This is a genomic window from Streptomyces sp. WAC00040 (genome assembly GCF_056835925.1).
Map to the genome: position 1 here is coordinate 1 of NZ_JAKQZE010000002.1, position 54346 is coordinate 54346.

The window sequence follows — 54346 nt, forward strand, 5'->3', positions numbered from 1 at the left end:
TAAGAGGACGCTAGCTACCGCCCCGGCCCGCGGTTCCCCCTCCCCCAGCGGGGTAACCTCCCCCCCCCCGCCGGGGGTGGTCGGTTCTCCGCACGCCCAGGCCGCGGTCAGAGCGTCTCGCTCAGCGAGTCCGCGAGCCGCCGACGGGCGGTCCGCGTCGCCGGCAGGGAGGCCGCCGCCACCGCCCCGGCCACCGCGCCGGCCACCACGGACACCAGCACCGGCCACGGGGGCAGATGCGCGATCCCCGCCCCCATCCCGCTCGAGCTTCCCTGGGCGTCCACCAGCCACATGCCGAAGAGCGCGCCGAGCGCCGTACCGACCACCGCCGAAGCCAGGGCGGTCAGCCCTGCGGCGGTCACGATGACGGAGCCGATCTGCCGGGGTGTCAGCCCGATCGCCTTCAGTGCGAGCAGGTCCCGGGCACGGTCGCGGACCCCGGTACCGATCAGGGTCAGCAGCTCGGTGAGACCGATCAGGGCCAGCACCGCGATCAGGGCCGCGATCACACCGCGCGCCGGTTCCAGCCGGTCCGCCGGGTTCGGCGTCTCTCGGATCTCCAGCGTGCCGCCCGCCGCCCCGTCGAGCGCGGAGCTCACCGCCCGTGGGTCCGATCCGTCGGTGAGCACCAGCGCGTGGAAGTCCGGCCGCAGTCCCGGGTCGCGTTCCTGGAGGGCGTCGACCGTCGTGGAGATGATCCGTCCGCCCGACTCGGGCTCGATGCTGCGACCCACGATGTGCAGGATCTGCGGCCGGCCCTCGACCGTCATCCGCACCCAGTCGCCGACGCGAACGTCCAGCAGGTCGAGGAGCCCCTGCCCGGCCACCGCCTCGTCCGGTCCGCGGGCCGGACGCCCTTCGGCCACGGCCGACGGATAGGGGTCCTCCGCCGTGCCGAGCCCGCGCAGGGTGATGGTCCCGGTCTGCCCGGGCACGAGGGCCGCCATCTCGGCGCCGGGATGGGCGGCTGCGACCTCCGGGACCCCGGCGAGGATCCGCCGCAGCCCTTCCTCCGACGGCCCGCCGGGTTGCTCCGCCCGTACGGTCAGCGCCGCGGGCAGCCCCATCTGCGCGGGCCGGCCGCGGAACTGGTCGAGCGTCGACCAGGCCACCAGCGCGACGGTGATCAGTACGAGCGGCAGCGCGAGCCGCCCCACGGTGACGGCGGTACGGCCCCGGCGCGGGAAGGCCGAGCGCCAGCCCAGCACCAGGGCCGGCGGCATCCGCAGACCGAGTGCCCTGCGGCCCAGTGCGGTCATCGGCGCCGCGGACGGCTGCGCCGCCCGGGCCACCGGGACCGGCGGCACCCGCCCGGCACGCCAGGCCGCGAGCCCGGTCGCCGCCGCGATCAGCAGGACCGCCCCGCACGGCACACCGATCATGAGCGCCGTGTATCCGGGCAGGTCCTGCCACAGGGCGGCCGCGTCACCGATCCGGCCCGGTATCCGCGCGCCCAGGAACGCGATGGCCGCCGTGCCCAGGGCCACCCCGAGGAGGGCGAACGCCAGATGTTGGACGAGGAAGCCGCGTACGACCTGGCCCGGTGTGAAGCCCACCGCCTTGAGGACGGCGATGTCCCGCAGCTGGCCGCGCACCCGGGCGCCGATCGCCCCGGACGCGGCGAGGGCGGCCGCCAGCAGGGCCCCGAGTCCGAACACGGCGAACAACTGGCCGAGGAGCCGGTCGTCGCCGCCGGCCTCAGCCCTCGCCTGCTGCCACTTGGTGACCTGCGCGACCCGGTCGGCGCCCAGCACGGTCACCGCCCGCTGGACCATGAAGTCCGTGTCGCCGGAATCCGCGAGCCGCAGCCCCACGCTCTGGCCGGTGTCGCCGGGGGCGATCCCGTCGAGGGTCTCCGGGAGGACCCAGCCGATCCCGGGCCCGCCACCCGCCCGGTAGGGCGGTTCCGCGGCCTCGGCGACGCCCGTCACGCGCAGGGTGCGCACGGCCCCGTCCTGCCCGGTGACCCGTACGGTGTCGCCGGGCTCCGCCCACAGCGAGCGGGCGACCGAGCTCTCCAGGACGACCGCCCGGGCCGCTCCGTCGTCCTCCGGTGCGAGCCAGCTGCCCGCGGTGACCAGCGGTCGCCCGATCCCGGGCGGCCGGACGCCGGTCGCCCGCAGCGCGACCGCCGCCCGCGCGCCTCGTGACTCGACGGTGGTGGCGGCGGTCCGGTAGGGGCCCGAGAGAGCTTCGACCCCGTCGAGCCGGGACAGGGCGGCCGGGTCGGCGCCCGGCCGGGTCTGCAGCCAGATGTGGGCGCCCTGGGACTGGTTGAAGATCCGCTGCCAGGGGTTGGCGGCATAGCTGAACAGTGCGCCGGCCAGCAGCAGGGAGGCGATGATCCCGGCGCTGGCGAGGACGACGAAGAGGGCCTCGCCGCGGTGTGCGCGGAAGTCGGCGTGAGCCCAGCGCAGAGTGGCCCGCATGCTCATTCCTTCAGTTCGAGCACGCCGGACACTCCGCCGGCCGGGCCGCGGTGGCCGCCGCCGAGCTGTGCGTCGTCGGCGATCCGTCCGTCGAAGAAGCTGATGACGCGGTCGGCGGCGCTGGCCATCCGGGCGTCGTGGGTGACCATCAGGATCGTCTGTCCCCGCTGATGGAAACGGGACAGCAGCCGCAGCACCTCGCGTGTGCCCTTGCTGTCGAGACTGCCGGCCGGTTCGTCGGCGAGGAGCAGGGCGGGGTGGTTGACCAGGGCCCGGGCCAGCGCGACGCGCTGCTGTTCGCCGCCGGAGAGCTCGCCGGGCATGGACTTCTCCCGGCCTTCGAGGCCGAGCTCGGCGAGCAGTTCGGCCCGGGACTCGCGGGCGGCCCTGGGCGAGGCGCCGGCGAGCAGCGCGGGAAGTTCGACGTTGTCGGCGACGGTCAGGTTGGAGACCAGGTTGAAGAACTGGAAGACGACGCCGATGCTGCGCCGCCGCAGGACCGCCCAGCGGGCCTCGCGGTACTCGTCGACGCGGCGGCCGTCGAGCCAGAGCTTTCCGCTGTCGGGCCGCTGGAGGCCACCGATCAGATGCAGCAGTGTCGACTTACCGGCGCCGGAGGGCCCGGTGACGGCGACGAACTCGCCCGGCCGGACGGTCAGGTCCACACCCCGTACCGCGTGGACCGGCGCTCCTTCGCCGTGGTGCGTCTTGGTCAGGCCCTCGGCACGCACGATCGGCGCGCTGCCGCGCCCGTCGTCCGCCGTCCCGGCGGCCGCCTCGGGTCCGGGTACGGGCGCCGCGCCGTGCCCGCGGCGGTCGCCGGATGCCGCGTCGTGGCTCATTCCAGCTCCTCCTGACAGCGCTCCAGCCAGTCCAGGTCGGCCTGCAGATGCAGCATCGCGCCCTCGATCAGCAGTTGGGAGATCCGGTTGTCCCGGTCCTCGGCGGCGGCCAGCTTCGACAGGTCCCGCATGGTGTTGAGGTACTGCCGCCGCTGCTTGTTGATCAGGGCGACCGGGTCGGCGAGCCCCGACTCGGGCGCCAGGGCGAGCTTCATGAAGAACTCGTCCCGCACGCGCGGCTCGTCGGTGGTCTCCTCGAACCAGGCCTGCACCGCCTCACGCCCGGCGTCGGTCAGCCGGTACGTACGCTTGTTGGGTCGGCCCGACTGCTCGACGTCCTCGCCGTCGATCAGCCCGCTCTTCTCCAGGCGGCCGAGGGTGACGTATATCTGGCCGACGTTCGGCTGAGGGTACGCGGCGCCCAGGAGCTTCTCAAGGTCCTGCTTCAGCTCATAACCATGTGCCGGGCCACGGGTGAGCAGTGCCAGGAGCGGCAGCCGCACGCTCCCCCCTCTCTCCCGCTGACGTAGTTTCCTGTTGGCCGGGCGGCGGGCGTGTGGCCCATGGCACCTGTCCGGTCCGCCTGGACGTCTAGTATCGCCCATGCCTAACGGGTATATATAGGGCCCGATGGTCGGCGACGCAGCCGGATCGTGCACCGGGAGGAACCTATGCGGTGGATGCGTGCCGCGGGTAGAGCTCTCCTGGTCGTGGCGGTGCTGCTGGCGGGGTATGCCGGTTTCGGCGCCCGGGCCGGTGGCGTGGACCCTCAGGGCCGGGGACCGATGACGCTGGCGACGGCGGGCGATCTCACCGACTATCTCTCGCCTCTCCTCGACGACTGGAACCGCGCCCACCCGGACGAGCGGGTCACCCTGGTCGAACTGCCCGACTCGGCGGACGAGACCCGGGCCCAAATGATCAGCGAGTTGCGTTCCGGCAGCGACCGCTTCGACGTACTGAACATCGACGTGGCATGGACCTCCGAGTTCGCGGCGGCGGGGTGGATCTCCCCGCTGGAGCGCGACCGGTTCCCGCTCGACAGTTTCCTGCGGCCGGTCGTCGACACGGCCACGTTCGACGGGCGGCTGTTCGCGGTCCCCTACGTCACCAACGCCGGGCTGCTGTACTACCGCAAGGACATCCTCGAACGGGAGGGTGCCCGGCCCCCGCGCACCTGGGCCGAGCTGGCCCGGCAGGCCCGTACGATCGCGCCGAAGTACGGCCTGGACGGATACGCCGGCCAGTTCCTCCCCTACGAGGGGCTCACCGTCAACGTCGCGGAGGCCGTGCACTCCGCGGGCGGGTCGATCCTGCGGGACGACGGGGAGCGGGTCACCGTGGACTCCGCCGCGGCGAGGGCCGGGCTGACGTTCCTCGCCGACGGGGTGCGTCAAGGGTGGATCCCCCGGGAGGCTCTCGGCTACAAGGAGGAGGAGTCGCGGCAGGCGTTCCAGGACGGCCGGCTGCTCTTCCTGCGGAACTGGCCCTATGTGTACGCGGACGCGGGCGCCGAGGGCTCGAAGGTGGCGGGGAAGTTCGGCGCGGTGCCGCTGCCCGGGCCCGACGGGCCCGGAACCAGTGTGCTGGGCGGCTCCAACCTCGCTGTCAGCGCCCACTCGCGGCACCCGGCGTCGGCCGCGGACCTGATCACCTACCTCACCAGTGAGCGGGTGCAGCGGCAGGTGCTCACCGAGGGCTCGCTGCCGCCGGTGCGCGCCGCGCTGTACGAGGACCCGGAGCTGATCAAGGCCCATCCCTATCTGCCGACGCTGCGCCAGAGCGTGCTGTCGGCGGTGCCGCGCCCCAAGAGTCCGCGCTACGACCAGGTCAGTCTGGCGGTGCAGGCGGTGGCGCAGGACGTCATGGCGTTGCGGCAGACGCCTGCCGAGGCCGTCGCGCGACTCGCGCGCGAGCTGGGGAAGATCTCCCGCAGGGGCTGACCCGCTCACGTTCCACCTCCCGTCGGTACGGAGAGCCTCTACTTACATGTTAGGTAGAGGCTCTCTTTTTGAATACCCGGGCATTGACGTACAAACCACCCCAACTTTAAGTGGTTTTCGGAAGCATCGTTGACACCTTCCAGTCACCGCTACTTAACATGCATGCATAACAGCGCACCCGGTCCGGGGCGCTCTCGCATTCAGCAGAAACAGGTCGACGCGAGATGCTCAGCACGCTTCCGGCCGGCATCGGCCGGCCCTCCCGCCCTGCCTCCACACCTGAACCGTGGTGGCGCGACGCGGTGATCTACCAGGTCTACGTCCGCAGCTTCCTCGACAGCACGGGGGACGGCATCGGCGACCTGGCCGGCGTCCGGGCCGGGCTTCCCTACCTCAGGAAGCTGGGCGTCGACGGCATCTGGCTCAGCCCCTTCTACCCCTCGCCGCAGCACGACCACGGCTACGACGTCGCCGACTACCAGGACGTCGATCCCGTCTACGGCGACCTCGCCGAGTTCGACCGGCTGGTGGCCGACGCCCGCCGCCTCGGACTGAAACTGCTGCTCGACATCGTCCCCAACCACTGCTCCAGCGAGCACCCGTGGTTCCGTGAGGCGCTCGCCGCCGGCCCCGGTGGCGCCGCCCGCTCCCGCTTCCACTTCGCTCCCGGCCGCGGTCCTGACGGGGCAGAGCCGCCCAACAACTGGCGCGCCATGTTCGGCGGCCCCGCCTGGAGCCGCGTCACCGAACCCGACGGCACGCCGGGGGAGTGGTACCTCCACCTCTTCACCCCCGAGCAGCCCGACCTCAACTGGCGCGACCCGGCCGTCGGCGACGACTTCGAACAGGTGCTGCGCTTCTGGCTGGACCGCGGCGTCGACGGCTTCCGCATCGATGTCGCCGCCGGACTGTTCAAGCACCCCGCGCTCCCCGACTCCGACGACCCGTTCGCCGACGAACGCTCCCGCGACTCGGTCAATCCGCTGGCCTGGAACCAGCCGGAGGTCCACGACGTGTGGCGCCGCTGGCGGTCGGTGTGCGAGGAGTACGCCGCCCGTGACGGCCACGACCGACTGCTCGTCGGCGAGGTCTCCGTACCCACCGCCCGGGAACACGCCGAGTACGTCCGCCCCGACGAGCTGCACCAGGCCTTCTTCTTCGACCTGCTCTCCGCCCCCTGGGACGCCGACGCCTTCCGCTCGACGATCGACGAGGCGATACGCGACATCGCCGGCACCGGCTCGACCGTCACCTGGGTCCTCAACAACCACGACCAGGTCCGCACCGTCACCCGCTACGCCGGCGAGCCCGGCGTCGAGGCCAGCGGACTCGGCGCCGCCCGCGCCCGTGCCGCCGCCCTGCTGATGCTCGCGCTGCCAGGCGCCGCCTACGTCTACCAGGGCGAGGAGCTCGGCCTGCCCGAGGTGCTCGATCTGCCCGACGAGGTGCTCACCGACCCGATCTTCCACCGCACCGGCAGCCGCAAGCGCATCCGCGACGGCTGCCGTGTCCCGCTGCCCTGGTCCGGCCATGCTTCCCCGTTCGGCTTCAGCCAGGGCGTGGCCGGGGCCCGGCCGTGGCTCCCGCAGCCCGAGTGGTTCGCGGAACACGCCACCGACCGGGCCCTGGCCGACACCCGCTCCTTCTGGCACCTGTACCGCGACGGCCTGCAACTGCGCCGCAGCCTCCCGCAGCTGGGCGAAGGCACGCTGCGCTGGCTGGACGCGCCCCCGCAGGTCCTCGCCATGGCCCGCGGCGACGGCCTGATCTGCGCGGTCAACTTCGGCACCGAGCCGGTCCCCGCGCCCGTGACCGGAACCCCCCTGCTCTCCAGCGGTCCCTGCCCGGACGGTGTGCTCCCCGGAGCGACCGCCGCCTGGTGGACCGGCGACCACCCCGCTTCCTGATCCCCGTCATCCCTCGGAAGGACTCACCATGCGACGCATCGGCAGCACCACCACCCGGCGCACGACGGCCGCCGCCTCTGCGGTGCTCGGCCTCGCCCTCGGCGCCACCGCCTGCGGCGGCACCACCAAAGCCGCGAGCGGCGGCGAGCTCAGCGGCCAGACCGTCACCGTGGCCGGCGTCTGGACCGGCAGCGAACAGAAGAACTTCAAGAAGGTGCTGGACGCCTTCAGCGAGAAGACCGGAGCCAAGACCGTCTTCGTGCCCTCCGGCGACAACGTCTCAACCTTCGTCGGCAGCAAGATCGAGGGCGGCAACGCACCGGACGTCGTGATGGTGCCGCAGGTCGGCGTCCTTCAGCAGTTCGCGAAGGAGGGCTGGCTCGAGCCGCTTTCCGACAAGACCGCGAAGACGGCCACCGCGGGCCTCGCCCCGGTGTGGAAGAACTACGGCACCGTCGACAAGACGTACTACGGCCTCTACTTCAAGGCCGCCCACAAGTCGACCGTCTGGTACAGCCCCGAGGCGTTCACCCAGGCCGGCGTCAGCGCCCCCAAGACCTACGAGGACCTCCTCAAGACCGGCCGCACACTCGCCGACTCCGGGCGGCCGGCCTTCTCCGTCGCCGGTGAGGACGGCTGGACGCTGACCGACTGGTTCGAGAACATCTACCTCTCCCAGGCCGGACCCGAGAAGTACGACCAGCTCGCGCGCCACGAGCTCAAGTGGACCGACGAGAGCGTCGTGGCGGCACTGACCACGCTCGGTGAACTGTTCAAGGACGACCAGCTCGTCGCGGGCGGCGCGAAGGCGGCGCTGCAGACGGACTTCCCGTCCTCCGTCGAGCAGGTCTTCGGCCCCGAACCCAAGGCGGGCATGGTCTACGAAGGGGACTTCGTCGGCGGCATAGCCAAGGACGAGTTCGGCCGCAAGCTCGGTGAGGACGCCGCCTTCTTCCCGTTCCCCGCCGTCGGCGGGGGCGAGGCCCCGGTCGTCAGCGGCGGCGACGCCGCCGTGGTCCTGAAGGACGGCAAGAACAGCAAGGCCGGCATGAAGCTCCTGGAGTTCCTCGCCACCCCGGAGGCGGCCGAGATCTGGGCCGGTGCCGGTGGATTCCTGTCGCCCAACAAGGACGTCAGTCTCGACGCCTACGGCGACGAGACCACCCGCTCCACCGCCGAATCCCTTGTCGCGGCGGGCGACTCGGTCCGCTTCGACATGTCCGACCAGGCGCCCGCCGCGTTCGGCGGTACGAAGGGCGCCGGCGAGTGGAAGCTCCTCCAGGACTTCCTGCGCGACCCGTCGAACCCGAAGGCCACCGCGGCGAAGCTCGAGGCCGCGGCCGCCAAGGCGTACGGGAACTGAGGCAGCCGCCATGGCCGACACCCTCAAGGAACGGGCCCCCCGGGCCCGCGCTCCCAAGGCCGGCGCCGCGCTCGACGCGCGGCGCCGGGCCCAGCGCAGAAAACGTCGCCTCGCGGTCCTCTTCGTCCTGCCGGCCGTGCTGCTGCTCGGTGCGCTGGTCGTCTACCCCGTCCTCTTCTCCGTCGGACGGAGCCTGTTCGACGCGAGTGGCGAGCAGTTCGTCGGCGCGGCGAACTACACGGAGATCTTCCAGGACCCCGCCACCCTCAAGGCCATCCGCAACAGCACCATCTGGGTCGTGGTGGCGCCGGTCCTGCTGACCGGCCTCGGGCTGATGCTGGCCGTACTCACCGAGAAGGTCCGCTGGGCGACCGCCTTCAAGCTGGTGCTCTTCCTGCCCATGGCCGTCTCGTTCCTCGCCGCGGGCATCATCTTCCGGCTCGCCTACGAGCAGAACCCGGACCGCGGCGTCCTCAACGCGGTGGTCGTCGCCGCCCACGACGCGTTCGAGGACCCGGCCGCCTACCCGACCGCCCGTGTCCGCGAGCAGTCGGGCCTCACCGGAAAGGCGGGCGGCCCGTACAGCACCGCGGACACCGTCCGCCCCGGCAGTCCGGTCAGCCTCGGCTTCGTCGGCGTCGCGCCCGACGCGGTCCCCGCGGACGCCCGGCCCGCCAAGGCCCCGGCCGGCGGGGACGGGATCGGCGGCGTCGCCTACCTCGACTTCGTACCGGGCGGCGGCGGCACCCAGGGCAAGGTCGATCCGGCGGAGAAGGGCCTGCCCGGCATGACCGTCGAAGCCGTCCGCGACGGCAAGGTCGCCGCCACGGCCACCACCACCGCCGACGGATCCTTCCGCTTCGACGGCCTGGCCGACGGCGAGTACACCGTCCGGCTGCCCGCGTCGAACTTCGCCGCGCCCTATCAGGGCGTCAACTGGCTCGGGCCGGCGCTCGTCACACCGGCCATCATCGGCGCCTACCTGTGGGTGTGGACCGGTTTCGCGATGGTGCTCATCGGCGCCGGGCTCGCCGCCATCCCGCGCGACGCGCTGGAGGCGGCCCGGATGGACGGCGCCACCGAAGGCCAGATCTTCCGCAGGATCACCGTGCCGCTGCTGGCGCCGGTGCTCACGGTCGTCTTCGTGACGCTGGTCATCAACGTGATGAAGGTCTTCGACCTCGTCTACATCATCGCGCCCGGACCGGTCCAGGAAGAGGCCAATGTGCTGGCCACCCGGATGTGGCTGGTGTCGTTCGGCGGCGGCAACGACCAGGGGCTCGGCAGTGCCCTGAGCGTCCTGCTGCTCCTGCTGGTCGTACCGGCCATGATCTTCAACGTCCGGCGCTTCAGAAGGAGCCGATCATGAGCGCCCGCACCACCGTCGAGCGCCCGCCCACGGATCGGGCCGCCGCGGCCCGTCCCGTCCGGCCCTCCCCGCCCGGACGCCCCCGCCGCCAAGGCCGGCTCGCGAAATGGCTGGGCAGCGGAGCCGTCCAGGCCGTATTGATCGTCGTCGCACTCATCTGGATCACCCCGCTGGCGGGACTGTTCCTCTCCTCCCTGCGGTCAGAACGCGACAACGCGTCCGACGGCTGGTGGACGGCGCTCACCGACCCCGCGCAGCTCTCCCTCGACAACTACACCGCGCTCTTCGAGGACTCCGGCATCGCCGGCGCCTTCTGGAACACCGTCCTGATCTCGGTCCCCGCCACCCTGCTGGTCGTCGGCATAGCGGCGCTCGCCGGATACGCCTTCGCCTGGCTGGACTTCCCCGGCCGTGACGCGGTCTTCCTCGTGGTCGTCGGCCTGCTGGTCGTGCCGGTGCAGATCGGTCTGCTGCCGGTGGCCAAGCTCTTCGGCGCGGTGGGCCTGTTCGGCACGGTCGCGGGCGTCATCCTCTTCCACGTCGCGTACGGGCTGCCGTTCGCCATCTTCCTGCTGCGCAACTACTTCGCGGAGATCCCGAGGGAGATGCTGGAGGCGGCGCGGATGGACGGCGGCGGGGAGTGGCGGATCTTCTCCCGCCTCGTCCTGCCGCTGGGCCGCCCGGCCCTCGCGAGCCTGGCGATCTTCCAGTTCCTCTGGGTCTGGAACGACATGCTCGTCGCGCTGCTCTTCGCGGACAGCGAGTCGCAGCCGCTGACGGTGGCGCTGCAGTCCCAGATGCGGCAGTTCGGCAGCAACATCGGGGTGCTGGCGCCGGGGGCGTTCCTGTCGCTGGTGGTACCGCTGGTCGTCTTCTTCGCGTTCCAGAGGCACTTCGTGCAGGGGGTGATGGCAGGGTCGGTGAAGTAGGGGGACGCGGGTCGGGCCCGCCGCGCGGGGCGTGTTCCCCACCCGTCCCTTTCCCGGACCCGGGCCGCCGGCCGGGCCGAGGTTGCCCAGCAACTTCGGCCCGGCCGGCGTTCGTGGCCCGGGGACCGGGAGGGAGCCCCCGGTTACGCACCCGCCGCGTCCAGCGTCCGCGTCAGTGCGTCCAGCTCCTCGCGCAGCGCGCGGATCCGTGCCGGCGTCAGTCCCGTCGCCTCCGCGATCCGCCGCGGCATCCCGAGTGCCTTCTCGCGCAGCGCGCGCCCCGCCTCCGTCGGCCGGGCCGTCACCGAGCGTTCGTCCTCGATGCTGCGCCGGCGTTCCACGTAGCCCGACGTTTCGAGGCGTTTCAGCAGGGGGGACAGCGTCCCGGAGTCCAGGCGCAGGTGTTCGCCGATCTCCTTGACGGGCAGTTCGCCGTGTTCCCAGAGGACCAGCATCACCAGGTACTGCGGGTACGTGAGGCCGAGGTCCTTCAGGGCCGTGCGGTACACGCCGTTGAACGCCCGGGACGCGGCGTGCAGCGAGAAGCAGATCTGGTGTTCGAGGCGGAGGAAGTCCTCGTCCGGGACGTCCGCCAGTGTCTTCTTCTCCATGCCCTCACCCTACCAAGCGGCGACCAATTAAGTTGTGCTCAATTTAATTGTGTGCTTTGATTTGGGTCATCGGTTCCCGACCACGACGAAGAGGGATGCACCCCATGGACGCCATCTACACCGCTGTCGCCACCGCCAACGGCCGCGAGGGCCGTGCCGTCAGCTCCGACGGTCAGATCGACCTTCCGCTCGCCTTCCCCGCGGCCCTCGGCGGCAACGGACAGGGCACCAACCCCGAGCAGCTCTTCGCCGCCGGGTACGCCGCCTGCTTCGCCAGCGCCATGGGCGCCATAGGCCGCCAGGAGAAGATCGACGTCAAGGACGCCTCCGTGACCGCCGAGGTCAGCATCGGCAAGGACACCGACGGCGGTTTCGGTCTGTCCGTGATCATGCGTGTCGAGCTTCCCGACCACCTCCAGGGCGAGGCCGGCGAGGAACTGCTGAAGAAGACCCACGCGTACTGCCCCTACTCGAAGGCCACCCGCGGAAACCTGCCGGTCGAGATCGTCGTCGAGTGACACCGTTCGGTCACCACGCGTGATCACCCCTGGTCGGACCCCGCGGTCCCCGCGGCGCCGTGACCGCCCCCTGCGGCCACGGCGCATGCTGGAAAGGGCGGGAAAAGGTGCTCGGCCCCGTGATTGCGCATAGCTTGGCGTGACCGGACCCGCACAGCAGACCGCGCCGTCGTGAGCAGCGTCCGAAGGTGGTGAAACCATGTCGGATGCCGACGCCCCGAACCACGCCGCACCCGCGCAGGACACGCTTGCCGCGGCCCTTCTGGAGGTGCTGCTCGCCAGATCGGCGGGTGCCCTTCATGTGCTCGACGACCAGCTCACCGTGGTCCGGGCCGACGGCCCGGACGCGGCGGGGGACATCGGGGGCGCCTTCCTGGGCCGACCGTTCACGGACGTCTACCGGCTCGACGAACCCCACGCGGCACAGCGCCTGCTCCGGGAAGTACTGATCAGCGGCAGGCCCGCTACGGAACAGGTGTTCCGCGGGCGCCGTGTCGACGACGAGGGCCCCGTGCGCCGCTTCCTCATGCAGGCGTACCGCCTCGAGGACTCCCGCGGCCGTTCACTCGGGCGGGTGCTGGCCTGCATGGCCGATGTAACCCAGCGTGAGAAGGCCGGCAGGCGCAAGGCGGCCCTCGCCGCGGTGCGGGAGGCCGTGGGCCGGACGCTGGACGTGACGGCGACGGCGGAGGCGTTCGCCTCGGCCGTCGTGCCGGCGTACGCCGACATCGCCGTGGTCGACGTGCTGGACGACGTGCTGCGCGGCAGCGTCCCCCTACCCGGGCCGCCGGAACGGGACGTCCCGCTCCGGCGCGCCGCCTTCCGCAGTCGCGACGAGACCGCCGTCCCGGCGCGGCCCGTGGGCGACATACGGGGTCTGTCCGACCTCACTCCGTACGGCAGGGTGCTCGCCGACTTCCAGCCGCGCCTCATCGCCCTCGACCGCGACGCGCCCTGGCTGCGGGCGGACCCCGGCCTGGCCCGGGCGATCCGCGCGTCCGGCGCCCGCTCCATGATCGTGGCGCCGCTGTCGGTGCGCGGCGCCCCGCTCGGGCTGGTCACCCTCTACCGGTGCGAGGACGCCGAGCCCTTCGAGGAGGCGGACCGGACGCTGGTGCTCAGCCTGGCCGCCCACACCGCGCTCAGCATCGACAACGCCCGCAGGTACGAGTACGACCACACCGTCGCCTCCACCGTCCAGCGCCGACTGCTGCCGCCGAAGACCGCCGCGGGACCGGCCGTCGAGACCGCGCACCTGTACCTGTCCGGGCACAAGAGCGGCTGCTGGTTCGACACCATCGGCCTGTCCGGGGCCCGGACGGCGCTGGTCGTGGGCGACGTCAGCGGGGAGGGGATCCAGGCGGCTGCGGCGATGGGCCAGCTGCGTATGGTCATCAACGCGCTGGCCGCGCTGGACCTCGAGCCCGACGAACTGCTGGCCAGGCTCAACGACACCGCCGACCGGCTGGCCCGGGAACGCGCGGCGCTGCCGCCGGGGGACCCGCTGCACCGGCAGCCGTTGACGGCCACCTGCACATACGCCGTGTACGACCCCTTCACCCGCGTCTGCGCAGTCGCCCGCGCCGGACACCCGGCGCCGCTCGTCGTCCGCCCGGACGGCAGCGCGTCGACACCCGACGTGGCCGAGGGGCCGATGCTCGGCTCCTTCGACACCGCGCCGTGCCCGGTCACCACCGTCACCGTCGAAGAGGGCAGCCTGCTCGCCTTCTACACCGGCGGGCTCGATAACGACGGGACCCTCGCGAGGCCCGCCAGGAAGGCGCTCGCCCATCCGGACCACGAACTCGCCGAACTCTGCGACGCCGTCGCCTACACCCTGCCCGCGGACGCGGGCCCCGAAGGGATCGCGCTCCTTCTCGCGCGTACGGGCAGTGTCGTCGCGGACCATGTGGCCGAGTCGGAACTGCCGCACGAGCCGACGGCACCCGCCCTCGCCAGGACCTTCGCCCGAGATCTCCTCGGCGCCTGGGGCGTCGACGACGAGACGGCCTTCGGCACCGAGCTGATCGTCAGCGAACTGGTGACCAACGCCGTGCGCTACGGAACGCCTCCGCTGCGACTGCGGATCATCCGCGGCGACACGCTCACCTGCGAGGTGCACGACGCCAGTTCGGTCTCCCCGCACCTGCGCCACGCGCGCACGGTCGACGAGGGCGGGCGGGGGCTGTTCATCGTCTCGGAACTCGCCGGGAACTGGGGCACCCGCTACGCCGGCGGCGGCAAGGTCCTGTGGACCGAACAGCCCTTGCCGCCACCGGACTGACTTCGGCGGACCTCAGTCCCGCGCGGGCCCCGGGGCCGTGCCGGTCAGGACCACGGTCCGGTGACCGCGAACGTCGTGCCGGGCGTGTAGCAGTTCACGTACATCGTCTCCCCGTCCGGCGAGAACGCGACGCCGGCGAACTCGCCGTACTCGGGCTCCTCGGGTGTACCGATGTTCTGGGCGTTCCTGGCCGCCGGGTAGACCCGGCCGCGCCGGGTGACGCCGTACACATGCTGTTCGCCGCCGCCGTCCTCGCACACCATCAGGCCGCCGCTGGGCGCCAGGCAGATGTTGTCAGGAGACTCGCCGGGCAACTGGATGTCCGTGTCGGGGCCGAAGACGATGACCAGGGTGAGGCGCCGCCGGTGCGGCTCGTACTTCCACACCTGACCGTAGTGGTCGCCGGCGGACCCTTCCGAGCTGCGGGCGTAACTGGACACGAAGTACACCGACTTCCCGCCCCAGTAGCAACCTTCCAGCTTCTGCGCGTGGGTGATGCCCTTCGGCCCGAAGTCCTGGAGCCTGATGGGCGTCTCCTTCGCCTGGCTGTCCGGTACGGGCACCCATTCGACCCCGTCGTACGAGGCGCCGGTCTCCTGGATCCCGGACAGGTCCGGCACGCCGGGCACCCGCATCGCCTCGAGTGCGCCGCCCGCGCGGAACGAACCGGTGCCGCCCAACGGCTTGTTGGGCAGGAAACGGTAGAAGAGGCCGAAGGGGCGCTGGAAGGCGTCCTCCGTCTCGTACACGATGCCGGTCCGCGGGTCGACGGCGATCGCCTCGTGCTGGAAGCGGCCCATCGCGGTGAGCGGCACGGCGCCGGTGCGGTGCGGATCGGCGCCGTCGACCTCGAAGATGAAGCCGTGGTCCTTGGTGTAGCCGTTGGTGCCGGCCCGGTCCTCGTTCTCCTCACAGGTCAGCCAGGTGTTCCAAGGCGTGGGCCCGCCCGCGCAGTTGACGGCCGTGCCGGCGACGGCGACCCGCTCGGAACGGACCTCGCCCCGGCTGTCCAGTTCGAGCACCGTGCAGCCGCCCTTGGCCGCGGGGTCGTAGGTCAGGCCCGGGACGGTGGGCACGCCGATCCTGCCGGTGTGCCGGTTCTCGTGATTGCGGACCAGGTGGGTCCGTCCGCGGCGGCCGGCGAACGCGGCCATGCCGTCGTGGTTGCCGGGGACCGGTCCTTCGCCGGAGAGCAGTGGCTCGCCCTCACGGGACAGGACCTTGTAGCGGAAGCCTCTGGGCAGATCGAGCAGACCGTCGGGATCGGGGACGAGCGGGCCGTATCCGGCGTGTCCACGGGCGGCCGCGGTGCCGGCGAACAGCTCGGAGAACGCACCGCTGAAGAGAATCCCGGCGCCGAGCGCACCGCTTCCGGCCAGGACTTGACGTCGTGTTGCGGACATGAGGCAACTCCCTGTTGGGGGCACCCCCATGCCGAGGGCGATGGGGGAGGACAGGTGACCCGCACGTGTGTATCACGCAGAAAACCCGACATGTAACCGTGCGGGCCCCTGTGCCTCGAGGTGTCGGTGTGTTAGACGAGTGATGCCGAGAGGGTGATCGTCGTGCCGGTCAGGGCCTGGCTGACCGGGCAGTTCGCCTTGGCGTCCTCGGCGGCCTTGACGAAAGCGGCCTCGTCGAGGCCGGGGACCTGGCCCTCGACGGTGAGGTGGATGCCGGTGATGCCCTCACCGGGCTGGAAGGTCACCTCGGCCTTGGTCTCCAGGCGGGCCGGCGGGTTGCCGGCGCCGGCGAGGGCGTGCGAGAAGGCCATGTTGAAGCAACTCGAGTGAGCGGCCGCGATCAGTTCCTCCGGGCTGGTCCTGCCGCTCTCGGCGGGCTCGGTCCGGGCGGCCCAGGTGACCGGGTACTCGCCGATGCCGGACGAGTCCAGGGTGACGACACCCTTGCCCTCGAGGAGACTGCCTTCCCAGACGGTGTGAGCCTGACGCGTGGTGGCCATGATGGTTCCCTTCAGATCGGGTTACGGCCCCAAACCTACTGCGCCACCAAGGCCTTCGCGTCGCGTGCCAGCGCGGTGAGCCGGGAGATCGCCCGGAAGTACTTCTTCCGGTAGCCGCCGTTCAGCATCTCGTCACTGAAGAGCTTGTCGAACGGCAGGCCGGAGGCGAGCACCGGCACCTCCCGGTCGTAGAGCCGGTCGGCGAGCACGACCAGCCGCAGTGCGGTCGACTGGTCGGGCACGGGCCGGACGTCGGTGAGGCACACGGCCCGCAGACCGTCGGTCAGGGCTCCGTAGCGGCTGGGGTGCACCTTCGCGAGATGCTCCAGCAGATTGGGGAAGTCGTCCAGGGACGCGTCCTTCGTGGCGTACGCGGCCTTGGTGACCTGCTCGTCCGAGTACGGGGGAGGGGCCTTCGGGAGCCCGCGGTGACGGTAGTCCTCGCCGTCGATCCGCAGCGGGCGGAAGTGCGCGGACAGGCCCTGGATCTCCCGCAGGAAGTCGGCGGCCGCGAAACGTCCCTCGCCGAGCTTGCCCGGCAGCGTGTTCGAGGTCGCCGCCAGTGCCACACCGGCGTCGACGAGCCTTCCGAGCAGCGTGGAGACGAGGACGGTGTCGCCCGGATCGTCCAGTTCGAATTCGTCGATGCACAGCAGCCGGTGCCCGCTCAGGGTCTGCACGGTCTGCTGGAAGCCGAGCGCCCCGACCAGGTTGGTCAGCTCGACGAACGTGCCGAACGCCTTGAGCGCGGGGTCCGCCGGGGTGGCGTGCCACAGCGATGCGAGCAGGTGCGTCTTGCCGACGCCGTACCCGCCGTCGAGATAGACGCCGCGGGGACCGGCCGGAGCCGCCGCGGCCTTCCTGGCGAACCAGCGTCGCTTCCCGCCGACGGCCCGGTGCGCCGTGCCGAGGCCCGCGGCGAAGTCGTCCAGCACCTTGACCGCCTCGGTCTGGCTGGGCTGGTTCGGGTCGGGCACGTACGTCTCGAAGCGGACCGAGTCGAAGCGCGGCGGCGGCACCATCTCGGCGACCAGGCGGTCGGCCGGGACGTGCGGCTCGCGGGCGCAGAGGGACAGGGGAGCGGCTTCGGTCATCGGGCTGGTCGGCACAGTAACCAACTCTAAGGGCCTGCTCCGCTGATCTTGGCCGGGGCCCCGGCTGCCCCGGCGGGGGCGGGTCCGCGTGCCAGACTGCACCGTATGCGACGCCTGTTCCCTGTGACCGACCAGACAACCGCGGCCGCCGACCGGGAGTGGTCGCTGGACGACCTTGCCGACGCCTACGCGTATCCCGAGCGGGGGCCCGCCGCGGGTGGCGAGGGGGGTGCCCACGGCAGCCCCGGGCACGGGCCGGCCGAGGCGCGGAGCGCCGGCGCCGGCGTGTGGCTGCGGGCCAACATGGTCTCCTCCCTCGACGGCGCGGCCCAGCACGAGGGCCGCTCGCAGCCGATCTCCTCCGACGCCGATATGCGGATCTTCGGAACCCTGCGGGGCCTGGCCGACGCCGTGGTGGTGGGTGCGGAGACGGTGCGCACGGAGGGCTACCGGCCCGCCCGCGCCCGTGATGCCTTCGCCGGGCGCAGGGCCGCGTCGGGCCAGAGCCCCGCCCCGGCGATCGCCGTGATCAGCGCCTCGCTCAATCTCGACTTCTCGCTGCCGCTGTTCACCGAGCCGCTGGTGCCGACGCTGCTGCTGACCGGAGCGGCGGCCTCGCCGGAGCGCGTGCGGGCGGCGGAGCGGGCCGGAGCGGAGGTCGTCGTCGCGGGTGACGGGCCGGGTGTCGAACCGGCCAGGGCGGTGCACGCGCTCGCGGAGCGCGGCCTTGTGCGGCTGCTGACGGAGGGCGGCCCGAGAATGCTGGGTCAGTTCGCCGCCGCCGGGGTACTGGATGAGCTGTGCCTGACGGTGTCGCCGACGATGACGGTGGGGGACGCCCAGCGCATCGCAGGGGGACCGGCGCTGCCGGATCCCGCACGGTTCGCACTGGATTCCGTATTGGAGGAGGCGGGCTTCCTGTTCACGCGGTACCGGCGGCTCTGAGCCGGTGTCTTCCGGATCGGCTCCGGAAGCGACTTCGGGCAATTAGCGGAATCTTCCGTTCCGCTTAGCGTCCGACGGGCACACTTGATTGCGCACCCCGTGCGGGCACGGGGAAGGACGGTTTCCGCAGTTTCCGCAGAAGGGCTCCTGAGGTGTTCACAAGCGTATTGATGATCGAGAAGCCCCTGACCTCGGAGGACGTGGAATTCGTCACCACGCTGCACGGCGAGGAAGGCGCCTCTTTCATCGTGTTGATGCAGCCGCGTGGTGATCAGGCCGACGTACTGCTGCGCGCCATCGACGATGTGGCGATCGGCGATCTGAAGGACGCGGTACGGGAGGGCGAAGAGCCCGAGGGTGCGGAGGCCAAGGCGCCCGCGCAGCGCGCACTGGAACACTCGCTGGCGGCCCTGCGCGCGGCCGGCTGCGAGGCGGTCGGCCACCTGGTGGAGGACCACCCGCTGGACAAGCTGAAGTCGGTGGTCGACGAGGCGGACGCCGACGAGGTGATCGTCCTGACCGAGCCGCACTACGTGGAGGAGTTCTTCCACCGCGACTGGGCCTCCAGAGCCAGGCACAAGGTGGGCGTGCCGGTGCTCAAGCTCTTCGCGCACAGCGAGTGAGCGGCGAGCGGGTCCGGAGCGGAGGGCCGCAGGCAATAGGGTGGGCAGCCGCACGTAGTCGTACATCTTGGGGAGAGAAGACCATGGCACCCGCCGTCCCTGGCGCGATGGAACGCCCGCACTTCATCGGCATCGGCGGAGCCGGCATGTCGGGCATCGCCAAGATCCTCGCCCGGCGCGGCGCGAAGGTCGCCGGCAGCGACGCGAAGGAATCGGCGACCGCCGAGGCCCTGCGTGCGCTCGGTGTCACCGTGCACATCGGGCACGCGGCGGAGCACCTCGCCGACGACGCCACCAGCGTCGTCGTCTCCAGCGCCATCCGCGCCGACAACCCGGAGCTGGTGCGCGCGGCCGAGCTGTCCGTGCCCGTCGTGCACCGCTCCGACGCGCTCGCCTCCCTGATGACCGGCCTGCGCTCGATCGCCGTCGCCGGCACCCACGGCAAGACCACCACGACGTCGATGCTGGCCGTCGCCCTGACCGAACTGGGCCTCGACCCCTCGTACGCGATCGGCGGTGACCTCGACGGGCCCGGCACCAACGCGCGCCACGGCGACGGCGACATCTTCGTGGCGGAGGCGGACGAGAGCGACCGCAGCTTCCAGAAGTACGACCCCGAGGTCGCGATCGTCCTCAACGTGGAGCTGGACCATCACGCCAACTACGCCTCGATGGACGAGATCTACGAATCCTTCGAGACCTTCGCCGGCAAGATCGTCCCTGGCGGCACGCTGGTGATCTCGGCCGACCAGGCCGGAGCCGTCGAACTCACGGGCAAGGTCCGCGACCGCTCCTCGGTGAAGATCGTCACCTATGGCGAGTCGGAGACCGCGGACGTCCGCGTCCACAAGATCACCCCGCGCGGGCTGACCAGCGAGGTCACCGTGCTGCTGGACGGCCGTCTGCTCACCTTCACGGTCTCCGTCCCCGGCCGCCACTACGCGCTCAACGCGGTGGCCGCACTCGCCGCCGGTGTCGCCCTCGGCATCCCGGCGCACAACCTGGCCTCCGCGATCGGCGCCTACACCGGCGTCAAGCGCCGCCTTCAGCTCAAGGGCGAGGCGGCGGGCGTCCAGGTCATCGACTCGTACGCGCACCACCCGACGGAGATGACCGCGGACCTCGAGGCCATGCGCGGCGCGGCGGCCGGATCCCGGCTGCTGGTCGTCTTCCAGCCCCACCTTTTCTCACGCACCCAGGAACTGGGCACCGAGATGGGCCAGGCACTGGCCCTCGCCGACGCCTCGGTCGTCCTCGACATCTATCCGGCCCGTGAGGACCCGATCCCCGGCATCACCAGCGAGCTGATCACCGACGCGGCGCGCGCCGCCGGCGCGGACGTGACCGCCGTCGGCGACAAGGCCGCCGTCCCCCAGGTGATCGCGGGAATGGCGAAGCCCGGCGATCTCGTTCTCACCATGGGCGCGGGCGACGTCACGGACCTCGGTCCGGACATCCTGGCCCGCCTGTCGAGCTGAGGAGGCGCGTTTCATGGCGTACGACGTCGAGAAGCCGGACGAGCAGTGGCGTGCGGAACTGACCCCGGGCGAGTACGCGGTGCTGCGCCAGGCAGGGACCGAGCCCGCCTTCGTCGGCGAGTACACGGACACCAGGACGGCCGGCGTCTACTCGTGCCGGGCGTGCGGTGCGGAGCTGTTCCGCTCCGACACCAAGTTCGAGTCCCATTGCGGCTGGCCGTCCTTCTACGACCCGAAGGACACGGACGCGGTCGAACTGGTCCCCGACAACTCCCACGGCATGGTCCGCACCGAGGTGCGGTGCGCGCGGTGCGGATCGCACCTGGGGCACGTCTTCGAGGGTGAGGGCTACCCGACCCCGACCGACCAGCGGTACTGCATCAACTCGATCTCGCTGCGTCTGGAGCCGGACGAGGCGTGAGGTGAACGGCACAGGGCCCGTCGGCACGCGCCGACGGGCCCTGTCGCGTATGCGGAGGGGTCAGGCTCCGACGACGCCCGACTTGGCGATGGTGATCTTGGCCGAGGGGGTGCCGGAGCGCGAGCCCAGGCCCTCGATCTTCTTCACGACGTCCATGCCCTCGACGACCTCGCCGAAGACGACGTGCTTGTTGTCGAGCCAGTCGGTGACGATGGTCGTGATGAAGAACTGCGAGCCGTTGGTGTTCGGTCCCGCGTTGGCCATGGAGAGCTGGCCGGGCTTGGTGTGCTTGAGCTGGAAGTTCTCGTCGGCGAACTTCTCACCGTAGATGCTGCGGCCGCCCGTGCCGTTGCCGGCGGTGAAGTCGCCGCCCTGGAGCATGAAGTCGGGGATGACGCGGTGGAAGGAGGAGCCCTCGTAGCCGTAGCCGTGCTCGCCCGTGGCGAGCTCGCGGAAGTTCTTGGCGGTACGGGGGACCACGTCGTCGAAGAGCTCGAAGACGATCCGGCCCGCAGGCTCGTTGTTGATGGTGATGTCGAAGAAAACGTTGTTGGCCATTATTTCATCCTGGCATCCGGGGCCACCCGAATGCACATCCGCCCCTCCCATCGGCGGCCCGAGCTCATCCGGACGCCGACACCAGACCCGGCTCGTACGCGATGATGACCAGCCGCACCCGGTCCCTGGCATCGAGTTTGGAGAGCAGACGGGGCACGCCGGACACCCGCCGCCGTGGTCGCGGCCGCCGGCTCCTCCAGGTCCGCGAGCCCCGGCGTCCCGTTCGGCCCGTCCCGCCGGCCGCCGTCGACGGACTCCGCCTCGGGGAGCGCGCCGAGCATCCGCCGCAGCCCCGCCAGCGTCTTCCGGCCGGTGCTCTCCACCTCGCCCAGCGCCTCCTTCGCCCGCTCGGGCCGGCTGTCGATGACGCGCCGGGCCGCACCCGCCTGGAGGGCGATGATGCCGATGCTGTGGGCGACCATGTCGTGCAACTCCCTTGCGATGCGCAGCCGTGCGTCGGTGACCGCCTGGGCCGTGCTGCGCTCGCGCAGTTGCTCCGCGTGGGCCCGGGACTCGTGGGCGGACGTGCCCATGAGCCAAGCGACGACAGCCGTCAGGGCAACCGCCAGCTCGGCGGAGGTGCCCGTGTTCCAGCCGCTCAGCCACCGCGTGGCCAGAAAGCCGGCCAGCACTGCGAGCGCCATGGTGGCGGCGATATGGCTGGTCCGGCGCGACCGGGCGGCAGCGACGAAGTACAACGCGACATCGACGGCCAGGAACTGGGCCAGCGGGATCTCGCCCACGCTCAGCGGAATCGTCCCCAGCACGGCAGCGGCCAGCAGCCGGCCGACCGCGGCGAGCGGCCGGCGGCTCAGCAGACGGCTGCCGTCCAGTGCCAAGGCAGTCGCCAACGCAAGGAAGGTCAGGCCGTCCCAGCGGTAGAAGACCACTCCGGCCGGCACCAGGGGCTCCTCCTCGCCCGGCAGCCGGAGCCGGACGAGGAACGTGAAGACCAGGCCCGCGCACCAGGCCAGTGCCGTGGACGGCGGCCGGTTGGCCGCCCTGCTCACCGGGGAGGGCGCGACCGTCCGCGCGGACGGCGACGTGCTGAGGGTCACCGGGGCGACGGCGGCACGCGTCGGTGAACTCGCCCTCGACCACCGGATCCTGTTGCACGAGATCACCACCCGCAGCGCATCACTGGAGGACGCCTTCATGCAACTCACCGCCGACAGCGTCGAGTACGCGGCAGGAGAGACCCGATGACGACCGCACTCGCACACCCCGCGGCGGATCCCCGCGCGCGCTTCGTGGACCTGGCTGCCGCAGAGTGGCTCAAGCTCTGGTCGCTGCGCTCCACCGGCTGGAGCCTGCTGGTCGCGGCGTCGGCGGTCCTCGCGTTCAACGCGGGCAAGGCCTGGGACAACGTCCGGTACTGGCCGGAGGGCGACCCCGGATACGCTGAGCGGTTCATCGCCGACGGCATCCCGCTGATGCACGCCTTCACCACCGACGCGGGCACGGTGATGATGCTGGCGGCCGGCGCGTTCGGCGCGCTCGCCGTCACCGGCGAGTACAGCACCGGGCTCGTCCGCACCACGTTCGCGGCCGTCCCCGCCCGCCGGTCGGTGATGGTGGCCAAGGTCTGTGTCGTCGCGACGGTCATGGCCGTGTTCGGCGCGGTCGTCGGCGCGGTGTCGTTCGCCGCCACCCAGGCGATCCTGTCCACCGAGGACGCCGGCGTCACCCTCGACCACCCGGGCGCACTGCGCCTGGTCATCGCCTCGGCGCTGCTCGCCCCGGTGGCCGCACTCGTCGGGGCGGCGCTCGGCACACTGATCCGGCACGGCGCGGGCGCGGTGGTCTGCAGCGTCCTGCTCCTGCTGCTGCTTCCCCTGGTCCTCGACGAGGACCGCCAGTGGTCGGCCGTCCTCGCGCACGCCATGCCCTACGTCGCCTGGATGCGCCTCGGCGACAGCGCGTACGACCCGGGCGCGGTCCCCTTACCCGTGGACGACCGGCGGGGCGTGGACCGTGTACGCGCTCTGGGCGCTCGCGGCGGCCGCGGTGACGGTGACGACGGTGCACCGCCGCGACCAGTGAACCGTACGGTCCGAGACCGTGACCGTGTGCGAAGCTGCGGCCATGACTGTTGAACCGAGCGCGTACGTCAGGCGGTTGCCCATCGGGGAGCGCATCCCGTTCCCGTCCGAGGGCATACCGTTCTGGGAGGTCTTTCCTTACGAGGGGGATCTGAGGATCAAGGTGCTGGACGAGCCGATGCTGCCGGAGCCCCCGCGTCACGGTGAGGCGGGGGCCGAGGAGTGTGCGGCCTGCGGGAGCCCGGACACCGAGTTCCTGTGGACGGACGCACACTGGCGGCTCAGCGCCGACGAGGAACCGGGTGCCCTCCCCGCGACCGTACTGCTCCAGCCGCGCGGCCACTACGACCTGCACGAACTGCCACCGGAGCGGGCGGCCGAGCTGGGCGGGATGCTCCAGCGGGTGGAACGTGCCATCAAGTCGCTGGGCGGTGTCGCCCGGGTCCACGTCAACAAGTGGGGCGACGGCGGCGCGCATCTGCACATGTTCCTGTTCGCCAGGCCGGAGGGCATGATGCAGATGCGCGGCACCTGCCTGCCGCTCTGGGACGACGTCCTGCCGAAGGTCCCCGAGGACGTCTGGCAGGCCACCAACCGCCGGATCGCCGAGGCGATGGCGAAGGACGGCGGCAGCGCCCACGTCTGACCGCCGCGGTGCGGCGCCGGGTCCACGTCGTTACGCGGAAGGGGCAGGCGGTTCCTCGGGTACCACCGGCTTGTTCGCACAGTCGAAGGCGTCCGCCACGACCTTGGCGGAGTGCAGCAGATGCGTGAGATGTACCCGGGCGTCGGTGTCACCCGTGAGCGTGTCCGTCATCAGTCCCTCGATCGGGACCTCGCTCTCCTGCTGCGCGGGTGTGCCGGCGACTTTGCACCGCACGTACACGCGGTAGCGAGTCGCTCCGTCGGCGTCCTCGCCATGGACCAGCCTGACGTCGGGGTTGACCTCGGTCACGGTCTGCGCCGGGCTGACGTCCGACGCCTTGTCGAAGGGCTCGTCGAAGGGGAAGTAGGAGGGCCCGTACCGCACTTCGAACAACCCGGCGCCGCCGGTCGCCCGGCAGAGGTCCGCCCGGAGGAACGTCCGGGCTCCGCTGTCGCCGGGGCCCCAGTTCCCCACCTGCCGGTGGAACAGCGAACGCGCCTTCTCCAGATCGTCGCCCGCCTCAGGGCGGGCCTTGCCGCCCGTGTGCTCCTTCAGCCACGCAGTGCCGGAGTCGCCCAGCAGCTCGGCGCAGGCGGAAGCGCCGGCGGTGGCCGGGGGCGGCTCCTGCGTGTCGCCGTCCTCGCCGGCGGTGCAGGCAGCCGCACCGAGCAGGACGACGGCCACCGCGGCCGCGGTGAACTGCCGTCGCACCATCACCACCCCCGCGCCGCTTCTGTGCCGCCGAGCCGGCCGCCGTCGTTGTACCGGCCCTCCGCACGCTCGGCCAGTCTCCGGATGTCGTCGTCACTCATTCCCTGCGCCTCGGCGTAGTTCAGGAGCGGCGTCATGGCGTTCCTGCTTCCGTCGTACTTCGCCTTGTCGATGCCCGCGACCGAGTCGTCGAAGTTGTCGAACTCGTGGTCCTTCAGCCACTGCATGGTGTCCGTGGAGACCTGCGTGTTGATGGCCCCGCCGACCGTCTCGATGGCCAGCGGCACGGCGACCATCGCCAGCGGGCCGGTGGGGACGATCAGCGCGGTGGCCGCACCGACGCCCACGCCGACCGCGGCCTCTGCCGCGAACTTGCGCCACTCGCCCTGCTTCTCCAGCTCGAGATTGCGCTGGTCCTTGTCATCGGCGAACTCCTTGCCGATCGCTTCGGCCCGGGCCTGGTCCAGCAGACCGTGCATCCTCGCGCTGTTCACACCGGCGTCCAGCGCGTCCGACTGGTTGCCCTGGGCGGCCATCGAACTCGTCCCGTACACCTGCTGGGCGGTGGCGACCGTCTCGTACGAGCCCTCGTCGGAGGCCAGCGCCCGCAGGAAGTTCATGCTGCCCGTCTCACCGAAGTCGCGCAGGCGCTGCTCCTCGGAGTTGTACAGACCGTCCCTGCCCGAGGCTGCTCCGGTGCCGCCCCAGTCGGCCATGGAGTAGTTGAGGCTGTCGATGTGGCCGGCCGCCATGTTGGCCAGGCTGTCGCGGATGCCGTCCTGCTTGTCGATCACGTCGGCCGACTTGTAGTGGTCCACGACCCGGTCCATGAGGAGGGTGCGCTCCTCGCGGGCGGCGATGGCGTCCGCGCTGTCGAGGGGCGGGATCGACGGGGTCTTGTCGTCGTACGCGTACCCGAGCGTCCCCGCTTCCAGGGCGTGGCCGAGGTTCTTGAAGCCGGTCGTCTTGCCGTCCTCGTCGGTCGGCCACTCGCGCGCGCCCTCGCCACCCTTCTCGACGAGGTAGTCCCAGTTGCTCATCGCGTCATCACCCTTGCCGGACGATCCGTCGAAGAACTCGAGGGAGGCCTCGGGGTTGTGGCCGAGTGCTTCCATCAGGTCGGCGACCGGGTCGCTATCCGGCTTGGTGGCGCCGGGCGGGTAGGAGAGCTGCGCCGGGTCCCAGTGGCTGTTCCAGAGCTGGCCCGGGCCGCCCAGTACGGGGTCGTCCGACTTGCGCTCGAACTCGAGCAGCCGGGTGCCGTACTTGTTGAGGAAGTCGGTGTCCCACTTTCCTTCGGTCATCAGGGGGCCGAGGACCTTGAAGCCGTACGGGGCGCTGGGGATGCCGCTGCTGGACTTGATGTGGTCGTCGCCCAGTTCGATCATCCGGTCCTTCCACTGCTGCATCTCAGGGGAATCGGACCGGCTGGCGTTGGCGAGAGTGATGCCGAGATTGTCCTGGACCTTGGCGAGGATCTTCGCGCGGTCGCTGCCCGGTTCGGGCGTGCGTCCCTGCCCCGGGTCGGCGATGCTGCGCCAGAACTCGAGGGTGCCGTCGGGGCCCAGCTTGGTCGCGAACCGCTCGGCGAAGGCCGGATTGTCGCGGTGGTACTTCGCGATCTCGTTGAACCGCTTCAGCTCCGTGTCCGTCAACTGGTCGCCCTTGCCGGCGAGCTTGACCATCGCGTCGGCGTCCTCGATACCCTGCTGGCGGTCGGCGTCCTTGAGCCCGCTGTAGCCCTTCTCGTCGAAGTCGTACTTGCTCTGGGCGTGCTTGCGCAGCGCCCGCGCGGCGATCCGGTCGGTCTCGTTGGCCTCCTCCAGGATCTTCGCGATCTCGGCCGCCGCGCTGTCGACCAGTTCCTGGCTCGGCTGCTCCTTGGGGCCGCCCTCGACCTCACGAGGCGGGCCGGAGTACATCGCGGTGCCCTTGCCGTCGATGTAGATCCACTTCTTGGCCCACTTGTCGATGGCGGCCTTCAGGTCGTCCTGGTTCTTCTTCAGGTTCGTCGCGGCTTCCTGAAGGATCTTGTGGATGCTGCGGGCCTCGACGACCATGTCGTCGAACTGGCGGGCCGTCGTGGTCGTGAACTCCTTGGTGACGGTGGCGTTGTCGCCCTTCCAGTCCGCGGCGTTGGCCTTGCGCTCGAAGTCGGCCGCGTTGATGCCGCCGTCGCCCCCGTCGGCGAGAAGGACGAGCTTGTCCAGCATCTGCTTCCACTGCGTGACAGCCGTGTTCAGCTTGCCGAAATTCAGGTCCTGCAGTTCCTGGCACGTCACCATGTCGTGTTCCCGATTCCCCGTTGCCCTCGTGGTGTGCTGCGGTCTACTTGAACTGCTCGTAGATGCGCGACACGGTCATCGTCCTGCCGCCGGCGTCCTGCATCCCCAGCACGATCTTCTTCTCCTCGGCCCCGTGCGTGGAGCGCGAGTGGTCGAGGTGGTTGGAGATGTGGCCGCAGGCTTCCCTGAGGGTGCGGAGCTTGGTGTTCCAGGCATCATGCACCTCGAGCAGACCGGCACCCATGTCCAGGCCGCTGTTGAAGAGGTCGTTGGACGCCTCGAAGGTCGCCACGCGGGCGTGATCGCCGTCGGTCGCCAGCTGCCCGTGCAGCGAGCGGGCCATGTCGCCCAGTTTGCCGAGCACATCGTCGTAAACGGTCAGGTCTGCACCCGAACCGGAGCCGGACGCGGCCAGCTGATTGAGCCGTGTGTGCGTCGAACCTGACGCAGGGGAAGCTGCCTTGGCCTGCTCCCACTCGTCCCATGCCATGGTTGGGCCCCCGCCGTGTCGCTCGATGATCTGTTGTGTCGTTGCATGACAGTGCTTGGCCCACCGTAGTCAATTGCCGAGTGCAAAGGGCCAGTGGGTGGCGCCGCCGGAGAGACATTCACGAAGATCCCACAATCGGACCGGCGCGCGGTCCGACCGGCTGCCCGGAGTTCCACGGTAGGTCCCGCCATTGACGACGAGCACGGACGCAGCACGCCTGCCCGGGTGGCCTGCTGGCGGGGCAGCGGGATGCCTGCCCGCCGGGCCTGGAATTCGGCGCGGACGAGTTCCAGCAGGCGGCCCGTCCAGTTGCGGCCCCGGCCGCCGTCATCGCCCCACAAGCCGGAGTCGCTGTCGTCGTGGACGACGGTCGCGTCGCCGGTGGCGAGGAGGATCCCGGCCAGGTCGGGGTGCTGGGTGTACTTGGCCCGCGGGGGGGACGTCATGACGGCCGTGCGGGCGTGCTCCCAGCCCTTGCGGCGGGGGCGCCGGCCGCGAGTTGCTGGGCGGCGTACGGGTCGGCGGCCGACATGACGGCGGCCCGCACCTCCTCGTCGGCGACCGACAGGGCCCAGTAGGCGTGGGCGACGGACGGACAGGTGACACCGTCGACGTCGATGGGCGCCGGGTAGTCGTTGCGCAGTGCCGTCCTGTCGGGAGTGGCCGTCCGCTGCTTCGTATACGACTGGTAGAGGTGGATCGCCGGCGTGTACGCGGTGGCGGGCCGTCCGCCGGTACCCGGGAGGGGCGTTCGCGCCGCTGGGCCCGCTCCTCGAAGTACGCGAGGTCTGACTGACGATCCCGTCATGACGGCTGCGCGTGTCCTCTTCGGTGACCGGCCGCGTGATCGGAAGCAGGACCAGCGGGTGTTGAAATTTTGTCAACACGCCTATGGGCAGCACGGTTAACCTCCGGTAACTTACCCCCGAGTAAGTTTGCGTGTCCCACTTCACATTCCCAGGGGAGCCATGAACCGGAGAGCCGCCGGCCTGTTGGCCACCGCCGTTGTCGCTGCACTCACCGTCGGCCCCGCGCCGGCCGCGACCGCCGCGCCCACCGCAGCCGCCGCGTACGCACAGACGAACACCGCGTCGTCCGACCCGTTCTACCGCTATGACGGCAGCAAACCACTGTCCTCTTACAAGCCGGGTGACGTACTGAAGAAGCGCACGCTGGACTACCACGTCGTCGGAATCCGCACGCCGGTGAAGGCGATCCAGCTGCTCTACCGCTCGACCGACGCCCAGGGCCGGCCCTCGGCCAACGTGACCACGGTGGTCCGCAGCCATGTCGGCGACGGCAGCAAGGCCGTGTCGTACCAGTCGTTCTACGACTCCCTCGATCCCGAGCACGGCCCCTCCCGGGCCATCGCCGGTGATGTCTCCCTCGGCGGAATGATCGCCAACGTCGAGGCCGTCGTCATGGCGCCGATGCTGCTCAAGGGGTACGACCTCGTCATCCCGGACACCGAGGGCCAGACCGCCGAGTTCGCCGCCGGTCCGGCGTACGGGACGAACACGCTGGACTCGATCCGGGCGAGCATCCGCGCCGAGGGGTCCCGGCTGCACGGCGGAACCGAGTTCGGCCTGTTCGGCTACTCGGGCGGGTCCATCGCCACCAACTGGGCGGTGGCGCTGGCCCCGGCCTACGCGCCCGAGGTCAACGAGCAGCTGGTCGGCTTCGCCGAGGGAGGGGTGCTCGTCGCCCCGGCGCACAACTTGAAGTACGTCGACGCCTCCCTCGCGTGGAACGGCGTGATCCCGATGGCGGTCATCGGCGTCGCCCGCGCGTACGGCATCGAGCTCGAGCCCTACCTGAGCGAGAAGGGGCGTGAGGTCTTCGGTGAGCTCGAGCACGCGTCGATCATCGACGCGCTGGGCCGCTACCCGGGGATGACGTGGAAAGAGCTGGTTAAGCCGGGGTACGAGAACCCGAACGCCATTCCCGCCTTCACCGAGGCGGTCAACAAGGTCAACCTCGGCCAGGCCCCCACCCCGACCGTCCCCGGGTTCATCGGGCAAGGCAACGCGGGCTGGCCGGAGGGGACGTTCGGCAACCGGCCGGGCATCGGCACGGGCGACGGCGTCATGGTCACCGGCGACGTGCGGGCATTGGCCCGCCAGTACTGCGCCACGGGCAACGAGGCGATCACCTACGAGCAGTACAACCTGCTCAGCCACGTCGGCGCCATGCCGTACTGGACGCCGCGCGCGATGGCCTGGCTGGACAACCGCTTCGAAGGTGAGGCAGCCCCGAGCAGTTGCGGCCGCATTCCGGCCGGCAACTCGCTGGAGCCGGAGCGGCCGGCCGTCGCCGACTGACCGGCCGGCCACCGGCGACAGTGCGGCCCCGCCGAGCGCGGGGTCGCACTGCCGTGCCCGCCGCACAGTGGCGCTCTACCGCCTTCACCGACTCCGTCGGCGAATCAGCCGCGCCACCGGGGAGCCTCGTCGTCCGGGACGGCCGGGCTCGCGAAGTGGAAGGGGAGCGAGAGGCGGGCGGCCAGGGCTCTGCCGGCTCTGTCGGCGGCGGCTGCCGACGGGTCGAGCGGGCCACAGCTCCGGTCGCCGAGGTACCGCTCGGCCGTGGACCGGTAGACGGTGGCCAGCGGATGGTCGGCGTCGGGATCCGTCGTGACGGCCAGCAGCTCGACGAACCAGTCGTGGACGGTGTCACCGTCCCAGACCGCCTCGATGGCCACGACGCGGCCGGGGGCGCCGGCCGCACGGGCTGCCAGGGATTCCAGGTCGAGCGGGTCGTCGGGAGTGCGCGCGATGGCGCCGCCGTGGTGGATGTAGCGCGCGTTGACGACGAGCTGGGCCTCGGCGAGGCCGAGGCCACGGGCGCGGCCGGCCTCGAAGGCGACGCGGACAGCCCGAAGGAAGGCGTCCTGGAGCACGTATCCGTCGACCTGGTCGCGAACGCCCGCCGGAAGCACCTCCCACCAGGAGGCGGGTGTGCCGGTCACTCCGGGGCGCCGGAGACGAGGCGGACGAAGTCCGTCCGGGCGGTGGGCGCGAGGGCGAGCCGGGGCCGGTCTGCGACCTCGGAGTCACGGACGTGGCCGGTGGTGGGGCAGGCGGCGACCTCGACGCAGTAGTCGCCGGAGCCGCTGCTGTGGCTCGACTTGTGCCGGGCCAGTCCGCTGGTGGCGCTCATGCCGCTCCTTGCATCTGCCGCAGCAGGCCCAGGGAGTCGGGAAGGGTGAGAGCCTGCGATCGCATCCTGGCATACGCATCTGGAGCACGCTGACCACTTTCCGGTCGGTGACGAGCTGCGGGCTTACCGCCCCTTGCCGTAGGCCCGCCACCGGTTGTCCGGGGTCTCCGCGGTGCCGCGGCTCCGTGAGGAGGGGCCGCCCGGGAAAATCGGCTGCGTCGAGGTGCCGGGGCCGCTCACACTGGGCGGGCCCGATCTTCCGTGGCCCGGGCCTTCGGGTCCCGGCTCTGCCGGGCCTCGGCTCTCCTCGACCCCGGATCTCTCGAACCGCCGATCTGGCGAGACCCGAAGTTCTACCCGAAGCTCCCCAACCCGAAGGAATATCTCCGCGTGCAGGCCGCCGTCACCGTCACTCCCGCCCAGATTCCCGAGCTGCTGCTCGGACTCGCCACCGTGCGGCCCGTGTTCCTCTGGGGAGCGCCCGGGATCGGCAAGTCGTCGCTGGTGCGGCGGTTCGCCGACTCGCTGGGACTGGAGTGCGTGAGCCTGCTCGGGACGCAGCTCGCCCCGGAGGACCTGATCGGGGTGCCGCAGATCCGCGACGGGCGGTCGGTGTTCTGCCCGCCGGAGGCCATCGCACGGGACGAGCCGTACTGCCTGTTCCTCGACGAGCTCAACGCCGCGGGCCCTGATGTGCAGAAGGCGTTCTACTCGCTGATCCTGGACCGTCGGATCGGGTCGTACAAGCTGCCCGCCGGGTCCATCGTCATCGGGGCGGGCAACAGGGCCACGGACAACGCGCTGGCGAGGCCGATCGCGTCCGCGCTGGTGAACCGGCTCACGCACGTTCACCTCCGGGCGTCGGCGGAGGACTGGCTGGTGTGGGCCGGCGAACACGGCATCCACCCGTGGGTGACGGACTACCTCACCGACCGGCCCGACCACCTTTGGTCGCAACCGCCGAAGACGGAGGAGCCGTTCTCCACGCCCCGCTCGTGGCACATGCTGTCCGACGCGCTGCACTCCTTCGGACCGGGCATCGACGAGAACACTCTCAAGGTGGTCGTCCACGGCACCCTCACGCCCGCGCACGCCGTCTCCTTCTGCGGCTACGCGAAGATCGTGCGCCACACCTTCGGCATCGAGGCGATCCTCAAGGGCGACGCCTCATGGCCCGCGCGGCTCGAGGACAGGGACCTGCTCTACTACCTGGCGGAGGCGTTCCGGGGGCGACTGGTGAAGGAGCTCCCCCGGCAGAAGGAGCATGTGTCGCCCTCGCTGCGGCAGACCGCCTACCGCGCCAAGTCGCTGCTGGTGCAGCTCGCGGAGATCTCCGTCGAGGTCGCCCAGACCGTCATTGCCGACGACGCCGACGGGCAGCCGGTGCTGCCCGCCTGGTTCCTCGTCGAAGCCGCACGCGACATGCCCCGGCTGGTCGAGGCCCGGCGATGAAGACGGCCGCCCGGAAGGGCGACAAGCCCGATCCCGCCGCCGAGTTCTTCGCGGCGGGCCTCGCCATGGTCAAGCGCAATCCGGCCTTCGCCGCCGTCACGGCCGACTTCTGCCGGCAGGGCAAGTGCGCCGCCACCCCGGCCGGCGGACTGGCGGCCGTCGACTCGAACGGCGTCGTGCACGTCCACCCCACCAAGCGGGCGCGCCCCGAGGAGTGGGCCTGGACACTCGCGCACTGCCTGCTGCACCTCGGCTTCGGCCATGTGCCGGCGGCCAAGGACAGGATGCGCGAGCAGCCCGACAAGTACGACCTGGCGGCCCGCTGCACGGTCGTCAACCGCTTCCTGCTCACCTTCCCGGTGGGCAGCCCTCCCGGCGGCGCCCCCGAGACGTACCCGGGCGGCGACGAGGAACTGCTCGCGGCGCGGTGGCGCCGCGACGGCATACCCGCCGCCTACCGGCACTGCGGCACCGCGGGCGAGCACCCCGACCAGGTCCTCACCACCTGGCGGGCATGGGACAACACCGCCGTGCCCGACTGGGAGACCGCCTTCGCACACGCGCTCACCCGCAGCGTCTCCGCCGCCATGGACGTGGCGGGCGGCCGGCGCGACCGGGTCACCGGTGAGCGCCTGCCGCAGCGGCCCTGGGACCGCGCGCTGAACTGGTTCGTCTCCTCCTATCCGCTGCTCGGCGGGATCGCGGCCGGCCTCACCGTCGTCGCGGACGCCGAACTCGCCCGTACCCAGGACATCTCCGTCGCGGCCGTGAGCTCCGCCGCGGGCGAGATCTACATCAATCCGCTGCGGACCTTCACCGACGAGCAGTGGCGGTTCATCCTCGCCCACGAGATGCTGCACGCCGCCCTGCGGCACGGTGAACGCCGGGGTATGCGCGACCCGTTGCTCTTCAACGTCGCCGCCGACTTCGTCGTCAACGGCTGGCTGGTGGAGATGCGCGTCGGCGAGATGCCCGAGGGGCTGCTGTACGACCCGGAGCTGAAGGACCTGTCGGTGGAGGAGGTGTACGACCGCATCGCCACCGACCTGCGCCGCCGCCGCAGGCTCGCGACCCTGCGGGGCAAGGGCGTGGGCGACATCCTCGGCGACCCGTTGCCGCACGCGGCCTCCCGCCCCTACGCCGACCTGGACGACTTCTACCGGCGCGGTCTCGTCCAGGGTTTCGACCTGCACCAATACGGGGAGCGCGGTCTGCTGCCCGCCGGGCTGGTCCAGGAGATCCGCGCGCTGGCCCATCCGCCCGTGCCGTGGGACGCGCGGCTCGCCCGCTGGTTCGACGAGTACGTGCCCCGGCCCGAGCCGGTGCGTTCCTACGCCCGCCCGGCACGGCGGCAGGCCTCCACCCCGGACATCCCACGCGCCGGGCGGTACTTCCCGCAGGAAGAGGTCCCCCGCTGCACCTTCGGTGTCGTCCTCGACACCTCCGGCTCGATGAACAGCGCGCTGCTCGGCAAGGCCCTCGGCGCCATCGCCTCGTACGCGGAGGCCCGCGACGTGCCGGCCGCGCGCGTCGTCTTCTGCGACGCGGCGGCGTACGACGCCGGATACGTGCCGCCGGTGGAGATCGCCGGACGGGTACGGGTGCGGGGACGCGGCGGGACGGTGCTCCAGCCGGGCATCGACCTGCTCCACCGGGCCGGCGACTTCCCGGCGAACGCACCGGTGCTGGTCATCACCGACGGCTGGTGCGACACCCTGCGTATCCGCCGCGAGCACGCGTTCCTGATCCCGCAGGGGGCCTCGTTGCCGTTCACGCCCAGGGGGCCGGTCTTCCGCCTGACGTGAGGATTTCCGATGGCGGGATGCCCTGCGCCGGGGCGAGGGAGAACCGAGGGGGCCGGCGCGCGGATGCGTGGGTGGGGACGCGTGGGCGGGAGCAGGCTCGGGCGGCCGGTGCGCGCTCACCCGTCCCGGCGGGAGGGGATGTCAGAGGACGCCGCCCGCCTCGTCGTGGAACACCTCCGGCCAGTAGCGGTAGTCGTCGGCGTCCTTCGCCGGCAGGCAGGCCACCGGGTCGACCGATGCGAGGACCTCGGCCATGGCGTCGGCGAGCTGGTGGTAGAAGTCCTGGGTGAAGTCGTGCTCCTCGTCGAGCCGTTGCTCCCGGTTGTACATCCACATCGTGAACGCCAGCGTCGATATGTCGGCGTTCACCGGAGTCGTCGTGTCGGCGCCGTACTCGTGGTACGAGAGCAGGCCGGTGCGGCCGTCGATCAGGACCTCGAAGTCGTGGACGAGACTGCCCAGGGTGATCAGTCTGTCCGCGTCGGCCGGCAGGCGGGAGCGTGCGGGCGACGTGCGTTCCGTACCGGTCCGGGCTTCTGCCGTCTCCGCCTCCATCTCGGCCAGTATGCGCAGCAGGTCCTCTTCGCCCCACAGGCCGAACATGAGCTTCACCTTCGGGAGCCCCACCTCGGTGAGGAACCGGCGCGTCGGCTCGTGGGTCAGGGCATCGGGCAGGTCGGCAGCATCGACACGGACCATCTCCTCCGCCCCGAACTCCTCGTCCAGCAGTCCGTCCGGCAGGTCCAGCAGCAGGCCCTGTCCGGGCCCGGCGACCAGAGCCAACGGCCGTATCGTCGAGGCGATGCGCCACACCGCCGGGATCTCGTGGTCCCAGCCCGATCGCGGTCCCGCGCTGCCCCAGTCGCCGTCGTCCCAGTCCTCCTCGGCGAAAACGGGCGTCAGCAACCGCTCGGCCTCCGCCACCACTTCGGGCCCGGTTCGGCCGGCGAGAACGGCGAACCGGCCTCGCAACGCCCGGAAATCGTCCACGTGCGCGAGGAAACGTGCCAGTGCGTCGACCGACGGCGCGAGCGGGATCACTTCGATCAGACGGGGGGAGTCCTCGAAGAGATACATGGTGAAGACCCGCCCGGTGGCGCCGTCGAGGACGATCTCCTGGGCGTCGTCGTTCTCGCACCGGAGGTGACCGATCAGCACAAGGCCCGCGACATAGGGGTCGAGCTCCGCCCGGTCCGCCCCTTCGGCCAGCAGATCCGGCACGGGCACCGCCCCGGCCGCGGCCAGCGGGGTGAAGCGCATCAGCCCGTGGTCCGCGGGCAGACCGGGGCCGGTCAGCCGGAGTCGGGTCGCCTCGTGCGTGACGGACGGATGGAGCGCGTGCGCGGGCACGCTGACGCTGGTGGTCGCGGACATGGTTCCCCCGTGGTGCTGTGCCGTGATCTCCCTACGACCACCACGATAGGAGGCACCACTGACAGCGATCTCCGGCAGCGGGCTCAGTTCCGGGCGGTGAACGCGACGAAGCCCGTCCAGGAGCCGGGGGAGAGTGCTAGCTGGGGGCCGTGGGTCACTTTGGAGTCCCGGACGTGGACGGTGGTGGTGCAGGCGGCGACCTCGACGCAGGAGTCGCCGTCGCCGCCGCTGTAGCTGGACTTGTGCCAGGACAGGGCGACTTCGACGCAGGAGTCGCCCTGGGTGCCGCTGTAACTGCCGGTTCCGCCGCGGACCCGTTCGATCCGCCCGCCGTCTCCGTCATGTGCGGCCACCTCCGGCGTACGCGTGCCGTGCCCGTTCAACTCTGCAACGCCGCCTTCGTCACGGTCCGTTACCCGTACCGTCCACCTTCCCTACCCGTACGCCGACTCGGCGTACGGGCGTGTGATCTGGGGAAACGCCGCCCGTGGACGTGAAGTTGGCTGTATGCAGCCACCCATCACGCCTCAACAGGTCGGCGCCGTACGTGTGTTCACCCAGCGCTTCAGCTCCACGCCGCTCGGCGCGCGGCTCGCCCGGCACCTCGCCCTGCACCAGCTCCAGGCCTGGGGCGTCCCGCACGGCTCGGAGGCGTCCGACGTGGCCGCGCTCGTCGTCGCGGAACTGGCGGCGAACGCCGTGACGCACGGCCGTGTGCCGGGCCGGGACTTCGAGTCGATGCTCACCCGCACCCCCGGCGCCCTGCGGATCGAGGTGTCCGACACGCGCGGCGAACGCCGGCCGCCGCGTCACGTCACCTCGCCGCCGGACCTGGCCGACTCCGGGCGAGGACTGGTGCTCGTCGCGGCGCACGCGGACCGGTGGCAGGTGCTGGACCGCGTACCGGTGGGGAAGACCGTGAGGGTGGAGCTCGACCTGCCGGTGGCGGCGACGGCCCCGTGACCCGCGCCGATGCCGGCCGGTCAGTCGGGCGGCCGTGCGGAGTCGCCGGGCGGCAGCAGCGTTCCGAGCGGGCCGAGATCGAGGTTGAGGTCGTCCATGGTCAGCCCGTACTGGGCGCACAGGCCGGTCATGCGGTCGTGCAGCAGGAGCAGCGTCGACCCCAGCCGCTCTTCCTCCTCCTCCGTGAGATCGCCCTGGTCGACCCGGTGCAGTGCCTGCCGCTCCATGAGCTGACGCAGCAGCTCGACGAGGGTGAGCACGAGCTTCATCAGGTCGCGTTCGACGGTGTCCGGGTCGGTACGGATCCTCCGGGCCGGCGCGGGCGGCCGGCTCGCGGTCACCGGAACGTCCTGTGGAGCCGCCGGAAGCAGCCGGAAGGCGCGGGAAGCCGCGTCCGCGACCTCGTCCCGCCGCTGCCGGGCAGGCGGAGGAGGGTCGCCGTGGCGCTCGGCCTGCTCGGCCCGCTCGATGCCGTCAGGGAGGTCGGCCCGGTCGGGGGCGTCATCGGACATCCGGAAGGCCGCCCTCTGGTGCAGGCCCCGCCCACAGCGGCCGGGTCTCAGCGTCGACGGACACGATCAGCGCGCGCAGCGAGACGCGCACGAGGTCGATGTCGGCGACGGAGAGCAGCACGTCACCGGTGATCACCACCCCGCCGCTGAGCAGGCGGTCCAGCAGATCGATCAGGGCGACCTGCCGCTGCGGGAGCGGATCGTCGTAACGGGGGGTCACGGGCCCGGTCACGACGGTCAGCCCCCGGCGCTCGACGTGTCCGACGTGCTCGACGCGCCGGACGCATCGGATGCCTCGGACGTGCCGGACTTGCCGTCGGGCGGCGTGGTGAAGGAGTAGGGCACCCACGGGCCGGTGATCTCGACCCGTACGCCCGGCAGGTCCTCCGCCGCCCGCGCCACCTCCGTGCGGAACGCGTGCGAACGGTCCTCCCTCAGCAGATAGGCGTCGTTCACGACGTTCTCGCCGCCGGAGCCGGCCAGTTCGCCCTGCTGGACGCGGTGGCGTGCCCGGTCGGTGGCGTACGCGTGGCCCGCCGCCTCGATCCGTTCCGCCGCCGTCCGTGCCGCCTCGTGCGCCCGTTCGCGGCTGCTCCGCTGCGCCCTGCGGGTGCGGAGGTACGAGCGCCCCGGGCCGAGACCGTCGGCGGTCCCCGGGGCCGGGGCGGCGGCAGCGGCGTCCGCGCCGGGGGGCTCCGAGGGTGTGTCCACGTAGATCTTGACGCCCCATTCGACATGCCCTTCGAGCCGGGCCAGCAGTTGGACGAATTCGGCGCGGCCGGCGTCGAGTGCCTCCCGGGCGCGGTCGTCGTCGAGGTAGACCGTCGCGAGCCGCAGCGGCAGCACCGTCGTCGCCCCGGCGAGCGTCTCGATCACCGCGTGATGGGCGCGCGCGACGGCCTCCAACCACTCGAGGTCCTCCAGGTGACGCCGCAGGGCGTCCTCGTCGAAGTCCCGCGCGCTCACCGAACTCGCTGCGAACGCCACCTCTCCGTGCCCGGTTCGGCCCTGGCCGGAGCCGGGGGCGGAGCGGCCGCTGTCCGTTTCCGCGACGACACGGACCGCGGCGCCTCCCACGCCCACCAGCTCCGCCGCGGACTCCCGCAGCGCGTCCGAGTCACGGGCGACGGCGTAGACGTAGGTGACGGCATCGCCGCCGTCCGCGAGGCCCTCGGCGGCGGTCGTCCCCTCAGGAGTCCTTTCCTCAGCGGTCATCGGCGCGGGTTCCTCGGCGTTCGGGGCGTTCTGTACGTTCGCGGTTCTCGCGGCGTGTGCGGGTGGCAGGCCGGTCTTCGCGTTCGGAGCGCTCCGAGCGTGCCGCGCGGTCCGGCCGCTGTCGGCGTTCCCTGCGTTCCTTGCCCTCGCCACGGTCCCCGACCTGGTTGCCTTCCTTGGTGTCCCTGTCCTCCGGGCGCTCCTCGGACTCCCGGCCGGCCCGGCCTTCCGCGAGCACCCGACCCTCCACGACAGGGTGTGGCGCCTCCAAAGGTTCCTCGGCCCTGCCGGGCAGCGAGCTTTCGCGCCGCAGCGCCTCGATCTCCTCGCGCAGGCGCCGGTTCTCCGCCGCGAGAGAGCGTTCCGAGCCGTCCTGCGAGGCGCGGGACGACAGCGAGGGGTCGTGCTCCCACCAGTCGATGCCCATCTCCTTCGCCTTGTCCACGGACGCGACGAGCAGGCGCAGTTTGACGGTCAGCAGCTCGATGTCGAGAAGGTTGATCCGGATGTCGCCGGCGATCACGATGCCCTTGTCGAGGACCCGTTCCAGGATGTCGGCGAGATTCGTCGAGGACGAGCCCTGGGCGTACGCCGGCGCTGCCCGGGAGGGGTAGGAGCCGGTGTTGGCGAGTGGTTCGGTCACGATCGGAACCTCACGTTTCGCGGTGCGTGCGGTGCACGGCGTGGTCCCGGCCAGGAGCCCGGCCGGGACCGGGGGCCAAAAGCCCGACCGAGGGCACGGCCGGCCGTCACCGCCCGATGTCTGCCCGGTACGCCATGATCTCTTCGAGGCGGTCCAGCAGCTCGTCCTCCCTCCGGTCGAACGTCTCCTCGTCGATCTCCCCCGAAGTGAGTTGGGCCTCCAGCTCGGCCAGCGCGCGATGCACGGGCGCCGGGTCGTAGTACTCCTCCTCCGCCGCCTCCCGCACCCGGTCGACGACCCACACGACCCCCCGCACCGGCGCCAGCGGCAGAGTGGCGATCTGGGTGAACAGACCCATGGCGCATCAACCCTTCAGACGAAGCTGTACGGAGGGAGCGGTCCGTTGAGCCGGAACGCGTATCCCTCGCCCAACTGGTTGGTGACACTGAGCTGGGTGGTGAGGAACAACTCCTCCTGGTCCTCGGCCACCAGGAACGACACGTTGAGGAAGTCCTCACCCGCCGGCTGTGCGGTGCTCACCTCGCGGCTGTGCGGACGCAGTGCCTCGATGACGCCGGAGGCCAGTGCCTCCTGCCGCGCCTGGATCTCCCCGGCCACCAACTCGCCCAGCCGTACCGGCAGATCGGGCGTCGCGTCGCCACCGCGGATCCGTTCGTTGAGCTCCCGTGCCGTCTGCGACTCGAGCAGGATCTCGCGGAGGATCGTCTCCTCGTCCTGCGACGCCTTCAGGTTGTACTCGGCGCAGCCCCGGACCGCCTCGATGCGCTGTGCGTATTTCGCCGATCCCTGCTCGAGCGCGTCCCGCACCGCTTCGTCGTCGGGTGCCGTCAGCCCGAAGCGCAGGGGCAGCACCGTGCCGTCGGCCATCAGGCGTTCCTGGACGGCCTGGTGCGCCATGACGTCGCGGCGCTTGGGACGCAGACCGTCCGGCGCGTCGCTGACGACGGCGCACAGCGACCCGGCGACCACCTTTCGCAGGTCGGCCGGCGGCTCTCCGACTCCCTCGACGCCGTCGAGACGGACCGGATGATCCTCGGCGGTGATCGAGTAGACGTACACGGCCATGGTCGCTCCTCACTGCGGGTCCCGCCCGCCTTACCGTTCCCGCCGGGAGGCCCGCCGGGAGGGCCTGCGCTCTTCCACGGGTTCCCGTTCCTCGACGTCCGCCCCCTCCTCGAGCTCGGCGCGGTCGTCGGCCTGCCGCTTCTTGCCGCCGCCCGTGAGTGAATCGGCCACGGCCTCCATCGCGCCACCGAGCGCCCCCTTCGACTTCCCCTTCGCTCCACTCTCGAGCGTGTCGCCGACGACGTCGGTCAGCTGGGCGGGCGCCTTTCTGCCGGACTCGAGATCCAGGCGGTTGCAGGCCTCGGCGAAGCGCAGGTACGTGTCGACGCTGGCCACGACGACACGGGCGTCGATCTTCAGGATCTCGATGCCGACCAGGGACACGCGCACGAAGACGTCGATGACCAGTCCGCGGTCGAGAATGAGGTCGAGGACGTCGTACAGGGTTCCGGAGCCAGCACCGCCTCCCCTGGCGACGCCGTCTCCGCCTTGCGGTACCACCGTCATGGTGTCTCCCTTCGTCGCAAGGCCCGCGGCGGGTCTTCGAAGGTCGTTCAGTTCGGTCGGTCGATCTGACCGCGGGTGTAGCGCCGGGTGCGCCGGTACTCCACCAGGTCGCCCTCCTCGTCGAGCGTCACTCGGTAGCTGGCCAGCACGCTCGTGGTGTCGGGGATCCGTTCCACCTCCAGCACCTCCACGTCGGCCTCCCAGCCGTCCTCGGTGTGTCTGAGCGCCGATACCGACTCGGGCGGGCGGCCGAGCAGCTCCGCGAGCTGGTCCGCCGCGGAGCGCATCACGCTCGCCGCCTTGATCTTGGGACGCCGTCCGGCGGGATCTGAGGAAGTCATCGCCCCTTCCCATCACGGCAGGACCGTTCGTCATGCAGAAACGTACAATTTCAGCATATAGGCATACTCGGGGTTCGCTGTGGAACTCGTGGACCAACCGGCTCTCCCGGCCCCAACAGACCCCTACCGGCATGGACGTTGAGAGGCACGAGCAGGGGAAGAGCAGCCGGGCACGGACTGTCAAAGGGAGCAGCTCATGAAGGACACCAGCAAAATGGCTCTCGCGGCCGCCGTGGCAGGTGGCTACGTCCTGGGCCGTACGAAAAAGGGCCGCATGGCCCTCGCGGTGGGGACGTACCTCGCCGGACGGCGCACTGGCCTCGATCCGCAGAAACTGCTGGCCCAGGGCATGAAGCAGCTCAAGGACGCCCCACAGCTCGCGGGCCTGGGTGACCAGGTGCGGGGCGAGCTGATGGACGCCGGGCGCAAGGCGCTGGCGGCGACCGCCGACCGCAAGATGGCCGGGCTGGCCGACGCGCTTCACGAGCGCACGCTGCGACTGGAAGGCCGTGACGAGGCGGACGAGAAGGACGAGACGGAGGCGGAGGGCGAGGCCGGCGAGCCCGAGGAGGACCAGAAGGAGCAGGGTCCGGAGAAGGGCCAGGAGGGAGCGAGGGAGGAGCTCCGGTCCCGCCGTGCCGCTGCCGGAAAAGCGGCGCAGAAGGCCACCGCCGGGACCGGCGCCGCGAAGAGGGCCACTGCCGGGACCGGCACCGCGAAGAGGGCCACCGCCAGGGCCGCCGCGAAGAAGGCCGCCACGACCGGGAGGGCGTCCGCGACGAAAGCTCACTCTGGCACGGACGCGAGGTCCGGGTCCGGGACACGGCGGAGGTAGACCATGACCAGCACGGATCAGCGACCCACAGGTCAGGACGGCTCCGGCCTGGACCAACTGCGCGAGGAGCTCACCGGCTACGTCGGCGCCCGCGCGGGACGGCTGGCCGATTCGGCCGGTGACAAGGTGACAGGCCTCTCGGACAAGCTTCTCAACGTCGCCGAGAACGGTGGCGGGCTCCCCGTCGGCGGAATGATGAAGGCTCTGATCAGCGCCAAGCTCAAGAGCACCAAGGACAATGTCGTGGGCAAGCTGAAGGAAAAATTCGGAGGCGGCGGAGGCGGGCGCAAGTCCGGCGACACCAAGGTCATGAACATCGTCGAGACCCTCGACGTGGGCGTGCCCGTCCGCACCGCGTACGACCACTGGACCCAGTACGAGGCGTTCAGCGGTTTCACCAAAGGCGTGCGCAACGTCTCCAAGAAGGACGAGGTCAGCTCCGACTGGAAGGTCAAGGTGGGGCCGTCCACCCGCGGCTGGTCGGCGACGGTCCAGGAGCAGATACCGGACGACCGGATCGTGTGGACGTCCGAGGGCGCCAAGGGGAGCACTCGCGGATGCGTGAGCTTCCACGAGCTGGCCCCTTCCCTGACCCGCATCGTGCTCGTCGTGGAGTACTACCCCTCGGGGTTCTTCGAGAAGACGGGCAACCTGTGGCGGGCCCAAGGACGCCGCCTGCGGCTCGACTTCAAGCACTTCCAACGCCATGTGACCCTCACGGAGGAAGAGGCCGAGGGCTGGCGCGGCGAGGTGCGTGACGGTGAGGTCGTCGTCAGCCACGAAGAGGCACTGGAGCGCGAAGAGGCGGAGGGCGAGCGCGACGAGGACGAGGAACGCGAGGACCAGGACTACGACTACGAGGACGAAGCCGAGGACCGCGGCGAAACCGAGGAGGGGGACGAGGAAGAGGGCGACGAGTACGAAGACGAGGAGGGCGGCCCCCGGCGCGACGAGGACGACGGCGAGTCCGAGGACGAGGACGAGGCGTACGAGGACCGGGAGGACGACGAAGAGGACGACGAAGAGGACGACGAGGACTACGAGGAGAAGGATCGGGCACGGTCAGGAGCAAGGGCCGGACAGCGCCGCTGAGCCGGCCCCAGGCCCTACCCTGCCTGGCATGGGCATCAGCACCGGCAGGGGCGGGGACCCCGCCGAGGGCGGCGCCGCGCACGCAGGGCGGCGCCGTTTCCTCGGCGGACTTGGCGCGCTGGCCGCCGGCGGTGCGCTCGCGGCATGCTCGCCGGCGGAGGAGCCGGCACCGCGGGACCGATCCCGGGTGGCCACCACCGCCTCGGCCCGGCCCCGCAAGGCCCGCCCCTTGTTCATCGGCACGTACACCTCCGCGGAAGGGGGCGGCTCAGGGATCGCGACGGCCACGTACGACGAGACGAGCGGCAAGATCAGCGGGACCGGAGTCGTCGAAGGCGTCGGCGATCCCTCGTATCTCGCCGTCCACCCCTCCGGCCGCACCCTGTACGCGGTGAACGAACGCGATCCCGGCGCCGTGACCGCCGTACGGCTCGACGAGGGTGGCGCCCGGCAGGTGATCGGCAGCCGCTCCACCGGCGGGCCGGGGCCCTGTCAACTGTCCGTGCACCCGTCCGGACGGTGGCTGCTCAGCGCCGACTACGGCTCCGGCAGCGTCGCCGTCCATCCGCTCGCCGCCTCCGGCGCGCCGGGTCGGCGCACGGACCTGGTCACCCACGCCGATCCGCCGCCAGGCCCCGGTCAACAAGGGCCGCACGCACACCAGATCGTCACCAGCCCCGACGGCGGGCACGTGCTCGCCGTCGATCTGGGGACCGACACCGTCTACACCTACCGCCTCGACACCCGGGCGGGCACGCTCACCGAGGTGTCGCGGTCGACGCTGCGGCCCGGCGCGGGCCCACGGCACCTCACCTTCCACCCCTCGGGCCGGTACGCCTACGTGGCGAACGAGCTCGACAACACCGTCGTGGTCTGCGCCTACGACCCGCGGACCGGCAGGCTCCGGGCGGGTGCGCCGCAGCCCACCGGCACCGGCTCCGGCATCAACTTCCCCGCCCAGTTCGCGGTGACAGGCGACGGCGGGTACGCGTACCTCGCCAACAGGGGGCACAACAGCCTGACCCGGTACGCCGTCGAGGCCGGCGGATCGCGCCTGCGCCTGCTCGACACCGTGCCCGTCGGAGGCGACTTCCCCCGGCACATCGCCCTCTCGCCGACCGGCGGGCTGCTGTTCGCGGCGAACCAGCGCTCGAGCACGGTGACGGTCTTTCATGTCGACCGGCGCACGGGCGGACTCCGCCCGGCGGGGCCGGCGTTCAGGTCGCCGGTCGCGGTGTGCGTGCTGCCGCTCTGACGGGGTACGGGGTGGGCGCGGCCGAGCCGAGGGGCCGACCCCGCCGCGGGCGGCGGTGGGTGCTGCCGCCCGGCTCCATGTCACCGGGGCTGGAGCAGGTCCCACTTGTTGCCGTAGAGGTCCTCGAAGACGGCCACCGAGCCGTACGCCTCGTGCCGCGGCTCCTCGAGGAAGCGCACACCCGCCGCCGTCATCCGGGCGTGGTCACGGGCGAAGTCGTCGGTGTGCAGGAAGAAGCCCACCCGGCCGCCGGTCTGCGCCCCGACCCTCGCGCGCTGCTCGTCGTCGCCGGCGCGGGCCAGCAGGAGGCCGGTGCCGGTCCCGGAATCCGCCGGACGGACGACCACCCAGCGGCTGCCGTCCCCCCGGTCGGTGTCCTCGGCCAGGTGGAATCCCAGCGCGTCGGTGTAGAAAGCGATGGCCTCGTCGTAGTCGCGGACGACGAGCGTGATCAGGGCAATGTTCGGCATGCCTCAAGGTTATACGTATGACTGGCGGCAATGGGGGCATGCCCGCCCTGCCGCACCACCTCGTCGAGCGCGCCCGCTCCCTCGCCGCCCCGGGCGCCGGAGCTGCACGATTCGCCGAGCGCTGGGTCCACGACTCCGGCGAACCCGATGCAACGACTGATCGGTCACGGCCGTGACCGGGCCGATCTCGTCGTACCGATGAAGTGATCGAAAGGGGGAGTCCCGCAGTTCACCAGGGCTCGGTACGCTCGAATCAGTGACAGGCGAGCGGAGGGCGGTTGACGTGGGGTTGTTCCGGCGAGGGCCGAAGCGTGACGGACGCGATGCGCCCCGGGACCCCGAGTTCTCCTTCTTCTCCGCCGACGAGGGGGCGAGGTTCCGCGCCCAGGTCCGCGAGGCGTTCGCCGAGCAGGGCCTCGAGGTGACCGTCTACGCCGACATGGTCTCCGACAGCGCCGGCCGGCAGTTCGGCCTCGGCAACCTCGCCGCCGTGTGCCACAACGACGAACGCGGACCCCGCGTGTGGCCCGAACTGATTCACCAGCACGTCGGCATGGTGCTGCGCACCATGGACGCGCCGTCCGCGCTGGAGACCCTGCCCGCCGAACAGATCCGCGCCCAGCTCTACCCCCGTGTCGTCGGCGCCGAGGGACTCGACCCGCGGAGCTTCGCGTACGCCCGCACCGTCGCCCCCGGCCTGTACGAGATCCTCGCGCTCGACCTCCCCGAGAGCGTCATGATGCTCACCGACGAGGCGCTCGAACCCCTCGGTGACCTGCCCTATCTGCGCGACCAGGCGCTGTACAACCTCCGCGGACTGCCCGTCGAGGCGCACGAGACCGTCAAGGACTCCGAGGGCATGCGCTTCGAGGTCGTGCTCGGCGACTCCTTCTACACGGCGAGCCGGGTCCTGACCCTGGAGACGCTGGTACGGCAGGTCACCGGGGAGGAGCTCACCGCGGACGGCGCCCTGGTGGCCATGCCCTTCCGGCACCAGCTCGCCTTCCACGCCATCCACGACACCGGCCTGCTCCCCGCCCTCAACGCGATGGCCGCCTTCGCCGCCACGGGGTACGAGGACACGCCCGGCGCCATCAGCCCCTACGTCTACTGGTGGCACGGCGGCACGCTCACCCAGCTGAGCGACCGCGACGAGGACGGCGAGGGCCTGCAGATCATGATCGGCGAGGAATTCCAGGAACTGCTCGAGCGGCTCGTCGCCAAGGAGGAACGGCCCCCCGGCGACGAGAACTGAGCCGGGCCGGCCACGCCGGCGACCGGGTCACTCATGTCGGTGATTCCAGGGGCGCCCGCGCGGGTCACAGGCGTGTCGTCCGGCAAGGTTGGCGGATGCGCACTCCCCCGATCCTGGCCCCCCTCGCTCTTCTCCTGCTCGGTGTGACCGGCTGTGTGGCCGTGCCGACGGCCCCACGGCCCGCACCGGCGCCGAGCCTGGCCCCGGCCGGCGACCGGTCGCCGACGCCCGTCGTGCCGGGCCGCGTCGCCCAGCCGCCGACGCGCGAGGCACTGGCATCGAGCGGTCCGGACGACGGCTCGAAGGACATGAGGAAGGAGCGGGGCGGCCCGAAGGCTCAGGGGGAGGGCAGGAAGGCGGCGGAGGAGCACGTCCGGCAGGTGCGGCCGCGGCGCCCCGCCGCGGGCCCGGCGGGGGCCGTCCCCGTGCGGCCCGAGCGCCTCGCCGCCGTACCCGAGCGGCGAAAGCAGCTCCCCGCGTCCCGTCCCCAGCTGCCGCGGCCCCGCACGAGCTACGACATGGGCAGCCTGTGCGAGACCTCCGACGGGGTGACGCACGCCGACGTCACCGACCTGTGCCGCGGCTCGTACGGCTCCGGCCGGCGCTGACGCTGCCGCACGGACCGGACCCTGCCGGCCCGGCACGGTCGAGCGCGACGGCCTTCAGGAGTCGGCGAGTACCGCACAGCTCTGCGGCGGCAGGTGCAGCACCCCGTCCCCCTCCGCCGGGACGACGTCGCCCCACGCCGCCGCGATCCGGCCGCCGCCGCCCAGCGGGATCGCGGCGCTCTCCTTGGCGAGATTGACCGCCACCCGCAGATCGCCCCGCCGGTACGCCAGCCAGCGTGCCTGCTCGTCGAAGGCCACCTTCACCGCCGCCAGGTCCGGGTCCGACAGGTCCGGCAGCGCGCGGCGCATGGCGATCAGCTCGCGGTACCACTCCAGGAGCCGGGAGTGCGGCTCCCGCTCCCGCTCCGACCGGTCCAGGCACGAACGCTCCCGGGTGGCCGGGTCCTGCGGGTCCGGCACCTGCTCGGCCGACCAGCCGTGCGCCGCGAACTCCCTCCGCCTGCCCCCTCGTACGGCCTCCGCCAACTCCGGGTCGGTGTGGTCGGTGAAGTACTGCCAGGGCGTCGAGGCGCCCCACTCCTCGCCCATGAACAGCATGGGTGTGTACGGTCCCGTCAGCACCAGTACCGCCGCGCATGCCAGCAGACCGGGGGAGAGGGTGGCGGAAAGGCGGTCGCCGAGAGCCCTGTTGCCGATCTGGTCGTGCGTCTGCGCGTACCCGAGGAAACGGTGCGCGGGCGTGTTGACCACGTCGACCGGGCGCCCGTGGGTCCGGCCGCGGAAGGCCGAGTACGTGCCGTCGTGGAAGAAGCCCCGGGTCAGTGTCTTCGCCAGCGCGGCCATCGGCGCACGGGCGAAGTCCGCGTAGTAGCCCTGCGACTCGCCCGTCAGAGCGGTGTGCAGGGCGTGGTGGAAGTCGTCGTTCCACTGGGCGTGCAGCCCGATGCCGCCCTGCGTGCGCGGCGTCGTCGTCCGCGGGTCGCACCGGTCCGACTCGGCGATCAGGAACAGCGGGCGGCCGAGGTCCTCTGCGAGCCCGTCGACGGCGGCCGACAGCTCCTCGAGGAACGTCAGCGCCCGGTCGTCGGCCAGCGCGTGCACCGCGTCCAGCCGCAGCCCGTCGAGACGGTAGTCGCGCAGCCAGGCCAGGGTGCTGCCCAGCAGATAGGCGCGCACCTCGTCCGAGCCGGGCGCGTCCAGATTGACCGCGGAACCCCACGGAGTGTGGTGGGTGTCGGTGAAGTACGGTCCGAACGCGGGCAGATGATTGCCGGACGGGCCCAGGTGGTTGTGCACCACGTCGAGGACCACGCCGAGACCGTGCCCGTGCGCGGCGTCGACGAAGCGCTTGAGCGCCTCCGGCCCGCCGTAGGGCTCGTGGACCGCCCAGGGCGACACGCCGTCGTAACCCCAGCCGTGGACACCGGGGAAGGAGCACAGCGGCATCAGTTCCACATGCGTGACGCCCAGCTCGGCAAGCTCGCCCAGCTTGTCCGCGGCGGCGTCGAGCGTCCCCTCGGTGGTGTAGGTGCCGATGTGCAGCTCGTACAGGACCGCGCCCTCCAGTCCGCGCCCCGGCCAGTCCCGCCGCCAGCCGTACCGGTCCTGGTCGAAGACCGCGCTGGTGCCGTCCGGGCCGTCGGGCTGGCGGCGGGAGCGGGGGTCCGGCCGTACGGGGCCCCCGTCCAGCGAGAAGCCGTACCGCGCCCCGTCCTCCGCGGGCGCCTCCGCGACCCACCATCCGTCCCGCCCCTGCGCGCGCTCCATCGGGTGCTCCGCACCCTCCAGCCACAGAGTGACCCGCTCCTCGGCGTTCGGCGCCCACACCTCGAACAGCAGCACTGGCGTCCCCTCGTCGTCGATGCCCACCGACCCATGTTCCGTCCCCACATCCTGGCAAGACCAAGGTCTTCAGGCGGTGTGCTTGGGCCATTAAGGTCACGAACCATGTCGATGCCGCAGGAACCGATGGAGCCGATGCCCGCCTTTCCGCCCGGCTTCCTGTGGGGAGCCTCGGCGTCCGCCTTCCAGACCGAAGGCGCGGCCGACGCCGACGGCAAGGGACCGTCGGGCTGGGACGCCTTCGCCGCCCGGGGCCGTATCAAGGACGGTTCCGACGCCGCCCGCGGCACCGGCTTCCACGAGCGCTACCGCGAGGACGTGGCCCTGCTCGCCGGACTGGGAGCGGACGCGTTCCGCTTCTCGGTGAGCTGGCCGCGGGTCGTGCCCGGCGGCAGGGGTCCGGTCAACGCGCGGGGCCTCGACTTCTACGACCGGCTCGTCGACGAACTCTGCGCCCACGGCATCACCCCGGCGCCCACCCTCTACCACTGGGACACCCCGCTACCGCTCGAGGAGGCCGGCGGCTGGCTCCGGCGGGACACGGCCCTGCGGTTCGCCGACTACGCCTCCGCCGTCGCGCAGCGGCTCGCCGACCGTGTCCCCTTGTGGATGACGCTGAACGAACCGGCCGAGGTCACTCTCCTCGGTTACGCGCTCGGCGAGCACGCCCCCGGGAAGCAACTGCTCTTCGACGCGCTGCCGGCCGCCCACCACCAACTGCTCGCCCACGGCCTTGCCGTGACGGCGCTGCGGGCCGCCGGAGCGCGGAGCGTCGGCCTCGCCGTCTCCCACTCGCCGGTGTGGACGGCGGGGGACAGCGAGGAGGACCGATTCGCCGCCGAGCTGTACGACACGATCACCAACCGGCTGTTCGCCGACCCGGTCCTCACCGGCGCCTATCCCGACGAGAACTTCGCGTCACTGATGCCCGGTCCGGTCGCCGACGATCTCACCGTCATCGCCCAGCCGCTCGACTTCTACGGTGTGAACTACTACCACCCGATGCTCGTCGGCGCCCCCGCCGACGACGCTCCGGGCGGCTTCGCGGGAGTGGGTCTGCCCGCCGGACTTCCCTTCGGGCTGCGGGACATCGACTGCGAGGAACACACCGACTTCGGCTGGCCCGTCGTCCCTGACGGACTGCGGGAGCTGCTCGGGTCACTCGGCGGACGCTACGGCGACCGGCTGCCGCCCGTGATCATCACGGAGAACGGCTGCTCCTACGACGGCCTCGACGACCGGCGCCGCATCGCCTTCCTCGACGCCCACCTGCGCTCCCTGCACCGGGCCATGGGCGAGGGGGCCGATGTCCGCGGCTACTTCACCTGGTCGCTCACCGACAACATCGAGTGGGTCGAGGGTGCGTCCCGGCGCTTCGGTCTCGTCCACATCGACTACGAGACGCTGCGGCGCACGCCGAAGACGTCCTACCACTGGTACCGGGACATGATCGCCGCGCAGAAGGGCGATGCGGACCACTGACCGTCCCCGCAGGGGCGCCCGCGACGCGGACACCCCCGCGGCGCGTGGTCAGTTCCGGGGCACGGGCACGAAGTGCACCCGTTCCTGGACGACCGGATGGCCGGCCTTGGTGAAGTTCGCGGCCATCGGGAAGTTCCCCTGGTCGGTGGCGCCGGCGATGAACTCGGCGCCCTGTTCCGCGAGGAAGTGCGTGCACTCCGCCAGCAGGTCGTACGCGTATCCGTGGCCGCGGTGCTCCGGTACCACCCCGATGAAGCCGACGCACGGCCCCGAGGGGTTGCGTGCGGGGATGTGGATGCCCACCAGGTCCCCGTCCGGGGTGTGGGCGAGCTGCCACCATTCACGGGGCGACGGGCACCAGTCGAAGAAGTCCAGCTCCTCCTGCGCGGCCTTGCCGAGGCCGCCTTCCGCGACCGCCCGCAGCGCGTGGGCGTCCAGCGTCACGGAGTGGATGCGGCGCAGCGCGTCGAAGAACACGGCGTCGTCCGGCTCCGGGCGGAACACCAGCCGCCCGGGCCGCTCCGGCAGCCCGCAGCCGGGCGTCCACCGGTACTGGTACCGCTCGACCAGCACCTCCATGCCGGCGGCCTTCGCCGCCCTCATCCGGGCCTCACCGGCCGCGCGGACGGCTGCGTCGGCGCGCCAGCCGGCGGGAAGGATCAGTTCGTACTCGACCTGGAAGGGGGAGGTGCGCAGCAGTTCGGCGCCCGCCTCCTCCTCGCCCTCCGCGATGTCGAACCAGTTGACGTTGACGGGTGACGTGTCGTCGGGGCCGCCCCACCAGGCGGCCCTGGCGACCACCTTGCCTTCGCGCAGCGCCACCCGCTTCCAGTCGGGGCGGTGCGTCGCACGGGAGAGGGCCCGGCCCACGCCGAGCGGGTCGGGGAGGGTGTCGAAGAGGTGTGCGTCGCTCTCATTGAGCGCGCGGATGACCATGTCGGTCATGAGGATGTCCTCCGGAAGAGATACTCGTGCGCTCCCGGTCAGACTGCGGACGCCGGGCGGACGGGGCGGGAGCGCGGGAACGGTGTGGTGTACACGGCACTCGCCTCCTTCCGTCGTCTGTGGCGTGATCGTCACAATAGAGAGCCGGCCGCCGGCCCGTCCAGCTCTTTCCGGCACGCGCCGGCAGCGGAACCGGCCGCCACTGTGCCGGAATTGATACTTCCGCGCAGGTCAGGGCGGGCTCTGAAACCGCTTCGTCTGGACACCTCGGGGCCTTCGGGCCGACAATCTGGAACGTGACGTCCTCCTTCGAGTCCAACACGTACCCCGCGCGGCTCTCCGATGCCGAGCGTGAGCGTGTCCTCGACGTGCTGAGAGAGGGCGCGGCCCAGGGCAGGCTGTCCCACGAGACGTTCGTGCAACGCATGGAACTGGCCTTCGCCGCTCGCCGCACCGAGGAACTGGACGCCCTTACCGCCGACCTGGTCGACAAGGGCCGCTGGTCGCGCCGGCTCTACCGCGCGGTCGGCAAGGTTTCCGCGTTCTCCGTCCGGCTGCGCCGGGCCTGGCAGGCGGAGAAGCTGCCGCCGCTGCTCCTGCCCGAGCCCGGCCCCTATCCGCTCCGGATCGGCCGCGACCCTGCCAACGGCCTGCGGCTCAGCCACGACACCGTCTCGCGCCTGCACGCGGAACTGAGCCACCAGGGCACCATGTGGGTCCTGCGCGACCTCGGCTCGACGAACGGCACCACGGTCAACGGCCGCCGGGTGACCGGCTCGATCGTCGTCAACGACGGGGACATGGTCGGCTTCGGCTGCGTCAGCTACCGCCTCACCGCCCGCTGACCCAACGACCCACCGGCCTCACTGCTGGTGCAGCCCGCGGTGAGCGGATCGAACGCGGCACCGCCGACCTCGCGGTGGGGCCCGCGCCACGGCACTGGCCGGGCCCGGCGTCCCGTTCGACGAGGAGGAGATCGTGCTCGTCGTCCCCTTCGGCGACGGCCTCGCGGGCCGCGCCTCAGTCCGACTCGAGGAACTGGCGGACCACCCATGGGTTCGCCGCGCGATGGGCCGGAGGCGGCGGGCATGCGGTTCCTCGACCGGGCATGGGGAAAAGCCGGCTTCCAGCCCCGGACGGCGGTGTGGACCCGGCACCCTCCTCCGCGGTACGGACGGCGGCGGTCGGGGTGGGAGTCGCGGCCGCGCCGGTGCACGTGGTGCGGCGCGGTGGGGGGCGGAGTGTGTGGTCCTCCCCGCGGACGCCGTGGCGGCGGGCACCGACGGTGTTCTCCCGGATGGAACCGACGGGTGCGGCCGCGGCGTTCTTCGACCTGCTGCCGGGCGGGCCCGCCGCGCAGGACGGAGCGCGCGTCGGACTGCTAGCGCACGCCGCCTTCCCGTACCAGCAGCGCCACCGGCCGGCGCGTGAACAGGTCGGACACACGGACCGGGCCCCCGGTGAACTGCCGCTCCGGGGACAGGACGTCCGCCCACCGGCCCGCCGGCAGCGCCAGTTCCGTGTCCCGCCAGCCGCCCTCGCGCTCCAGCCGCAGCGACAGGCGCGTCACCGCCGTGACCACCTCGCCCGAGCGGCAGAACGCCACACAGTGGTCCGCCGCCGGCCCCTTTGCCGTGAGCGGGGTGTACGTCCCCGCCGCGCCGAACACTTCGGGAGCGGAGCGGCGCAGCCGCAGGGCCGCCGTGGTGAGGGCCTCCTTCTCCGCGTCGAGCCCGTCAGGGGCCGGACCGCCGAACTTGACCGGGCGGCGGTTGTCCGGGTCGACCAGCGCCAGGAACTCACGCTCGGAGCCCTGGTAGACGTCCGGCACTCCCGGCATCGTCAGATGCAGCAGCGTCGCGCCGAGCACGTTCGCCCGCGCATAGGGGGCCAGCTCATGGACGAACCGGGCGACGGAGTGCTGCGCCTGTCCTGCCGGACCGGCGTCGACGAACGCGGAGACCGCCTTCTCGTACGCCGCGTCCGGCTCCGTCCAGCTGGTCCGGAGCCCCGCCTCCCGCACGGCCTTGAGGAGCGCCGTCTCCAGGCGGCCGGCGTCGGGCACGGTGAAGCCGACCGCCGTCTGCCACACCGTCCACGCCACCAGCGGGTCGGGCGCGCTGCCGCCGGGCAGGCCCTCCGCCTCCTCGGTGATCTGCGCGAGGAAGTCGGCCCAGCGCTCCGGGCATTCCGAAAGCACCGCGACGCGCGCCCGGACGTCCGCGCTCCGCTTGGTGTCGTGCGTGGTCAGTACGGTGCCGGTCGCGGGCCGGTCGCGGACCAGCCCCGCACAGTACGCGTGGAAGGCGTCGGGAGCGACCGCCGGATCGCCGGGGTCACCGCCGACCTCGTTCGCGCAGAGCAGCGGCCCGTAGCGGTAGAACGCCTTGTCCTCGACGGACTTCGCCCGCAGCGCCGACGCGGTCTGGGCGAAGCGCGTGCGGAACGCCTCATGGACCGGCCCCGAGCCGAGACGTCCGAGGGCCAGGTCCCTGACCACGTCCACGGCCGCCGCCTCCTCCGGCACGGTGAACGTCTCCCTCGCGCCGGCCGCGGCCTCCTCCGTCAGCGCCGCCTCGTCCCCGACGCCGTACGGGCGGTAGACGGGAACGCGGACGAGCAGCTCCCGGACGGCCTTCCGCAGCGCCCAAGGGGCGTGATCGCGCCGCCGGGGCCCGGCGGCGCACACCAGCCCTGCGAGGCGGACGAGTATCGCCGTCTCCGCCGCCAGCTCATGGGTCACGACCTCGTACGCGGCATGCCGCTGCGTCGCCTTCCAGCGGCCGCCGAGCTCCTTGGGCGCCTCGGTGAACTGCTGGTGGTCCGCGGCGAGTTCGGCCGCCCCGACCGGATCGGTGAACACGCCGTCGATCTGCCGCAGGGCGTCGTACCCGGTCGTCCCGGCGACGGCCCAGCCGGCCGGCAGCGGTTCGTCGCCGGTGAGGATCTTCTCCACGACGATCCAGCAGTCGCCGCCGGTCGCCTCGTCGAGCCGCCGCAGATATCCCTCCGGGTCAGCGACGCCGTCCGGGTGGTCGACCCGCAGGCCGTCGACCACACCGTCCCGCACCAGCTCCACGATCTTGGCGTGCGTCGCGTCGAACACCCGCGGGTCCTCGACGCGGACGCCTATCAGCTCGGAGACGGTGAAGAACCGCCGGTAGTTGAGCTCGGTGCGGGCCAGCCGCCACCAGCAGAGGCGGTACCACTGGGCGTCGAGCAGTTCCGCCGGCGGCAGGTGGCCGGTCGTCCCGCGCAGCGGGAAGCGCTGCTCGCCGTAGTGCAGGACGTCGCCTTCGACGTGCATCTTGTCCATCTCGTCGCCGACGCGCCCCGCGAGCACCGGGAGCAGGATCTTCCCGTCACCCGCCTCCCAGTCGATGTCGAACCAGCGCGCGAACGGCGACCTCGGCCCCTCGCGCAGCACCTCCCAGAGTGCCGGGTTGTGGCGCGGCACCGCGGCCATGTGGTTGGGGACGATGTCGAGGACGATTCCGAGGCCGTGTTCCCTCGCCGTACGGGCCAGCGCCCGCAGGCCCGCCTCGCCGCCGAGCTCCTCGCGGATCCGGCTGTGGTCGACCACGTCGTAGCCGTGCGTCGAACCGGGCACCGCCTCCAGCACCGGCGACAGATGCAGATGGGAGACGCCGAGCGCGGCTATGTGCGGCACGGCAGCGGCGGCGGCCGAGAACGGGAAACCGGGTTGGAGCTGGAGCCGGTACGTGGCGGTGGGCGTCATGCGAACATACGTACCCGGCCGGAGGGGTTCCTGCGCCCGGCCCCGGGGGTGATGTCGGCCGTTCGGGTGAACTGCGGACCTGTGCGGGCGTGCCGTCGGGTCGGCACGCGCGCGGCGTGCTCGGCGACGCGGGCGGGTGTGCCGGCGGCGGCGCGGGTGTGTCGTGCCCGCCCGCCGCCGTAACCCTGCCTAGGCGGGCCGTCGCAGCACCGTCATGCTCCGGCCGACCAGCCGCAGCTCGTCGCCCGCCTGCACCATCGGGCCGTTGCCGGGTGGGATCCCCACCTTGCTCGCCGTGTCGACCACCACCTGCCACTCCTCGCCGTGGCTCACGGGCACCGTGAAGTCCAGCTC

At 71.6% G+C, this 54346-nt stretch carries 55 protein-coding genes and 3 pseudogenes (1 of these 58 cut by a window edge); 26 read left to right on the forward strand and 32 right to left on the reverse strand.

Annotation, left to right across the window (positions count from 1 at the left end):
- Positions 1 to 107: 107 nt before the first annotated feature.
- The 3 genes from MDN94_RS19185 to MDN94_RS19195 are packed head-to-tail and all read right to left on the reverse strand — an operon-like array spanning position 108 to position 3774.
- A complete protein-coding gene (locus MDN94_RS19185; protein ID WP_482727126.1) occupies positions 108 to 2429 on the reverse strand; it encodes an FtsX-like permease family protein in 2322 nt (773 codons plus the stop codon).
- 2 nt (positions 2430 to 2431) lie between these two features.
- Positions 2432 to 3271 carry an ABC transporter ATP-binding protein gene (locus MDN94_RS19190; RefSeq protein ID WP_482727127.1) on the reverse strand — a complete coding sequence of 280 codons (840 nt, stop codon included), beginning with the start codon at positions 3269 to 3271 and terminating at the stop codon, positions 2432 to 2434.
- The gene (locus MDN94_RS19195; protein ID WP_005310452.1) at positions 3268 to 3774 is read right to left on the reverse strand and encodes a PadR family transcriptional regulator; all 507 of its coding nucleotides are present in this window, start codon (positions 3772 to 3774) and stop codon (positions 3268 to 3270) included. The genes MDN94_RS19190 and MDN94_RS19195 overlap by 4 nt, the downstream gene beginning before the upstream one ends.
- Positions 3775 to 3942: 168 nt before the next feature.
- Here MDN94_RS19195 and MDN94_RS19200 point away from each other — a divergent pair, with 168 nt between their 5' ends.
- The 5 genes from MDN94_RS19200 (at position 3943) to MDN94_RS19220 (ending at position 10782) form a co-directional block, all read left to right on the forward strand.
- Positions 3943 to 5214 carry an ABC transporter substrate-binding protein gene (locus tag MDN94_RS19200; RefSeq protein ID WP_482727128.1) on the forward strand — a complete coding sequence of 424 codons (1272 nt, stop codon included), beginning with the start codon at positions 3943 to 3945 and terminating at the stop codon, positions 5212 to 5214.
- A 224-nt stretch (positions 5215 to 5438) separates the two neighbouring features.
- Entirely contained in the window at positions 5439 to 7121 is a 1683-nt protein-coding gene (locus MDN94_RS19205) for a glycoside hydrolase family 13 protein (RefSeq protein WP_453465966.1), read from the forward strand.
- A gap of 28 nt (positions 7122 to 7149) precedes the next feature.
- Positions 7150 to 8484: an ABC transporter substrate-binding protein gene (locus MDN94_RS19210; RefSeq protein ID WP_482727129.1), complete on the forward strand. Its 1335-nt coding sequence runs from the start codon at positions 7150 to 7152 to the stop codon at positions 8482 to 8484.
- Between the two features lie 10 nt (positions 8485 to 8494).
- Positions 8495 to 9853: an ABC transporter permease gene (locus MDN94_RS19215; RefSeq protein WP_482727130.1), complete on the forward strand. Its 1359-nt coding sequence runs from the start codon at positions 8495 to 8497 to the stop codon at positions 9851 to 9853.
- Complete coding sequence (locus tag MDN94_RS19220) at positions 9850 to 10782, forward strand: carbohydrate ABC transporter permease (RefSeq protein ID WP_482727131.1); 933 nt, start codon at positions 9850 to 9852, stop codon at positions 10780 to 10782. Before MDN94_RS19215 ends, MDN94_RS19220 begins: the two co-directional genes overlap by 4 nt.
- A gap of 143 nt (positions 10783 to 10925) precedes the next feature.
- On the opposite strand, the gene MDN94_RS19225 is transcribed toward MDN94_RS19220, so the two are convergent.
- Complete coding sequence (locus tag MDN94_RS19225) at positions 10926 to 11393, reverse strand: MarR family winged helix-turn-helix transcriptional regulator (protein ID WP_482727132.1); 468 nt, start codon at positions 11391 to 11393, stop codon at positions 10926 to 10928.
- A 104-nt stretch (positions 11394 to 11497) separates the two neighbouring features.
- On the opposite strand from MDN94_RS19225, the gene MDN94_RS19230 reads away from it, so the two are divergent.
- Both MDN94_RS19230 and MDN94_RS19235 read left to right on the forward strand, forming a co-directional pair.
- Positions 11498 to 11911, forward strand: a complete 414-nt coding sequence (locus tag MDN94_RS19230) for an organic hydroperoxide resistance protein (RefSeq protein ID WP_482727133.1) — start codon at positions 11498 to 11500, stop codon at positions 11909 to 11911.
- Between the two features lie 199 nt (positions 11912 to 12110).
- Positions 12111 to 14195: a SpoIIE family protein phosphatase gene (locus MDN94_RS19235; RefSeq protein ID WP_482727134.1), complete on the forward strand. Its 2085-nt coding sequence runs from the start codon at positions 12111 to 12113 to the stop codon at positions 14193 to 14195.
- A gap of 44 nt (positions 14196 to 14239) precedes the next feature.
- On the opposite strand, the gene MDN94_RS19240 is transcribed toward MDN94_RS19235, so the two are convergent.
- From MDN94_RS19240 to zapE, 3 genes are all read right to left on the reverse strand, one after another.
- Complete coding sequence (locus tag MDN94_RS19240) at positions 14240 to 15628, reverse strand: alkaline phosphatase PhoX (protein ID WP_482727135.1); 1389 nt, start codon at positions 15626 to 15628, stop codon at positions 14240 to 14242.
- Between the two features lie 101 nt (positions 15629 to 15729).
- A complete protein-coding gene (locus MDN94_RS19245) occupies positions 15730 to 16158 on the reverse strand; it encodes an OsmC family protein (RefSeq protein ID WP_441264931.1) in 429 nt (142 codons plus the stop codon).
- Positions 16159 to 16193: 35 nt separating this feature from the next.
- On the reverse strand, positions 16194 to 17252 hold the full coding sequence (zapE, locus tag MDN94_RS19250; protein WP_482727136.1) for a cell division protein ZapE: 1059 nt from the start codon (positions 17250 to 17252) through the stop codon (positions 16194 to 16196).
- Positions 17253 to 17357: 105 nt separating this feature from the next.
- Between zapE and MDN94_RS19255 the strand changes: the two genes are divergently transcribed.
- The 4 genes from MDN94_RS19255 (at position 17358) to msrB (ending at position 20719) form a co-directional block, all read left to right on the forward strand.
- Positions 17358 to 18197, forward strand: a complete 840-nt coding sequence (locus MDN94_RS19255) for a pyrimidine reductase family protein (RefSeq protein WP_482727137.1) — start codon at positions 17358 to 17360, stop codon at positions 18195 to 18197.
- Positions 18198 to 18349: 152 nt separating this feature from the next.
- Positions 18350 to 18820 carry an indole-3-glycerol phosphate synthase gene (locus MDN94_RS19260; RefSeq protein ID WP_467657150.1) on the forward strand — a complete coding sequence of 157 codons (471 nt, stop codon included), beginning with the start codon at positions 18350 to 18352 and terminating at the stop codon, positions 18818 to 18820.
- An 83-nt stretch (positions 18821 to 18903) separates the two neighbouring features.
- Positions 18904 to 20298, forward strand: coding sequence for a UDP-N-acetylmuramate--L-alanine ligase (murC, locus tag MDN94_RS19265; RefSeq protein WP_482727138.1), 1395 nt, complete (start codon positions 18904 to 18906; stop codon positions 20296 to 20298).
- A gap of 13 nt (positions 20299 to 20311) precedes the next feature.
- Positions 20312 to 20719: a peptide-methionine (R)-S-oxide reductase MsrB gene (msrB, locus tag MDN94_RS19270; RefSeq protein WP_482727139.1), complete on the forward strand. Its 408-nt coding sequence runs from the start codon at positions 20312 to 20314 to the stop codon at positions 20717 to 20719.
- A 60-nt stretch (positions 20720 to 20779) separates the two neighbouring features.
- Here the strand turns inward: msrB and MDN94_RS19275 are convergent, their stop codons facing one another.
- The 3 genes and pseudogenes from MDN94_RS19275 to MDN94_RS19285 form a co-directional block, all read right to left on the reverse strand.
- Positions 20780 to 21277 (reverse strand): peptidylprolyl isomerase, encoded by a 498-nt coding sequence (locus MDN94_RS19275; RefSeq protein ID WP_482727140.1) that lies wholly within the window; start codon positions 21275 to 21277, stop codon positions 20780 to 20782.
- A 64-nt stretch (positions 21278 to 21341) separates the two neighbouring features.
- Positions 21342 to 21434 (reverse strand): annotated as a pseudogene (locus tag MDN94_RS19280) (DNA-binding response regulator); the annotation flags it as partial.
- Positions 21435 to 21546: 112 nt separating this feature from the next.
- Positions 21547 to 21921 (reverse strand): annotated as a pseudogene (locus MDN94_RS19285) (histidine kinase); the annotation flags it as partial.
- Positions 21922 to 22222: 301 nt separating this feature from the next.
- Here MDN94_RS19285 and MDN94_RS19290 point away from each other — a divergent pair.
- Genes MDN94_RS19290 through MDN94_RS19300 form a run of 3 tightly spaced genes read left to right on the forward strand, consistent with a single transcriptional unit; the run spans position 22223 to position 23965 of the window.
- Positions 22223 to 22483 carry a hypothetical protein gene (locus tag MDN94_RS19290; protein WP_482727141.1) on the forward strand — a complete coding sequence of 87 codons (261 nt, stop codon included), beginning with the start codon at positions 22223 to 22225 and terminating at the stop codon, positions 22481 to 22483.
- On the forward strand, positions 22480 to 23373 hold the full coding sequence (locus MDN94_RS19295; protein ID WP_482727142.1) for an ABC transporter permease: 894 nt from the start codon (positions 22480 to 22482) through the stop codon (positions 23371 to 23373). The genes MDN94_RS19290 and MDN94_RS19295 overlap by 4 nt, the downstream gene beginning before the upstream one ends.
- Entirely contained in the window at positions 23363 to 23965 is a 603-nt protein-coding gene (locus MDN94_RS19300; protein ID WP_482727143.1) for an HIT family protein, read from the forward strand. The genes MDN94_RS19295 and MDN94_RS19300 overlap by 11 nt, the downstream gene beginning before the upstream one ends.
- 30 nt (positions 23966 to 23995) lie before the next feature.
- Here MDN94_RS19300 and MDN94_RS19305 read toward each other — a convergent pair whose 3' ends face one another.
- The 5 genes from MDN94_RS19305 to MDN94_RS19325 are packed head-to-tail and all read right to left on the reverse strand — an operon-like array spanning position 23996 to position 28259.
- Entirely contained in the window at positions 23996 to 24679 is a 684-nt protein-coding gene (locus tag MDN94_RS19305; protein WP_482727144.1) for a hypothetical protein, read from the reverse strand.
- On the reverse strand, positions 24679 to 26961 hold the full coding sequence (locus tag MDN94_RS19310; RefSeq protein WP_482727145.1) for a hypothetical protein: 2283 nt from the start codon (positions 26959 to 26961) through the stop codon (positions 24679 to 24681). Before MDN94_RS19310 ends, MDN94_RS19305 begins: the two co-directional genes overlap by 1 nt.
- A 43-nt stretch (positions 26962 to 27004) precedes the next feature.
- Entirely contained in the window at positions 27005 to 27451 is a 447-nt protein-coding gene (locus MDN94_RS19315) for a hypothetical protein (protein WP_482727146.1), read from the reverse strand.
- The gene (locus MDN94_RS19320) at positions 27340 to 27897 is read right to left on the reverse strand and encodes an NADAR family protein (protein WP_482727147.1); all 558 of its coding nucleotides are present in this window, start codon (positions 27895 to 27897) and stop codon (positions 27340 to 27342) included. The genes MDN94_RS19315 and MDN94_RS19320 overlap by 112 nt, the downstream gene beginning before the upstream one ends.
- Positions 27894 to 28259: a hypothetical protein gene (locus MDN94_RS19325; RefSeq protein WP_482727148.1), complete on the reverse strand. Its 366-nt coding sequence runs from the start codon at positions 28257 to 28259 to the stop codon at positions 27894 to 27896. The genes MDN94_RS19320 and MDN94_RS19325 overlap by 4 nt, the downstream gene beginning before the upstream one ends.
- Positions 28260 to 28419: 160 nt before the next feature.
- Here MDN94_RS19325 and MDN94_RS19330 point away from each other — a divergent pair, with 160 nt between their 5' ends.
- On the forward strand, positions 28420 to 29772 hold the full coding sequence (locus MDN94_RS19330) for a lipase family protein (RefSeq protein ID WP_482727149.1): 1353 nt from the start codon (positions 28420 to 28422) through the stop codon (positions 29770 to 29772).
- A 104-nt stretch (positions 29773 to 29876) separates the two neighbouring features.
- Here the strand turns inward: MDN94_RS19330 and MDN94_RS19335 are convergent, their stop codons facing one another.
- Positions 29877 to 30419, reverse strand: a complete 543-nt coding sequence (locus tag MDN94_RS19335; protein ID WP_482727150.1) for a hypothetical protein — start codon at positions 30417 to 30419, stop codon at positions 29877 to 29879.
- Entirely contained in the window at positions 30416 to 30610 is a 195-nt protein-coding gene (locus MDN94_RS19340; RefSeq protein WP_482727151.1) for a DUF397 domain-containing protein, read from the reverse strand. Before MDN94_RS19340 ends, MDN94_RS19335 begins: the two co-directional genes overlap by 4 nt.
- A gap of 390 nt (positions 30611 to 31000) precedes the next feature.
- On the opposite strand from MDN94_RS19340, the gene MDN94_RS19345 reads away from it, so the two are divergent.
- On the forward strand, positions 31001 to 32062 hold the full coding sequence (locus tag MDN94_RS19345; RefSeq protein WP_482727152.1) for an ATP-binding protein: 1062 nt from the start codon (positions 31001 to 31003) through the stop codon (positions 32060 to 32062).
- On the forward strand, positions 32059 to 33867 hold the full coding sequence (locus MDN94_RS19350) for a vWA domain-containing protein (protein WP_482727153.1): 1809 nt from the start codon (positions 32059 to 32061) through the stop codon (positions 33865 to 33867). The genes MDN94_RS19345 and MDN94_RS19350 overlap by 4 nt, the downstream gene beginning before the upstream one ends.
- A gap of 141 nt (positions 33868 to 34008) precedes the next feature.
- Here the strand turns inward: MDN94_RS19350 and MDN94_RS19355 are convergent, their stop codons facing one another.
- Both MDN94_RS19355 and MDN94_RS19360 read right to left on the reverse strand, forming a co-directional pair.
- Positions 34009 to 35241: an SUKH-4 family immunity protein gene (locus tag MDN94_RS19355; RefSeq protein ID WP_482727154.1), complete on the reverse strand. Its 1233-nt coding sequence runs from the start codon at positions 35239 to 35241 to the stop codon at positions 34009 to 34011.
- Positions 35242 to 35324: 83 nt separating this feature from the next.
- Complete coding sequence (locus MDN94_RS19360; RefSeq protein WP_482728179.1) at positions 35325 to 35564, reverse strand: DUF397 domain-containing protein; 240 nt, start codon at positions 35562 to 35564, stop codon at positions 35325 to 35327.
- 184 nt (positions 35565 to 35748) lie between these two features.
- Between MDN94_RS19360 and MDN94_RS19365 the strand changes: the two genes are divergently transcribed.
- Positions 35749 to 36204, forward strand: a complete 456-nt coding sequence (locus MDN94_RS19365) for an ATP-binding protein (RefSeq protein ID WP_482727155.1) — start codon at positions 35749 to 35751, stop codon at positions 36202 to 36204.
- Between the two features lie 20 nt (positions 36205 to 36224).
- Here the strand turns inward: MDN94_RS19365 and MDN94_RS19370 are convergent, their stop codons facing one another.
- The 8 genes and pseudogenes from MDN94_RS19370 to MDN94_RS19405 form a co-directional block, all read right to left on the reverse strand.
- The gene (locus MDN94_RS19370; protein WP_482727156.1) at positions 36225 to 36716 is read right to left on the reverse strand and encodes a gas vesicle protein K; all 492 of its coding nucleotides are present in this window, start codon (positions 36714 to 36716) and stop codon (positions 36225 to 36227) included.
- Positions 36706 to 36948, reverse strand: a complete 243-nt coding sequence (locus tag MDN94_RS19375) for a gas vesicle protein (RefSeq protein ID WP_482727157.1) — start codon at positions 36946 to 36948, stop codon at positions 36706 to 36708. Before MDN94_RS19375 ends, MDN94_RS19370 begins: the two co-directional genes overlap by 11 nt.
- A gap of 5 nt (positions 36949 to 36953) precedes the next feature.
- Positions 36954 to 37931 (reverse strand): GvpL/GvpF family gas vesicle protein, encoded by a 978-nt coding sequence (locus MDN94_RS19380; RefSeq protein ID WP_482727158.1) that lies wholly within the window; start codon positions 37929 to 37931, stop codon positions 36954 to 36956.
- A gap of 306 nt (positions 37932 to 38237) precedes the next feature.
- Positions 38238 to 38574 (reverse strand): annotated as a pseudogene (locus tag MDN94_RS19385) (gas vesicle protein); the annotation flags it as partial.
- A gap of 106 nt (positions 38575 to 38680) precedes the next feature.
- Positions 38681 to 38932, reverse strand: coding sequence for a gas vesicle protein GvpG (locus MDN94_RS19390; RefSeq protein ID WP_482727159.1), 252 nt, complete (start codon positions 38930 to 38932; stop codon positions 38681 to 38683).
- A 14-nt stretch (positions 38933 to 38946) separates the two neighbouring features.
- Positions 38947 to 39660 (reverse strand): GvpL/GvpF family gas vesicle protein, encoded by a 714-nt coding sequence (locus tag MDN94_RS19395; RefSeq protein WP_482727160.1) that lies wholly within the window; start codon positions 39658 to 39660, stop codon positions 38947 to 38949.
- 30 nt (positions 39661 to 39690) lie between these two features.
- Positions 39691 to 40167, reverse strand: a complete 477-nt coding sequence (gvpJ, locus tag MDN94_RS19400) for a gas vesicle protein GvpJ (RefSeq protein WP_482727161.1) — start codon at positions 40165 to 40167, stop codon at positions 39691 to 39693.
- A gap of 47 nt (positions 40168 to 40214) precedes the next feature.
- Positions 40215 to 40508 (reverse strand): gas vesicle protein GvpO, encoded by a 294-nt coding sequence (locus MDN94_RS19405; RefSeq protein ID WP_159685333.1) that lies wholly within the window; start codon positions 40506 to 40508, stop codon positions 40215 to 40217.
- A 196-nt stretch (positions 40509 to 40704) separates the two neighbouring features.
- Between MDN94_RS19405 and MDN94_RS19410 the strand changes: the two genes are divergently transcribed.
- The 3 genes from MDN94_RS19410 to MDN94_RS19420 are packed head-to-tail and all read left to right on the forward strand — an operon-like array spanning position 40705 to position 43690.
- Positions 40705 to 41343, forward strand: coding sequence for a histone protein (locus tag MDN94_RS19410; RefSeq protein WP_482727162.1), 639 nt, complete (start codon positions 40705 to 40707; stop codon positions 41341 to 41343).
- Between the two features lie 3 nt (positions 41344 to 41346).
- Positions 41347 to 42435 carry an SRPBCC family protein gene (locus tag MDN94_RS19415; protein WP_482727163.1) on the forward strand — a complete coding sequence of 363 codons (1089 nt, stop codon included), beginning with the start codon at positions 41347 to 41349 and terminating at the stop codon, positions 42433 to 42435.
- A 28-nt stretch (positions 42436 to 42463) separates the two neighbouring features.
- Positions 42464 to 43690 (forward strand): lactonase family protein, encoded by a 1227-nt coding sequence (locus MDN94_RS19420; protein ID WP_482727164.1) that lies wholly within the window; start codon positions 42464 to 42466, stop codon positions 43688 to 43690.
- Positions 43691 to 43770: 80 nt separating this feature from the next.
- On the opposite strand, the gene MDN94_RS19425 is transcribed toward MDN94_RS19420, so the two are convergent.
- Positions 43771 to 44160 carry a VOC family protein gene (locus MDN94_RS19425; RefSeq protein ID WP_482727165.1) on the reverse strand — a complete coding sequence of 130 codons (390 nt, stop codon included), beginning with the start codon at positions 44158 to 44160 and terminating at the stop codon, positions 43771 to 43773.
- A gap of 17 nt (positions 44161 to 44177) precedes the next feature.
- Between MDN94_RS19425 and MDN94_RS19430 the strand changes: the two genes are divergently transcribed.
- The 3 genes from MDN94_RS19430 to MDN94_RS19440 all read left to right on the forward strand — a co-directional run bounded on the left by MDN94_RS19430 (position 44178) and on the right by MDN94_RS19440 (position 46023).
- The gene (locus MDN94_RS19430; protein ID WP_482727166.1) at positions 44178 to 44336 is read left to right on the forward strand and encodes a hypothetical protein; all 159 of its coding nucleotides are present in this window, start codon (positions 44178 to 44180) and stop codon (positions 44334 to 44336) included.
- Positions 44337 to 44443: 107 nt separating this feature from the next.
- Positions 44444 to 45415, forward strand: a complete 972-nt coding sequence (locus MDN94_RS19435) for a hypothetical protein (protein WP_482728180.1) — start codon at positions 44444 to 44446, stop codon at positions 45413 to 45415.
- A 95-nt stretch (positions 45416 to 45510) separates the two neighbouring features.
- Positions 45511 to 46023: a hypothetical protein gene (locus MDN94_RS19440; RefSeq protein WP_482727167.1), complete on the forward strand. Its 513-nt coding sequence runs from the start codon at positions 45511 to 45513 to the stop codon at positions 46021 to 46023.
- 54 nt (positions 46024 to 46077) lie between these two features.
- On the opposite strand, the gene treZ is transcribed toward MDN94_RS19440, so the two are convergent.
- A complete protein-coding gene (gene treZ / locus MDN94_RS19445; protein ID WP_482728181.1) occupies positions 46078 to 47823 on the reverse strand; it encodes a malto-oligosyltrehalose trehalohydrolase in 1746 nt (581 codons plus the stop codon).
- Positions 47824 to 47937: 114 nt separating this feature from the next.
- Here treZ and MDN94_RS19450 point away from each other — a divergent pair, with 114 nt between their 5' ends.
- Positions 47938 to 49308, forward strand: coding sequence for a GH1 family beta-glucosidase (locus MDN94_RS19450; protein WP_482728182.1), 1371 nt, complete (start codon positions 47938 to 47940; stop codon positions 49306 to 49308).
- 48 nt (positions 49309 to 49356) lie between these two features.
- On the opposite strand, the gene MDN94_RS19455 is transcribed toward MDN94_RS19450, so the two are convergent.
- The gene (locus tag MDN94_RS19455) at positions 49357 to 50253 is read right to left on the reverse strand and encodes a GNAT family N-acetyltransferase (protein WP_482727168.1); all 897 of its coding nucleotides are present in this window, start codon (positions 50251 to 50253) and stop codon (positions 49357 to 49359) included.
- Positions 50254 to 50549: 296 nt separating this feature from the next.
- Here MDN94_RS19455 and MDN94_RS19460 point away from each other — a divergent pair, with 296 nt between their 5' ends.
- On the forward strand, positions 50550 to 51098 hold the full coding sequence (locus MDN94_RS19460; RefSeq protein WP_482727169.1) for an FHA domain-containing protein: 549 nt from the start codon (positions 50550 to 50552) through the stop codon (positions 51096 to 51098).
- Positions 51099 to 51634: 536 nt separating this feature from the next.
- Here the strand turns inward: MDN94_RS19460 and treY are convergent.
- Both treY and glgX read right to left on the reverse strand, forming a co-directional pair.
- Positions 51635 to 53992 carry a malto-oligosyltrehalose synthase gene (gene treY, locus MDN94_RS19465; RefSeq protein ID WP_482727170.1) on the reverse strand — a complete coding sequence of 786 codons (2358 nt, stop codon included), beginning with the start codon at positions 53990 to 53992 and terminating at the stop codon, positions 51635 to 51637.
- Positions 53993 to 54181: 189 nt separating this feature from the next.
- On the reverse strand, positions 54182 to 54346 hold the final stretch of the coding sequence (gene glgX / locus MDN94_RS19470; protein ID WP_482727171.1) for a glycogen debranching protein GlgX. 1956 nt of this gene lie beyond the right edge of the window; only the last 165 of its 2121 coding nucleotides appear in the window; its start codon lies beyond the right edge, outside the window — the gene reads right to left on this strand; the stop codon is at positions 54182 to 54184.

Excerpts from the sequence above, each read along its gene's own strand:
- MDN94_RS19185 (WP_482727126.1), bottom strand. The coding sequence starts at position 2,429 with ATGCGGGCCACTCTGCGCTGGGCTCACGCCGACTTCCGCGCACACCGC.
- MDN94_RS19190 (WP_482727127.1), bottom strand. The coding sequence starts at position 3,271 with ATGAGCCACGACGCGGCATCCGGCGACCGCCGCGGGCACGGCGCGGCG.
- MDN94_RS19200 (WP_482727128.1), top strand. The coding sequence starts at position 3,943 with ATGCGGTGGATGCGTGCCGCGGGTAGAGCTCTCCTGGTCGTGGCGGTG.
- MDN94_RS19205 (WP_453465966.1), top strand. The coding sequence starts at position 5,439 with ATGCTCAGCACGCTTCCGGCCGGCATCGGCCGGCCCTCCCGCCCTGCC.
- MDN94_RS19210 (WP_482727129.1), top strand. The coding sequence starts at position 7,150 with ATGCGACGCATCGGCAGCACCACCACCCGGCGCACGACGGCCGCCGCC.
- MDN94_RS19215 (WP_482727130.1), top strand. The coding sequence starts at position 8,495 with ATGGCCGACACCCTCAAGGAACGGGCCCCCCGGGCCCGCGCTCCCAAG.
- MDN94_RS19220 (WP_482727131.1), top strand. The coding sequence starts at position 9,850 with ATGAGCGCCCGCACCACCGTCGAGCGCCCGCCCACGGATCGGGCCGCC.
- MDN94_RS19225 (WP_482727132.1), bottom strand. The coding sequence starts at position 11,393 with ATGGAGAAGAAGACACTGGCGGACGTCCCGGACGAGGACTTCCTCCGC.
- MDN94_RS19230 (WP_482727133.1), top strand. The coding sequence starts at position 11,498 with ATGGACGCCATCTACACCGCTGTCGCCACCGCCAACGGCCGCGAGGGC.
- MDN94_RS19235 (WP_482727134.1), top strand. The coding sequence starts at position 12,111 with ATGTCGGATGCCGACGCCCCGAACCACGCCGCACCCGCGCAGGACACG.
- MDN94_RS19240 (WP_482727135.1), bottom strand. The coding sequence starts at position 15,628 with ATGGGGGTGCCCCCAACAGGGAGTTGCCTCATGTCCGCAACACGACGT.
- MDN94_RS19245 (WP_441264931.1), bottom strand. The coding sequence starts at position 16,158 with ATGGCCACCACGCGTCAGGCTCACACCGTCTGGGAAGGCAGTCTCCTC.
- zapE (WP_482727136.1), bottom strand. The coding sequence starts at position 17,252 with ATGACCGAAGCCGCTCCCCTGTCCCTCTGCGCCCGCGAGCCGCACGTC.
- MDN94_RS19255 (WP_482727137.1), top strand. The coding sequence starts at position 17,358 with ATGCGACGCCTGTTCCCTGTGACCGACCAGACAACCGCGGCCGCCGAC.
- murC (WP_482727138.1), top strand. The coding sequence starts at position 18,904 with ATGGCACCCGCCGTCCCTGGCGCGATGGAACGCCCGCACTTCATCGGC.
- msrB (WP_482727139.1), top strand. The coding sequence starts at position 20,312 with ATGGCGTACGACGTCGAGAAGCCGGACGAGCAGTGGCGTGCGGAACTG.
- MDN94_RS19275 (WP_482727140.1), bottom strand. The coding sequence starts at position 21,277 with ATGGCCAACAACGTTTTCTTCGACATCACCATCAACAACGAGCCTGCG.
- MDN94_RS19295 (WP_482727142.1), top strand. The coding sequence starts at position 22,480 with ATGACGACCGCACTCGCACACCCCGCGGCGGATCCCCGCGCGCGCTTC.
- MDN94_RS19300 (WP_482727143.1), top strand. The coding sequence starts at position 23,363 with ATGACTGTTGAACCGAGCGCGTACGTCAGGCGGTTGCCCATCGGGGAG.
- MDN94_RS19305 (WP_482727144.1), bottom strand. The coding sequence starts at position 24,679 with ATGGTGCGACGGCAGTTCACCGCGGCCGCGGTGGCCGTCGTCCTGCTC.
- MDN94_RS19310 (WP_482727145.1), bottom strand. The coding sequence starts at position 26,961 with ATGGTGACGTGCCAGGAACTGCAGGACCTGAATTTCGGCAAGCTGAAC.
- MDN94_RS19315 (WP_482727146.1), bottom strand. The coding sequence starts at position 27,451 with ATGGCATGGGACGAGTGGGAGCAGGCCAAGGCAGCTTCCCCTGCGTCA.
- MDN94_RS19320 (WP_482727147.1), bottom strand. The coding sequence starts at position 27,897 with ATGACGTCCCCCCCGCGGGCCAAGTACACCCAGCACCCCGACCTGGCC.
- MDN94_RS19325 (WP_482727148.1), bottom strand. The coding sequence starts at position 28,259 with ATGACGGGATCGTCAGTCAGACCTCGCGTACTTCGAGGAGCGGGCCCA.
- MDN94_RS19330 (WP_482727149.1), top strand. The coding sequence starts at position 28,420 with ATGAACCGGAGAGCCGCCGGCCTGTTGGCCACCGCCGTTGTCGCTGCA.
- MDN94_RS19340 (WP_482727151.1), bottom strand. The coding sequence starts at position 30,610 with ATGAGCGCCACCAGCGGACTGGCCCGGCACAAGTCGAGCCACAGCAGC.
- MDN94_RS19350 (WP_482727153.1), top strand. The coding sequence starts at position 32,059 with ATGAAGACGGCCGCCCGGAAGGGCGACAAGCCCGATCCCGCCGCCGAG.
- MDN94_RS19355 (WP_482727154.1), bottom strand. The coding sequence starts at position 35,241 with ATGTCCGCGACCACCAGCGTCAGCGTGCCCGCGCACGCGCTCCATCCG.
- MDN94_RS19365 (WP_482727155.1), top strand. The coding sequence starts at position 35,749 with ATGCAGCCACCCATCACGCCTCAACAGGTCGGCGCCGTACGTGTGTTC.
- MDN94_RS19370 (WP_482727156.1), bottom strand. The coding sequence starts at position 36,716 with ATGTCCGATGACGCCCCCGACCGGGCCGACCTCCCTGACGGCATCGAG.
- MDN94_RS19380 (WP_482727158.1), bottom strand. The coding sequence starts at position 37,931 with ATGACCGCTGAGGAAAGGACTCCTGAGGGGACGACCGCCGCCGAGGGC.
- MDN94_RS19390 (WP_482727159.1), bottom strand. The coding sequence starts at position 38,932 with ATGGGTCTGTTCACCCAGATCGCCACTCTGCCGCTGGCGCCGGTGCGG.
- MDN94_RS19395 (WP_482727160.1), bottom strand. The coding sequence starts at position 39,660 with ATGGCCGTGTACGTCTACTCGATCACCGCCGAGGATCATCCGGTCCGT.
- gvpJ (WP_482727161.1), bottom strand. The coding sequence starts at position 40,167 with ATGACGGTGGTACCGCAAGGCGGAGACGGCGTCGCCAGGGGAGGCGGT.
- MDN94_RS19405 (WP_159685333.1), bottom strand. The coding sequence starts at position 40,508 with ATGACTTCCTCAGATCCCGCCGGACGGCGTCCCAAGATCAAGGCGGCG.
- MDN94_RS19410 (WP_482727162.1), top strand. The coding sequence starts at position 40,705 with ATGAAGGACACCAGCAAAATGGCTCTCGCGGCCGCCGTGGCAGGTGGC.
- MDN94_RS19415 (WP_482727163.1), top strand. The coding sequence starts at position 41,347 with ATGACCAGCACGGATCAGCGACCCACAGGTCAGGACGGCTCCGGCCTG.
- MDN94_RS19420 (WP_482727164.1), top strand. The coding sequence starts at position 42,464 with ATGGGCATCAGCACCGGCAGGGGCGGGGACCCCGCCGAGGGCGGCGCC.
- MDN94_RS19425 (WP_482727165.1), bottom strand. The coding sequence starts at position 44,160 with ATGCCGAACATTGCCCTGATCACGCTCGTCGTCCGCGACTACGACGAG.
- MDN94_RS19430 (WP_482727166.1), top strand. The coding sequence starts at position 44,178 with ATGACTGGCGGCAATGGGGGCATGCCCGCCCTGCCGCACCACCTCGTC.
- MDN94_RS19440 (WP_482727167.1), top strand. The coding sequence starts at position 45,511 with ATGCGCACTCCCCCGATCCTGGCCCCCCTCGCTCTTCTCCTGCTCGGT.
- MDN94_RS19450 (WP_482728182.1), top strand. The coding sequence starts at position 47,938 with ATGCCGCAGGAACCGATGGAGCCGATGCCCGCCTTTCCGCCCGGCTTC.
- MDN94_RS19455 (WP_482727168.1), bottom strand. The coding sequence starts at position 50,253 with ATGACCGACATGGTCATCCGCGCGCTCAATGAGAGCGACGCACACCTC.
- treY (WP_482727170.1), bottom strand. The coding sequence starts at position 53,992 with ATGACGCCCACCGCCACGTACCGGCTCCAGCTCCAACCCGGTTTCCCG.